At 71.8% G+C, this 57,671-nt stretch carries 49 protein-coding genes, 1 tRNA gene and 1 riboswitch (1 of these 51 running past the window's edge); of the genes, 22 read left to right on the forward strand and 28 right to left on the reverse strand.

The annotated features are described in order from the left end of the window. From AB0O28_RS25370 to AB0O28_RS25440, 15 genes are all read right to left on the reverse strand, one after another. A partial coding sequence (locus AB0O28_RS25370) for a nitrate- and nitrite sensing domain-containing protein (RefSeq protein WP_363644196.1) occupies positions 1-1,265 on the reverse strand: 1,265 nt, incomplete at its 3' end. A 269-nt stretch (positions 1,266-1,534) separates the two neighbouring features. Further along, the gene (locus AB0O28_RS25375) at positions 1,535-2,821 is read right to left on the reverse strand and encodes a glycosyltransferase (protein WP_363644198.1); all 1,287 of its coding nucleotides are present in this window, start codon (positions 2,819-2,821) and stop codon (positions 1,535-1,537) included. Between the two features lie 20 nt (positions 2,822-2,841). Continuing rightward, positions 2,842-3,960, reverse strand: a complete 1,119-nt coding sequence (locus tag AB0O28_RS25380; RefSeq protein WP_363644200.1) for a spermidine/putrescine ABC transporter substrate-binding protein — start codon at positions 3,958-3,960, stop codon at positions 2,842-2,844. A 263-nt stretch (positions 3,961-4,223) separates the two neighbouring features. After that, positions 4,224-4,763, reverse strand: a complete 540-nt coding sequence (locus AB0O28_RS25385; protein WP_363644202.1) for an ATP/GTP-binding protein — start codon at positions 4,761-4,763, stop codon at positions 4,224-4,226. A gap of 28 nt (positions 4,764-4,791) precedes the next feature. Beyond that, entirely contained in the window at positions 4,792-5,151 is a 360-nt protein-coding gene (locus AB0O28_RS25390; RefSeq protein WP_030510865.1) for a DUF742 domain-containing protein, read from the reverse strand. 15 nt (positions 5,152-5,166) lie between these two features. Next, positions 5,167-5,577, reverse strand: coding sequence for a roadblock/LC7 domain-containing protein (locus AB0O28_RS25395; RefSeq protein ID WP_363644566.1), 411 nt, complete (start codon positions 5,575-5,577; stop codon positions 5,167-5,169). Positions 5,578-5,582: 5 nt separating this feature from the next. Then, positions 5,583-8,975 (reverse strand): nitrate- and nitrite sensing domain-containing protein, encoded by a 3,393-nt coding sequence (locus tag AB0O28_RS25400; protein WP_363644204.1) that lies wholly within the window; start codon positions 8,973-8,975, stop codon positions 5,583-5,585. 230 nt (positions 8,976-9,205) lie between these two features. Next, complete coding sequence (locus AB0O28_RS25405; RefSeq protein WP_363644206.1) at positions 9,206-11,527, reverse strand: [protein-PII] uridylyltransferase; 2,322 nt, start codon at positions 11,525-11,527, stop codon at positions 9,206-9,208. A 4-nt stretch (positions 11,528-11,531) separates the two neighbouring features. Further along, positions 11,532-11,870, reverse strand: a complete 339-nt coding sequence (locus tag AB0O28_RS25410; RefSeq protein ID WP_030510869.1) for a P-II family nitrogen regulator — start codon at positions 11,868-11,870, stop codon at positions 11,532-11,534. Further along, a complete protein-coding gene (locus AB0O28_RS25415; protein WP_363644208.1) occupies positions 11,867-13,183 on the reverse strand; it encodes an ammonium transporter in 1,317 nt (438 codons plus the stop codon). Before AB0O28_RS25415 ends, AB0O28_RS25410 begins: the two co-directional genes overlap by 4 nt. A 333-nt stretch (positions 13,184-13,516) precedes the next feature. Further along, positions 13,517-14,449, reverse strand: a complete 933-nt coding sequence (locus tag AB0O28_RS25420; RefSeq protein WP_363644210.1) for a sigma-70 family RNA polymerase sigma factor — start codon at positions 14,447-14,449, stop codon at positions 13,517-13,519. A 224-nt stretch (positions 14,450-14,673) separates the two neighbouring features. Beyond that, positions 14,674-15,822: an imidazolonepropionase gene (gene hutI / locus AB0O28_RS25425; protein WP_363644212.1), complete on the reverse strand. Its 1,149-nt coding sequence runs from the start codon at positions 15,820-15,822 to the stop codon at positions 14,674-14,676. Positions 15,823-15,897: 75 nt separating this feature from the next. Further along, positions 15,898-17,241: a formimidoylglutamate deiminase gene (locus AB0O28_RS25430; protein ID WP_363644214.1), complete on the reverse strand. Its 1,344-nt coding sequence runs from the start codon at positions 17,239-17,241 to the stop codon at positions 15,898-15,900. A 67-nt stretch (positions 17,242-17,308) separates the two neighbouring features. Continuing rightward, the gene (locus AB0O28_RS25435; protein ID WP_363644216.1) at positions 17,309-17,995 is read right to left on the reverse strand and encodes an SDR family oxidoreductase; all 687 of its coding nucleotides are present in this window, start codon (positions 17,993-17,995) and stop codon (positions 17,309-17,311) included. Positions 17,996-18,069: 74 nt separating this feature from the next. Next, entirely contained in the window at positions 18,070-18,417 is a 348-nt protein-coding gene (locus tag AB0O28_RS25440; RefSeq protein ID WP_363644217.1) for a hypothetical protein, read from the reverse strand. Positions 18,418-18,456: 39 nt separating this feature from the next. On the opposite strand from AB0O28_RS25440, the gene AB0O28_RS25445 reads away from it, so the two are divergent. The 3 genes from AB0O28_RS25445 to AB0O28_RS25455 are packed head-to-tail and all read left to right on the forward strand — an operon-like array spanning position 18,457 to position 20,766. Beyond that, positions 18,457-19,008, forward strand: a complete 552-nt coding sequence (locus tag AB0O28_RS25445; RefSeq protein ID WP_363644219.1) for a PadR family transcriptional regulator — start codon at positions 18,457-18,459, stop codon at positions 19,006-19,008. A 13-nt stretch (positions 19,009-19,021) separates the two neighbouring features. Continuing rightward, complete coding sequence (locus AB0O28_RS25450) at positions 19,022-19,996, forward strand: ATP-binding cassette domain-containing protein (RefSeq protein WP_363644221.1); 975 nt, start codon at positions 19,022-19,024, stop codon at positions 19,994-19,996. Between the two features lie 20 nt (positions 19,997-20,016). After that, on the forward strand, positions 20,017-20,766 hold the full coding sequence (locus AB0O28_RS25455) for an ABC transporter permease (RefSeq protein WP_363644223.1): 750 nt from the start codon (positions 20,017-20,019) through the stop codon (positions 20,764-20,766). A gap of 697 nt (positions 20,767-21,463) precedes the next feature. Here AB0O28_RS25455 and AB0O28_RS25460 read toward each other — a convergent pair. The 5 genes from AB0O28_RS25460 to AB0O28_RS25480 all read right to left on the reverse strand — a co-directional run bounded on the left by AB0O28_RS25460 (position 21,464) and on the right by AB0O28_RS25480 (position 28,452). Next, positions 21,464-23,272 (reverse strand): ABC transporter ATP-binding protein, encoded by a 1,809-nt coding sequence (locus AB0O28_RS25460; protein ID WP_363644225.1) that lies wholly within the window; start codon positions 23,270-23,272, stop codon positions 21,464-21,466. A gap of 150 nt (positions 23,273-23,422) precedes the next feature. Continuing rightward, positions 23,423-24,139: a hypothetical protein gene (locus AB0O28_RS25465; protein WP_363644227.1), complete on the reverse strand. Its 717-nt coding sequence runs from the start codon at positions 24,137-24,139 to the stop codon at positions 23,423-23,425. 38 nt (positions 24,140-24,177) lie between these two features. Next, positions 24,178-24,372: a hypothetical protein gene (locus AB0O28_RS25470; RefSeq protein WP_363644229.1), complete on the reverse strand. Its 195-nt coding sequence runs from the start codon at positions 24,370-24,372 to the stop codon at positions 24,178-24,180. A 77-nt stretch (positions 24,373-24,449) separates the two neighbouring features. After that, positions 24,450-27,989, reverse strand: coding sequence for a WD40 repeat domain-containing serine/threonine-protein kinase (locus AB0O28_RS25475; RefSeq protein ID WP_363644231.1), 3,540 nt, complete (start codon positions 27,987-27,989; stop codon positions 24,450-24,452). A gap of 145 nt (positions 27,990-28,134) precedes the next feature. Continuing rightward, entirely contained in the window at positions 28,135-28,452 is a 318-nt protein-coding gene (locus tag AB0O28_RS25480; protein WP_363644233.1) for a hypothetical protein, read from the reverse strand. A gap of 205 nt (positions 28,453-28,657) precedes the next feature. On the opposite strand from AB0O28_RS25480, the gene AB0O28_RS25485 reads away from it, so the two are divergent. Beyond that, positions 28,658-29,647 carry a helix-turn-helix transcriptional regulator gene (locus AB0O28_RS25485; protein ID WP_363644235.1) on the forward strand — a complete coding sequence of 330 codons (990 nt, stop codon included), beginning with the start codon at positions 28,658-28,660 and terminating at the stop codon, positions 29,645-29,647. A gap of 94 nt (positions 29,648-29,741) precedes the next feature. Here the strand turns inward: AB0O28_RS25485 and AB0O28_RS25490 are convergent, their stop codons facing one another. Both AB0O28_RS25490 and AB0O28_RS25495 read right to left on the reverse strand, forming a co-directional pair. Then, positions 29,742-30,611 carry a hypothetical protein gene (locus AB0O28_RS25490; protein WP_363644237.1) on the reverse strand — a complete coding sequence of 290 codons (870 nt, stop codon included), beginning with the start codon at positions 30,609-30,611 and terminating at the stop codon, positions 29,742-29,744. A 62-nt stretch (positions 30,612-30,673) separates the two neighbouring features. Further along, on the reverse strand, positions 30,674-31,432 hold the full coding sequence (locus AB0O28_RS25495) for an FCD domain-containing protein (protein WP_363644568.1): 759 nt from the start codon (positions 31,430-31,432) through the stop codon (positions 30,674-30,676). Positions 31,433-31,711: 279 nt separating this feature from the next. Here AB0O28_RS25495 and AB0O28_RS25500 point away from each other — a divergent pair, with 279 nt between their 5' ends. The 9 genes from AB0O28_RS25500 (at position 31,712) to AB0O28_RS25540 (ending at position 42,029) form a co-directional block, all read left to right on the forward strand. After that, positions 31,712-33,049, forward strand: coding sequence for a glutamine synthetase family protein (locus AB0O28_RS25500; protein ID WP_363644239.1), 1,338 nt, complete (start codon positions 31,712-31,714; stop codon positions 33,047-33,049). Between the two features lie 44 nt (positions 33,050-33,093). Continuing rightward, positions 33,094-34,401 carry an aldehyde dehydrogenase family protein gene (locus tag AB0O28_RS25505; RefSeq protein ID WP_363644570.1) on the forward strand — a complete coding sequence of 436 codons (1,308 nt, stop codon included), beginning with the start codon at positions 33,094-33,096 and terminating at the stop codon, positions 34,399-34,401. A 4-nt stretch (positions 34,402-34,405) separates the two neighbouring features. Then, positions 34,406-35,170 carry a 3-oxoacyl-ACP reductase gene (locus tag AB0O28_RS25510; protein WP_363644241.1) on the forward strand — a complete coding sequence of 255 codons (765 nt, stop codon included), beginning with the start codon at positions 34,406-34,408 and terminating at the stop codon, positions 35,168-35,170. Positions 35,171-35,180: 10 nt separating this feature from the next. Continuing rightward, the gene (locus tag AB0O28_RS25515) at positions 35,181-35,870 is read left to right on the forward strand and encodes a gamma-glutamyl-gamma-aminobutyrate hydrolase family protein (protein ID WP_363644243.1); all 690 of its coding nucleotides are present in this window, start codon (positions 35,181-35,183) and stop codon (positions 35,868-35,870) included. Positions 35,871-36,379: 509 nt separating this feature from the next. Next, positions 36,380-37,162, forward strand: a complete 783-nt coding sequence (locus AB0O28_RS25520; protein WP_363644572.1) for an AfsR/SARP family transcriptional regulator — start codon at positions 36,380-36,382, stop codon at positions 37,160-37,162. Positions 37,163-37,265: 103 nt separating this feature from the next. Further along, a riboswitch (glycine riboswitch) is annotated at positions 37,266-37,363 on the forward strand. A 138-nt stretch (positions 37,364-37,501) separates the two neighbouring features. Continuing rightward, complete coding sequence (gene gcvT, locus AB0O28_RS25525; RefSeq protein WP_363644245.1) at positions 37,502-38,593, forward strand: glycine cleavage system aminomethyltransferase GcvT; 1,092 nt, start codon at positions 37,502-37,504, stop codon at positions 38,591-38,593. Next, the gene (gene gcvH, locus AB0O28_RS25530; RefSeq protein ID WP_363644247.1) at positions 38,590-38,982 is read left to right on the forward strand and encodes a glycine cleavage system protein GcvH; all 393 of its coding nucleotides are present in this window, start codon (positions 38,590-38,592) and stop codon (positions 38,980-38,982) included. The genes gcvT and gcvH overlap by 4 nt, the downstream gene beginning before the upstream one ends. Positions 38,983-39,006: 24 nt before the next feature. Further along, the gene (locus AB0O28_RS25535; protein WP_363644249.1) at positions 39,007-40,380 is read left to right on the forward strand and encodes an L-serine ammonia-lyase; all 1,374 of its coding nucleotides are present in this window, start codon (positions 39,007-39,009) and stop codon (positions 40,378-40,380) included. Between the two features lie 191 nt (positions 40,381-40,571). Beyond that, on the forward strand, positions 40,572-42,029 hold the full coding sequence (locus AB0O28_RS25540; RefSeq protein WP_363644251.1) for a hypothetical protein: 1,458 nt from the start codon (positions 40,572-40,574) through the stop codon (positions 42,027-42,029). On the opposite strand, the gene AB0O28_RS25545 is transcribed toward AB0O28_RS25540, so the two are convergent. Then, positions 41,958-42,422 carry a hypothetical protein gene (locus AB0O28_RS25545; protein WP_363644253.1) on the reverse strand — a complete coding sequence of 155 codons (465 nt, stop codon included), beginning with the start codon at positions 42,420-42,422 and terminating at the stop codon, positions 41,958-41,960. The genes AB0O28_RS25540 and AB0O28_RS25545 overlap by 72 nt on opposite strands. A 13-nt stretch (positions 42,423-42,435) precedes the next feature. Continuing rightward, positions 42,436-43,155: a DUF6286 domain-containing protein gene (locus AB0O28_RS25550; RefSeq protein WP_363644255.1), complete on the reverse strand. Its 720-nt coding sequence runs from the start codon at positions 43,153-43,155 to the stop codon at positions 42,436-42,438. A gap of 200 nt (positions 43,156-43,355) precedes the next feature. On the opposite strand from AB0O28_RS25550, the gene AB0O28_RS25555 reads away from it, so the two are divergent. Beyond that, positions 43,356-44,531 carry an amino acid deaminase/aldolase gene (locus AB0O28_RS25555; RefSeq protein WP_363644257.1) on the forward strand — a complete coding sequence of 392 codons (1,176 nt, stop codon included), beginning with the start codon at positions 43,356-43,358 and terminating at the stop codon, positions 44,529-44,531. An 84-nt stretch (positions 44,532-44,615) separates the two neighbouring features. Here AB0O28_RS25555 and AB0O28_RS25560 read toward each other — a convergent pair whose 3' ends face one another. Further along, positions 44,616-44,942 (reverse strand): DUF3618 domain-containing protein, encoded by a 327-nt coding sequence (locus AB0O28_RS25560; protein WP_363644259.1) that lies wholly within the window; start codon positions 44,940-44,942, stop codon positions 44,616-44,618. Between the two features lie 134 nt (positions 44,943-45,076). Here AB0O28_RS25560 and bcp point away from each other — a divergent pair, with 134 nt between their 5' ends. From bcp to AB0O28_RS25595, 7 genes are all read left to right on the forward strand, one after another. Next, positions 45,077-45,544 carry a thioredoxin-dependent thiol peroxidase gene (gene bcp / locus AB0O28_RS25565; protein ID WP_363644261.1) on the forward strand — a complete coding sequence of 156 codons (468 nt, stop codon included), beginning with the start codon at positions 45,077-45,079 and terminating at the stop codon, positions 45,542-45,544. Positions 45,545-45,602: 58 nt separating this feature from the next. Next, positions 45,603-45,938, forward strand: a complete 336-nt coding sequence (locus AB0O28_RS25570; protein ID WP_363644263.1) for a hypothetical protein — start codon at positions 45,603-45,605, stop codon at positions 45,936-45,938. A 135-nt stretch (positions 45,939-46,073) separates the two neighbouring features. After that, positions 46,074-46,147, forward strand: a tRNA-Leu gene (locus AB0O28_RS25575). A gap of 1,291 nt (positions 46,148-47,438) precedes the next feature. Further along, positions 47,439-48,620 (forward strand): histidine kinase, encoded by a 1,182-nt coding sequence (locus AB0O28_RS25580; protein WP_363644265.1) that lies wholly within the window; start codon positions 47,439-47,441, stop codon positions 48,618-48,620. 91 nt (positions 48,621-48,711) lie between these two features. Further along, positions 48,712-49,377, forward strand: a complete 666-nt coding sequence (locus tag AB0O28_RS25585; RefSeq protein ID WP_363644267.1) for a response regulator transcription factor — start codon at positions 48,712-48,714, stop codon at positions 49,375-49,377. A 113-nt stretch (positions 49,378-49,490) separates the two neighbouring features. Next, complete coding sequence (locus tag AB0O28_RS25590) at positions 49,491-50,234, forward strand: ABC transporter ATP-binding protein (protein WP_363644269.1); 744 nt, start codon at positions 49,491-49,493, stop codon at positions 50,232-50,234. A gap of 3 nt (positions 50,235-50,237) precedes the next feature. Beyond that, positions 50,238-52,727 carry an FtsX-like permease family protein gene (locus AB0O28_RS25595; protein ID WP_363644271.1) on the forward strand — a complete coding sequence of 830 codons (2,490 nt, stop codon included), beginning with the start codon at positions 50,238-50,240 and terminating at the stop codon, positions 52,725-52,727. Between the two features lie 157 nt (positions 52,728-52,884). Here the strand turns inward: AB0O28_RS25595 and AB0O28_RS25600 are convergent, their stop codons facing one another. Continuing rightward, the gene (locus AB0O28_RS25600) at positions 52,885-53,505 is read right to left on the reverse strand and encodes a TetR/AcrR family transcriptional regulator (protein ID WP_363644273.1); all 621 of its coding nucleotides are present in this window, start codon (positions 53,503-53,505) and stop codon (positions 52,885-52,887) included. An 86-nt stretch (positions 53,506-53,591) separates the two neighbouring features. On the opposite strand from AB0O28_RS25600, the gene AB0O28_RS25605 reads away from it, so the two are divergent. Next, the gene (locus AB0O28_RS25605; RefSeq protein WP_363644275.1) at positions 53,592-54,548 is read left to right on the forward strand and encodes an alpha/beta hydrolase; all 957 of its coding nucleotides are present in this window, start codon (positions 53,592-53,594) and stop codon (positions 54,546-54,548) included. 99 nt (positions 54,549-54,647) lie between these two features. Here AB0O28_RS25605 and AB0O28_RS25610 read toward each other — a convergent pair whose 3' ends face one another. Together AB0O28_RS25610 and AB0O28_RS25615 are read right to left on the reverse strand one after the other, a co-directional pair. Further along, complete coding sequence (locus AB0O28_RS25610; RefSeq protein WP_363644277.1) at positions 54,648-56,498, reverse strand: toxin glutamine deamidase domain-containing protein; 1,851 nt, start codon at positions 56,496-56,498, stop codon at positions 54,648-54,650. 118 nt (positions 56,499-56,616) lie between these two features. Next, a protein-coding gene (locus tag AB0O28_RS25615; RefSeq protein ID WP_363644279.1) for a molybdopterin-dependent oxidoreductase crosses the window boundary here: on the reverse strand, positions 56,617-57,671 show its 3' portion. The gene runs 769 nt beyond the window's last position; only the last 1,055 of its 1,824 coding nucleotides appear in the window; the start codon falls outside the window, past its right edge — the gene reads right to left on this strand; its stop codon occupies positions 56,617-56,619.

Here is a 57,671-nt window from a genome sequence, read left to right on the forward strand (position 1 = left end):
TTGACATTGCTACGCAACCGCGCCTCGTCACCCGCCAGCCGCACAGCCTCCCGATGCACCTCATCGAACGCCCGCGCCACTTCACCGATCTCGTCCTTCGATGTGACACCGATGGGCGGGATATTGGTCGTCTCCGACATCTCGCCGGAATCGCGCAGCCGTTGGACGGTGTCCGGCAGTCGCTGACCGGCGATCTCCAGCGCCTCACTACGCAGGCGGCGCAGGGGCCGGGTGAGCGAGCTCGCGACGACGGCGGTGATCAGGAGGACCACGACCAGCAGCGCCACGATGGCGACACCGGAGACGATGGCCCGTTGCCGCTCGGTCGCCTCCAGTGCCTGAGCCTGTGCGACCACGGAACCGGCGATCCGATCCTCGACCTTCCGCATCCGGTCGATCTCCGTACCCGTGGTGTCGAACCACAGGCGGACGTCGTTGCCCGGATTGGTCCGGTCGAGGTCCCGGATCGCCCGGTACTCGCGCAGCTGGGCCAGTGCCCCGGCTCGCAGGGAGTCCGCTTTCTCGACCTGCAGGCCGCGCACTGTCTGCTTGTAGAACTGGGCATCGGAAGCAGACGCCTCGGACTGGAAACTGGCGAGCTGGGTGTCCTGGGTCTTCCCGGATCCGAGGAAGTCCGCGAGGTCGTCGTAGTCGAGCTTGCCCTCGACGAGCGCGACCGTGAGGATGCCCTGCTGCCTGGACTGCTCCTCCTTCGCCTTGTTCAGGGCGTCGAGCGCGCGGCTGGCGGCGAAGAGTCGTTCGTCGTTGCCGGTGGTCCCCACGTCCTCGTGCAGCGACGAGAGGGCCGCGATCATTCGGGTGTACATGCCGAGCGCGGCTCGCGGCGCCACCTCGCTGTCATCGATCAGCTTCCGGAGGCCTTTCAGCCCCTGGAGCCATCTTTTGATCTCGGCCACCTGGGTGCGGACGCGCAGCGGCTGGGACGCGTCGAGGGTGGCCAGCGAGGCCAGCACTTTGCCGCTGGCCGCGTCGACCTGGCTCTGCTGCTCGGTGACCGTGCCGCGCCTGGACGGCCGGCGGTGGTCCGCGATGTACCAGGCCGTGTAGTTCCGCTCACGCGCGACCTTGTGCGTGAGGTCGTCGAGCTCGTCGACGAGACCGGCCACCTCGGTCAGACGCCGGTACTCGGCCGCCGTACCGATCGCCTGGGTGAGCTGGACACCGGCGAACAGCACGCCGACCACGGTCGGCAACAGGATCAGGGCGATCAGCCGGGAGCGCACCCGCCAGTTGCCCAGCCGCATGAACGAGGCGCCCGCACGTGGCGAGACCTCCGGAGCCGCGGACTCCGGCTCTCCCTGAACTCGACCATCTTGCTGGTCGTGCGTCCTCACTGCTTTCGCAACCTCTCGGCCTTGTTGCCGTCCTGCCGATCTGTGGCTTCGGTGACCCCTGTGCTGTGGGAGATTTCACGAAGCGATGGCAATTGGAGCACACCATTACTCGATCGGCGAATAGTACATTTTGGTGGAATGCGCCCTAAATACGGCCAGCAGCGGCGGTAAAGGACACCTCACTTGGCGGCGATCTTCTCGATGACGTCGGCGGCCAGACGCAGACCGTCCCGCTGGCGGATCTCCTGCCCCGCCTCCTCTACCCGGGCCCGCGACTCGTCGTCGCCGAGCAGCCGGTCGATCGCTTCGGCCAGCTCCTCATCCGCGAACCCGTAGGTGTCCAACCGGACACCGAACCCCGTCTCCTGCACCCGCTGCGCGTTGTCGTACTGATCCCAGAACAACGGAAGCACGATCATCGGCTTACCGAAATGCATCGCTTCCGTCGTCGTGTTGTTGCCGCCGTGCGTGATCACCAGGTCGACCAACGGGATGATCTTCGTCTGCGGGACGAACTCCGCGCCCCACATGTTGGGGGCCAGCTCGATCTCCTCGTGCAGCGGGCCCTTCGACACGATGTAGCGATGCGGCGTCCGAGCAAGCACATCGATCACCCGCCGCATCAACCCCACATCCGCGGAGCCCAGCGAGCCGAGGGAGAAGTAGACCAGCCTGCCCTCCCCCGGGATGTCGGGCAGGGCGAACTCCTCATCGGTCTCCCGCACCGACGAGTCCAGCCGCGTCCACGTCTCGTCCAACGGACGCTGCCCGGTGTAGTCCAACGCCTCCGGATACACGTACAGGTTGGCGTCTCCGTCGTGGATGAACTCCAACTCCGGCAACGCCGGAGCCCCCTGCTCCACCACCCAGGCGTTGAACGCCTCCCACATCTCACGGTGGGTCCGGTCGTACTCCGCCCGGAACTCCGCCCAGCCGGTGCCGTCGGCCGGCAGGCCGGAGAACGGCGGGGCCACGCCCGGGCCCTGCACCTCCAGCGGGTTGCACGAGACGATCCGTACGAACGGGACACCCGCCGTCACCAGCGCCGGGAACGTGATCACGTTGTCCTCCACGATCACGTCCGGCCGCACCCGCTCGATGATGGCCTTCAACTGCGGCTCGCAGTACTTGGCCCCGTCGATCAACGCCTCCCAGATCGGCTTGATCACCGTCTCCAGCTGGTCCAGGGTGCTCTTGCGATACTCCGGCGCCGTATCGCGGATGAAGTCCTTCCAGAACTGCCCCGCGTCCTGCTCCGCCCCGTCCTCTTCCGGCGCCGGCGGCGCCAGGTCGACCAGGTCCTCCTCGAAGCCCAGCGCCGAAAGCTTGCCCTTCCACGACGCCTCCGCGGCGAACACCACGCGGTGACCGCGGCGGCGCAGAACGTCGCCGATGCCGACGCAGTTGTTCGTCGGCCCATAGGCGCTCTCCGGCATGAACAAGATCGTCAACGGATGCTCGGTCATGTCCACTCCCTGTAAAGATGTCACCGCTTGCCCGCGACCTCGTTCGCCAGGCGCGTGAACTTCGCCGAGTCCTGACCGAGGTCGATGATCGACTCACCCTGAAGCAGGTCCGCGGGGGTCATCTTCAGCGGCGGGTTCTGGGCGAGCAGGGCGGGGTCGACCTTGTCCATGGCCGCCTTGTTGGGGACCTTGTAGAGGATGTTGGCGGCCATCCACCCGTGGATCTCCGGGTCGAGGATGTAGTTGATGAAGGCGTGCGCCGCTTCCTTGTGCTTGGAGCTCTTCAGAATCACCATCGTGTCGGCCCAGAGGTCACTGCCCTCCTTCGGCACCACGAACTTGATGTTCTTCTCCGACGTCGGGCACCAGCCGTCCCAGGCCTCGACGATGGCTGCCTCTCCGGACTTCAGCCGGTCGCCGAACGTGGTGTCGTCGTAGCCCAGTAGGTTCTTCTTCGCCTTGACCAGCAGGTCCTTGGCCTTCTTGAGCTGCGCGTCGTCGGAGGTGTTGATGGAGTAGCGGAGGTACTTGAGGGCCGGCAGGGCGAGCCAGCGCTCCGTGGTCATCATCGTGACCTTCCCGCGCAGCGCGGGGGGCGGACTGAGCAGGTCCTTCCAGCTCGTCGGCTCGGTCTTCACCAGGTCGCTGCGGTAGCACAGCCCGGTCGTCCCCCACGTGTACGGCACCGAGAACCTGTTGCCCTTGTCGTAGGAGAGGTTGGCCGCTTCGGGGTAGAGGTTGGCGAGGTTCGGGATGAGCTCGGGGTGAAGGGGCTCGAGCAAGCCGGCCTCGTTGAGCGCCTGCGCGTACTGCCCCGACACGAAGGCGACGTCGATCTCTTTGCCGGCACTGCTGTGAATCTTGGACAGCGCGTCCTCGTTGGTGTCGTGGAGCGTCACCTTGAGGTCGAAGCCGAGCTTCGCCTTCACCCGCTGCGGCAGGTCCTTCGGGCTGTATCCGTCCCAGATGGTGATGGTCAGGTTCTGTTTGGTGAGGTCCGCGTTGGGGTCGAGCGTGGCCGCCGCCGCTACGGGGGCCGCCTCGGTCGCCCCTGTGCCGCCAGAGCATCCAGCGAGCGTCAGAGCGAGACCGGCGGCCAGAACTGTAGATACATGCCGGATATGCCGGTTTTGAGGCATGGCCTCAACTTCCTTTGGATTCATCCCTGAACCTGCGAGCAGCAGTCAAACGGGGATAGGGGGTTTTCGGAGTGGACATCAGCATAGATCATGAGCTGCCCGATATCGGCAGTACGCCCAAGCTCGCGGAAATCTCCGTGAATCGGCACCGCGGAAGCCGGGCATCTTCGGGCGGCTCGACGCGCACCGGGGGCCGTCGTCGAGTCGCCGGCAGCCCGGCCGTCCGGCGATTCCGAACGGCCGGGACCCTACAGGCCCGGTCCTCAGTAGGCCCGGCCCCCATAGGCGGCACGCACGGTCAGCACGTACTCGACCAGGCTGATGAGCGTGGACTTCACGGCATCACGCGAGCGCGCGTCCGTACGGACGACCGGGACGTGCGGGGGCAGCGACAGCGCCTCACGGACCTCCTCCTCCGAATGGAGGAACTGCCCCTCCCAGCCGTTCATCGCGACCAGGAAGGGCAGCTGGGCCTCCTCGAAGTAGTCGATCGCCGGGAAGCAGTCGGCGAGCCTTCGGCTGTCGACGAGCACGACCGCACCGATGGCGCCGCGGACGAGGTCGTCCCACATGAACCAGAAGCGGTGCTGACCCGGCGTGCCGAACAGGTAGAGGATGAGGTCCTGGTCGAGCGAGAGCCGGCCGAAGTCCATGGCGACCGTCGTGGTCGTCTTGTTCGGCGTGAGCCCGAGGTCGTCGATGCCCGCGCTGGCGTCGGTCATCACGGCCTCGGTCGTCAGCGGCAGGATCTCGGAGACGGCACCGACGAAGGTCGTCTTCCCGACGCCGAACCCACCCGCCACGACGATCTTCGTCGAGGTAAGACCACGGCTAGAGCCTGCGTAGTCCACTGAGCACCCTTTCGAGCAGGTTGAGGTCTGGCTGTCCCTGGTTCAGCTGCGGCATGTGCAGGCGGACCAGACCCTCGTCGGCCATGTCGGCGATGAGCACGCGGGCCACGCCGAGCGGGACCCGGAGCAGTGCCGAGATCTCCGCGACCGATCGTACGGAACGACATAGCATCATGATCGATTCCTGCTCGGGACTGAGCAGGGAATAGTCATTGCTCTTCAAGGTCACCGATGATACGAGGGTTTCCATCGCCATGTGGTAACGCGGCTCGGATCGGCCACCGGTGACGGCGTACGGACGGAACAGAGGCTCGTCCTCTGTCCCGTCACGATCACGCATGGCCCTCTCCCATGGTCATCGCCGCGACGTCTGGAGCTCGGCACGCAGCGCCGGGGTGAGCACCTGACCCGCCCGCTCGACGAGCAGGGTCATCTGATAGGCCACCAGGCCCATGTCGCAGTCCGGCGCGGCGAGGACGGCCAGGCAGGAGCCGTCGCTGATCGCCATCACGAGCAGCAGTCCCCGCTGCATCTCGACGACGGTCTGCGTCACCGAGCCCCCCTCGAACACCCGCGCGGCGCCGACGGTGAGGCTGAGCAGGCCGGCGGCGACCGCCGCGAGCTGGTCGGCGCGGTCAGGCGGAAAGCCGTCCGATTGGGCCAGCCGCAGGCCGTCCGACGACACCACCACCGCGTGCGCCACGCCAGGCGTGCTGCCGACGAACTCGGTGATCAGCCAGTCGAACCTGCGTGCTTCCACGCTCAACTCAGTCACGAGCCCTCCTCCTCTTTACCCGAGCCTTCGGCGAGACCTCCGGCCGCCTGGGCCCGGCCTCGCCTGACACCCTGCTGGAAGCTGGACAGGCGGTTGCGCACCGCCTCGGCGGAGACCGGGGGGCGCGGGGCCGCGGCGGGGCCGTCCGCGCCCACGGAACCGGGCACCAGGTTGGCCTTCGGCGTGCGCTTCGGCAAGCCCGCCGCGGTCACGCCGCCCAGTAGGGGGTCCCGCGCGCTCGCCGCGGCCTGGAAGCCGCTGTCGGCCCGCGACCGCCACCCGCCTGGGTCCGCGCCCTGCTCCTGTGGGGCGGCCGGCCCGGAAGCCGGGGCGGAAGCGGACACCCTCGCGATCTCCCCGGTGCTCTCGCCGTCTTTCTCCGTGCCCGCCTCGGTGCCGGTCCGCGCCGCGGAAGCCGCCTGTGAATCGTCGTCCGACGGACGCCGGAACCAGGCCGACTCGACCGAAGCGAAAATCGGCAGGAACTCGTCGCCCCGCTCCAGCGGCGATTCCTCGACCGACGGCAGCGGCCCGGTCGACGACGCCACGCCCTCGCCTGCGTAGGCCCCCGCGCCACCGGCCTGCCCCGTTCCCGCGGCCGGCGTCGCACCGGGGAAAGCGATCGGACCCGTACCGGACGGCGAGAAGGCCGTCGGGCCTGTGCTTGACGGGGTGAACGCGCTCGGTCCCGTGCTCGACGGGGAGAACGCCGTCGGCCCGGTGCCGGACGGGGTGAACGCGCCCGGTCCCGTGCTCGACGGGGGACTCGGCGGCGGAAACGCCGTCGGGCCTGTGCTCGACGGGGTGAACGCGCTCGGCCCGGTGCCGGACGGGGAGAACGCCGTCGGACCCGTGTCCGGCGCGGACCCCGGCTGAGGGAACGCGTCAGGACCGGTGCCGGGCGGAGAGAAGGATGTGGGCCCGGTGGGCACGCCCCGCTGCGGCAGCCCCGTCGGCCCGGTGGGCAGCGACGGCCACGAGTGCTCCGAGCGGTCCTCTCCGCTTCCGCTCCCCGCTCCGTGCCGCGCGGACGCCGAGGGCCCGGCGGGCGCCGGGGGCCACGAAGGCTCGGACGGTTCGCCGAACGCCGGGCGGCGGGTGTCGCCCGCCGCCCTTTCGGGCGCGTCCGGCATCGGATGCGGTCCCGAGTGCTCGGTGAACGCGCCTTCGGTGAACGGGTTCGCCGCGGCCGCGGCCGGTGCCTCTCCCGGCGGCGCGCCGAACGCGCTGAACCCGCCGCTGCCGCTCGCCCCGAGTCCACCTACTCCGAGTCCACCCGCTCCGAGTCCGCCGGTCCCGTTGACGCCGGGCCCGCTTCCGGTGCCGGCCGAGGGACTGGGGGACCCGGCGCCGCCGCCCGCCGCGCCGTTACCGGAGCTCCAGGACTCGAACGAACCGCTCCCCTGCGCCGGGCCGAGCGGGTCCGGGTCGGCGAACGCCTGCCGCGTCGGCAGCCCGGCCGCCGTCTGCCCGGCCGGAACGGAGGGGCGCGGCATGTGGGGCTGGTCGGCGTTGGAGACGAGTTGGGCGGGGAACAGCACCATCGCGATGACGCCGGCGCCGTCGCCCCGGCGCAGCTGCACCCGGATGCCGTGACGCAACGCCAGACGGCCGACCACGAACAGGCCCATCCGGCGGGACACGGACACGTCGATCGTGGGCGGCTCCGCGAGACGCCGGTTGATCTCCGCGAGCTCCTCCTGCGACATGCCGATGCCCGCGTCGGTGACGCCGAGCATCACGGCGCCGCCCTCGACGGGGCTGCTGGAGACGACGACCTTGGTGTTGCGCGGCGAGAAGGCGATGGCGTTCTCGACCAGCTCGGCCAGCAGGTGGACGACGTCGTTGGCGGCGTGCCCGGCGATCGCGATGGTGCGGGGGATCCGGACGACGACCCGCTCGTAGTCCTCGACCTCCGACAGCGACGCGCGGACCACGTCGACCAGCCGGGCGGGCTGGCTGCGCTTGCGCGGCGGCTCGTGCCCGGCGAGGACCAGGAGGTTCTCACTGTTGCGGCGCATGCGCGTGGCCAGGTGGTCCAGCTTGAACAGGTCGGCCAGGCGCCGGCCGTCCTCCTCGCCCCGCTCCAGGCCGTCGATCAGCGAGATCTGCCGCTCCACCAGCGTCTGCGTACGGCGCGACAGGTTCACGAACATCGCGTTGACGTTGGCGCGCAGGCGGGACTCCTCGGCGGCCAGGCGCACGGCCTGCGTGTGGACCTCGTCGAACGCCTGCGCCACCTCGCCGATCTCGTCGGTGCTGTCGACCGCGATCGGCTGCACGTGGGACTCGCGCCCGGGGTCCTCGGACTCGCGCATCTGACGCACGATCTCCGGCAGTCTCCGGCCGGCGATGTCGAGCGCCTCGGCCCGCAGGCGGCGCAGCGGCCGCACCATCGACCGCGCGATGAGCACGGTCGTGGCGAGCACCAGCACGAGGAGTGCGAGGATCAGGCCGCCGGCGATGAGGGCGTTGCGCTGCTCGGCCGACTGCAGCTCGCGGGAGCGGTCCTGCACGAGCCCCGACACGCGGCCCTCGACGGCCGCCATCTGCTCGATCGCCTTCGTGCTGTCCTGGAACCACTGCTGGGCCGTCCTGTCCCTGGCCCGATAGCGGCTGAGGGACTGGTTCTGCAGGCCCAGCGTGAGCGCCCACGACTTGGTCAGCTCGCTGTTGACCACGTTCTTGTCGCCGAAGAGGGTGACCAGGCGGCTCGCCTCGGCCGGCGGGGCCTCGGTGTAGAACGTCGCCAGGTAGCTCTGCTGACGGGATTGCGAGGCCAGGAAGTCCTGCAGTTCGAACGTGGTGAAGGTCTGGTCGCGCTCCAGCAGCTCACGCGTGAGGATGGCCCGCTGCAGGGCCGCCTCCTCCTTGGCGTGGGCGAGAGCGTTGAGTGCGCGGATGTTGCCGACGATCGTGGCGTTGTCGTCGTTGTTGCCCAGCTCGTCCTGCAGGCGCAGGATGTTGGCGATCAGCGCGCTGTAGTCCTCCGGCGCGCCGTTCTCGCGGATGCCCGCCAGGCTCGAGATGCGGCTCATGAGCTGCTGCGACTGCTCCACCGCGCGCGTGCCGTAGTCCGCGTCGAGGTCCTTGAGGTCGGCCTTCACCTGCTGGATCAGCGGGTCGACCGCCGCGCGCTGCTGGGCGCGGGTCACCTCGGTCTCCCCGTCGATGTTGAACTTTCGCCTGCTGGTGCCGCCCCAGACGAACAGGTCGCGTTCGAGTGCCAGCTGTTCGGCCAGATCCCGCAGATGCACGGAGTACTCCGCCGCCGACCTGGTCCGCTGGTAGGCCGTCAGGCTGTCGATCGAGCCCACGACACGGACACCGGCGAGCACCACGGCGATGAGGGTCGGAGCGACGATCAGCGCGGTCAGGCGTGTGGGCACCCGCCAGTTGCGCGGCGAGAGACGACTCCGCCGCCTGCGGTTATCGGTATTCGACTGCTCCATGCTCACCGGCCCCGCCATCGTTCGGCCTGTCTTCACGCGTCTGGACAGCATGAAGTGACACAGCTATATAAGCGGGGACAATTCGACCACAAGGTCACGATTGCCAGCGGCACTACCCCTCTTGCAGCACCCCAATTGTTACCAAGAGGTGAGGATCGTGACCCAGCTCACCTGAGGGCGGCGAGCACATGCTCCCGCACCTGCATACGCTGCTGCTCATCGTGGATGGGACGGCCGGTGCGATCCGCTACATAGAAGACATCCACCGCTTCCGCGCCCAGAGTCTCCACACGCGCCGCGCGCACGTCAAGCCCGCACTCGCCGAACGCGCGGCCGATCCGCCACAGCAGGCCGGGCCGGTCGTGTGCCCGTACCTCCACCACGCTCGCCGTGGTGGACGCGTCGTCCACCAGAGTGACCCGGGGCGGCGCGACCGGCACCCGGGACGGCCGCATCGACCTGGCCCGCCGGGCCAGCCGCTGCTCGATGTCGAGCCGTCCGGCCAGGACGAGGCGCAGGTCGGCTTCCAGCGTCGCGGGGTCGGGCGGCGTGCCGTACTCGGGGACGACGACGAACTCGATGACGGCCGTCGACCCGGCGGACGCGGCGGAGGCGGAGCGCACCGCCATGCGGTGCGCCGCGAGCACCCCGGCCGCCCGCCACAGCAGGCCCGGCCGGTCGGGCGCCACCACGGTGACCGCGCTCCCGTTCACGCGTACGGCGCCGCCGCCGTGCCGGGCGAGCGCCGCCTGCTCGGGGGAGAGCGCGGGCGCGGGCGCGGGCGGCGTGCCGGACAGCACCGACCGCACTCGGCGGACCAGGTCGGCGACCAGGGACGCCTTCCACGAGTTCCACGCGGCCGGGCCGGTGGCGTTGCCGTCGGCCACCGCCAGCGCGGACAGCAGTTCGAGCACCTCCCTGGACCCGACGGCCTCCGCGACCCTGGAGATGGTGACCGGGTCGTCCAGGTCGCGCCGGGTGGCGGTCTCCGGCAGCAGCAGATGGTGCCGCACCACGGTCGCGAGGATCTCCACGTCGGCCGGGGGCAGGCCCATCCGGGTGCCGATGTCCCTGGCGACGATCTCGCCCGTGGTGGAGTGGTCGCCCGGCCAGCCCTTGCCGACGTCGTGCAGGAGCGCCGAGATCAGCAACAGGTCGGGGCGGGACACCTCGCGCGTGAAGGCGGCGGCCCCGGCCGCGGTCTCGATGAGGTGCCGGTCCACCGTGTAGCGGTGGACGGGGTTGCGCTGGGGACGGTGACGTACGCGCTCCCAGTCGGGAATGAGCTTCATGAGCACCCCGGCCTGGTCGAGCTCCTCCCAGACCGGTACGGCGGCCCGTCCCGCGCCGAGCAGGGCGACCAGCGCGCCGCGGGCCTCCGGGGGCCACGGCACGGGCAGCGGCGGCGACTGGGCGGCCAGCGCGGCGACCGTCGCGGGCGCGAGCGGCAGCCCGGCCTCCGCGGCGGCCGCGGCCGCGCGCAGCACGAGCGTGGGGTCGGTGCGCGGGGTGGCGCCGCGGGCCAGCACGACCTCGCCGCCGTGCTCCACGACACCGTCGGCGAGCGGCCTGCGCCCCCGGGGCGCGGGGCCGGTGAGCAGCCGGTCGACCGTTCGCCAGGTGGCGTCGAAAGCGTGGGAGATGGTCCGGCCCGCCTCGGCCAGGCGGCGCATCAGCGCCTCGGCGTCCAGCAGGCCCAGCGTGCCGGCGACCGCGTCCTGTTCCTGGAGCACCAGGCGGTCGGTGCCACGGGCGGTGACGAGGTGCAGCCCGTGCCTGATGTCCAGCAGCAGTTCGTACGCCTCGCGGACCCGCGGGCCCGGGGCCGAGGCGACCCACGCGGCGGCCACCGCCTGCATGGCCTGCACGTCACGCAGCCCGCCCCTGGCGTCCTTGAGATCGGGTTCGAGCAGGAAGGCCAGCTCGCCGCCGGAGTCGGCGCGTTTGTCCGCCGACGCGCGCAGTTCCGCCAGCCTGCGCCGGGAGTCGGCGCGCCACTCGGCGAGCACCGCCTCCCGCGCGGCCCTGGTCAGCTCCGGGTCCCCCGCAACGTGCCGCGCCTGAATCAGGCCCAGCACGGCCTTGAGGTCCTCCCTGGCGACCTTGACCGCTTCGTCCACTGTACGGACCGAGTGGTCGAGGCCGATTCCGGAGTCCCAGATGGGGTACCAGATGCGGTCGGCGATCCTGGCCACGTCGTCACGGCCGTTGTGGAGCAGGACCAGGTCGAGGTCGCTGCCCGGGGCGAGTTCGCCCCGCCCCAGGCTGCCGACCGCGACCAGGGCGACCCCGCCGCTCCCGTTGGCGCCGATCCCCTGGGAGGCGGCGGGGCCGCTCTCGTGGGGGAAGCCGCCCTTCCCTCCCGATCCCCCCTCCCGCGCGTACGGCCTCGTGGCCGCCGTGCGGAACAGATCGGTGAGCCATCTGTCGATGTCCGCGGCCCGGTCCTTGCGGGCCGCGGCGAACGAGCGCGCCTCCCCTCTCATCATCCGCTTACAGCGCCTCCGGCCCGCGCTCCCCGGTGCGGACCCGGACGACCGTGTCCACGGGGACCGACCAGACCTTGCCGTCGCCGATCTTGCCGGTCTGCGCCGCCTTGACGATGACGTCGATGACGTCCTCGGCGTCGTCCTCCTCGGCGAGCACCTCGACCCGGACCTTGGGCACCAGGTCGACCTGGTACTCGGCGCCGCGGTAGACCTCGGTGTGGCCGCGCTGACGGCCGTAACCGCTGGCCTCCGAGACCGTCATGCCCTTGATGCCGAACTGTTCCAGTGCGGCCTTCACGTCGTCCAGTTTGAACGGCTTGATGACTGCGGTGATGAGTTTCATGCGTCGACCTTCTTCGCAGGCGCGGGCACGGGCCCGTTGACGGAGGCCACTCCCGAGGAGTGGACGGTGCCGAGGTCGTACCCCGTCTCGGCGTGGGTGGTGATGTCGATGCCGGTCACCTCGTCCTCCTGGTTGATCCGGAAGCCCATCGTCTTATCGATGATCTTGCCGATGACGTACGCCATGATGAAGGAGTAGAGGCCGACCGCGACAGGGCCGAGGGCCTGCACGCCGAGCTGGGAGATCGGGCCGCCGTAGATGAGGCCCTGGTTCTGGCCGTCCGCGAAGGGGTAGCGGGCGATGATGCCGAGCGAGACCGCGCCGATCGCGCCGCCGACCAGGTGCACGCCGACCACGTCGAGCGAGTCGTCGAAGCCGAGGCGATACTTCAGGCCCACCGCGTACGCGCAGACCGCGCCGGCGACGAGGCCGAGCACGAGCGCCGCCCACGGGTCCACGAAGCCGCAGGCGGGGGTGATGGCGACAAGGCCGGCGACCGCGCCGGAGGCGACGCCGAGGGTGGTGGAGTGGCCGTCGCGCAGCTTCTCCACGAGGATCCAGGCGCCGGCGGCGGCCGCCGTGGCGACCTGGGTGTTCATGAACGCGAGACCGGCGGTGCCGTCCACGGCGAGTTCGGAGCCCGCGTTGAAGCCGAACCAGCCGAACCACAGCAGGCCCACGCCGAGCAGCACCAGGGTGAGGTTGTGCGGGCGCATCGGGTCCTTGCGCCACCCGGTGCGCTTGCCCAGCACGAACGCGAGCGCGAGGCCGGCGGCGCCCGCGTTCACGTGGACGACCGTGCCGCCCGCGAAGTCCTCGATGCCGAGGTTCGCCAGCCAGCCGCCGCCCCACACCCAGTGGGCGACCGGGAAGTAGACGAGCGTCGCCCAGGCGAGGCCGAAGACGACCCACGCGCCGAACTTCGCCCGGTCGGCGATGGCGCCGCTGATGAGGGCCACGGTGATGATGGCGAAGGTGAGCTGGAAGGCCGAGAACACCAGGCTCGGCATACCGGTGCCGTCGTCCTTGGTGGTCGTGTCGATGAGGCTCTGCAGGCCCAGGGCGTCCCCGCCGCCGATGAGCTTGTTGACCCAGTTGTCCCCGTCGCCGAAGGCGTCGAAGGCCAGCGAGTGCCCGTACAGCACCCAGGCCATGGTGACGGTGATGATGCTGACGAACGACATCATCATCATGTTCAGGACGCTCTTCGCCCTGGTCATGCCCCCGTAGAAGAACGCGAGCCCGGGCGTCATCAGCAGCACCAGTGCGGTGGCCGTGATCATCCAGGCGGTGGTGCCGGTATCGATCTTCACCGACGCGGCCCTCCTTACAATTGGCGTGTGGCCGGTTATCACTCCCTCAGTGGCTCCGCTCGGGGTCACCATCGGCCGGCTGGCGCACTGACGTTGGCGACAGCGTGTTCTTCCGCCGTTTCAGCCCACGACCATGCGTGTTTCACATGTGTGAAACTCACCGCCGACGTGTTTCGGGCCGGTTTCGGACGTGCTCAGAACGACGAAACGCGCACCCGCAACGGGTGCGCGTCGTCGAGGGCGGGCCTGCGGGCACCGCGTGGGCGGGCGTCGCGGCCGCCTCGGAGCCGTCGTGACGGCCCGTGGCCCCGGCCCTCCGGCCGGGACTCGCGATTACGCGGCCGTGGCCATCTTGCGCAGCCGCGTCAGCGCGTCGCGCTCGATGCGCCTGGCGCGGTCACGGCCGATGCCGTAACGCTCCCCCACCTCGGTGAGGGTGTGCTCGCGGCCGTCCACCAGGCCGTACCGCCAGCGCAGCATCTCGCGCATCTGGCCGTCCAGGCCGGTCAGCCACTGCTCCAGCCGTTCCTTGTCCAGCGTGGCCATGGCCTGCTGCTCGGGGTCCGCCCACGTCTCGTCGGCGATCATGTCACCGAGCTCGGTCTCGTCCTCGTCGCCCACGCCGAGCTGGAGGGAGACCGGATCGGAGGCCCAGCGGCGCAGCTCCTGCACCCGCTCGATCGGCAGGTCGAGCACCGCGGCGAGGTCGGCGTCGGTCGGCTCGGCGTCGAACTCCGCCAGCATGTCCCTGCGCACCCGCATCAGCCGCGTCATCTGCTCACCGGCGTGGGTGGGCAGCCGCACCGGCCGCGCCTGCTCGTGGATCGAGCGGCCCACCGACTGCCGGATCCACCAGGTCGCGTAGGTCGAGAACTTGTACCCCCGGCGGTAGTCGAACTTCTCCACCGCGCGGACCAGCCCGAGGTTGCCCTCCTGCACCAGGTCGATCAGCGGCATCCCCCGTCCGGAGTACTTCCTGGCGACCGCCACCACAAGGCGCAGGTTGGCCTGGATGAACTCGTCCTTCGCCCGCTGCCCCGAGATCGCGATGCGCTCCAGCTCCTCGTCGGTCGCGTCCGCGATCTTCGGCTCGGTCCGTCCGCTGTCGAGCAGCTGCTCGGCGAACAACCCCGCCTCGATGCGCTTGGCCAGCTCGACCTCCTGCTCCGCGGTCAGCAGCGGGACGCGGCCGATCTCGGCCAGATACGTCCCCAGCAGATCCCGGTCAGAGACGTGCTGTTCCTGCGTCCGATTCCCCGTCGCCATCCGATGGCACCTCGTTCCGCCGCCGCGATATGCATTATGTGAGCCGGCTGACCGGACGTGTCCGCCCCGCTCGGCACGGCCCCCGGTTTCCTGCTCCTGACCCGCTCAACGGCCGATCCATGGCAAAGATTCCCCAAATGAATACGACCCCGGAATGGTTTCGTTTTCCTCCCCAAGGAGGATGCGAGACCGGGGAAAAAGGCGTTTACCCAGGTTTCCCGGGCTCAAACGAGGCGGCGTCCCGCGCGCCACACCTGCGCCGCCAGCGGCACTCCCGGCCGGTACGCCAGGTGGACGTACGACGGGGCCTCCAGGATGACGAGGTCGGCGCGGGAGCCCGCGCACAGGGTGCCCACGTCGGTGCGCCGCAGCGCCCGCGCGCCGCCGCGGGTGGCCGCCCGCACGGCCTCAAGCGGCGTCATGCCCATCTCGCGCACGGCCAGGGCGACGCAGAACGGCATCGACGTGGTGAACGAGGAGCCGGGGTTGCAGTCGGTGGCGAGCGCCACGGCGACGCCCGCGTCGAGCAGCCGCCGCACGTCCGGGTAGGGCGACCTGGTGGAGAACTCCGCGCCCGGCAGCAGAGTGGCGACCACCCCGCTCGCGGCGAGCGCGTCCACGTCGGCGTCGCCGAGGTAGGTGCAGTGGTCGGCCGAGGCCGCCCCCATCTCGCAGGCCAGCCGCACCCCCGGCCCCTCTCCCAGCTGGTTGGCGTGCACCCTGATCCCCAGCCCGGCCTTGCGGCCCGCCGCGAGCACCTCCCTGCTGTGCTCCTCGCCGAACGCCCCGCGCTCGCAGAACACGTCCACCCACTTGGCGTACGGCGCGCACGCCTCCAGCATCGGGCCGGTCACGAGCCGGACGTAGTCGTCGGCGGTCGTCTCCGGCGGCACGACGTGCGCCCCGAGGAACGTCGTCTCCTCGGTGAACTGGCGGGCGATCTCCAGGCTGCGGCGCTCGTCCTCCACGGTGAGGCCGTACCCGCTCTTGATCTCGAACGTCGTCGTGCCCTGCATGGTCATCTCCGCCACCAGCAGCGCGGTCGTCGACACCAGCTCGGGGATGGTGGCCCGCCGGGTCGCGGCGACGGTCGAGCGGATGCCGCCCGCGGTGTAGGGGCGCCCCGCCGTCCGCGCGGCGAACTCCTCGGTGCGGTCGCCGGCGAACACCAGGTGGGCATGGCTGTCCACGAATCCCGGGATGACGGCGCGTCCCTCCACGTCGACCCGCTCGTCGGCGGGCGGCGCGTCGGCGGAGCGCCCGATCCACCGGACCACGCCGTTCTCCGCGACCAGCGCGGCGTCCTCGATCTCCTCCCGCTCGGGGTCCGCCGTGTACAGCAGCCCGATCCCCGTGAACACCGTCGATGTCATGCCGCTCGATCCCACGTCCTGTCATCCTCGCCAGGGCGCGCGCCACGCAAACCCACCGGCTCGGTCCGGAACGGGTCAGGGACGCAGCGGGGCGAGCGCGTCGCGCAGCAGCGCGCCGGCGTCGCCCAGCACATGCCGCCCGTCCTCCACGATCCGCCGGCCGCCGGAGACCACCGAGTGCACGTCGGCGGAGGTGGCGGCGAACACCACCGACTCCACCGCCGAGGCCTTCGTCGCGCCGGCCGTACGGACCGAGTCGAGCCGGACGGAGACGAGATCGGCCCAGGCGCCGGGCACCAGGCACCCGGCGTCGGGGAAGCCCAGCGACGCCTGCCCGGCGGCGGTCGCGGCGTGCAGGAGCTGCGCGGCGGGCCAGTGCCCGCGCTCGCCCGTGACCAGCCGTTCGTCCAGCTCCACCGCCCTGGCCTCCTCGAACAGGTCGATGACCGCCTGGCTGTCGGTGCCGAGCGTGACGGGCGACCCGGCCTCGAGAAGCCTGCGGGCGGGGCCGACGCCGTCGGCGAGGTCGCGTTCCGTGGTGGGGCACATGCACACGTGGGTGGTGGAGCCGCCGAGCAGCGCCACGTCCACGTCGGACAGGTGGGTGGCGTGGACGGCGGTCGAGCGCGGCCCGAGTGCGCCGTGGTCGTGCAACACCTGGACGGGTGTGGCCGAGTAGACCTCGACGCACGCCTCGTTCTCGGCCCGCTGCTCCGAGACGTGCGCGTGCAGCGGCCCGGTGTTCCGGTGGGCGAAGTCGACCACGACGTGCATCTGCTCGGGGGGCACCGCGCGCACGGAGTGAATGGCCGCGCCGATCTCCACGTCCTGTTCGCCCTCGTGGGCCCGCGCGAGATCGTCGGCCCTGGCCGCCCAGCGTTCGGCGTCCCCGTCGCCGAAGCGCAGCTGGGTGCCGACGAGGGGTTCGCCGATGCCGCCGGTCAGGTAGCAGGTGTCGAGCAGGGTGATGCGCAGCCCGGCCCGCCCGGCCGCCTCGACCAGCGCGTGGCCCATCGCGTTCGGGTCCGCGTACGGCCTGCCGCCGGGGCCGTGGTGCAGGTAGTGGAACTCGCCCACGGTGGTGATCCCGGCGAGCGCCATCTCGGCGTACGTCGCGGTGGCCAGGGCGAGGTAGCGGTCCGGGTCGAGCGCCTCGGCGACCGCGTACATCCGCTCGCGCCAGGTCCAGAAGCTGCCGCGGCCGGTCTGCGTGTGGCCGCGCAGCGCGCGGTGGAAGGCGTGCGAATGGCAATTGGCCAGGCCGGGCAGGGTGAGCCCGGCGAGCCGTACGGCTCCCGGAGGAGGCGGCGCCTCGGGCCTGATCTCCCCGATGCGGCGGCCCTCCACCCCGACGACGACGCTCTCGACGACCTCGCCCGGCGGCAGCCACGCCATCTCGCACCAGTAAGTCACGTGCACCGGTCCTCCAGGTGGGCGACGTGTGAATCGAAAGGTGAGCGTCCGTCCCCCGTGCCTCGTACGTCCGTCAGCGGGAGGGCCCCGCGGCCGGCCGCACGGTGATCTCGGTGACGTGGGCGTCGGACGTCGCCGTCGCCGCGGCCAGGACGGCCCTCGCCACCGATTCCGCCTCCAGATACCTTCCCGGCTCGTACGGCCCCTCCTCCTGGGCGCGGACGTCCCTTTGCATATCCGTGTCCACCCGCCCGGGGAAGATCGAGGTGACGCGTACGCCGTGGGCGTGCTCCTCCTCGCGCAGCACGTCCGCGTACGCGCGGAGGGCGAACTTGCTGGCGGCGTAGGCGCCCCAGTTGGGGTTGGCCCGCTGCCCGGCGCCGGAGTTGATCAGCACGACGTGTCCCCGGGCCGCGCGCAGCGCGGGCAGCAGCAGCCGGGTCAGCTCGGCGACCGCGATGACGTTGACGTCCATCGTCCGCCGCCACACCTCGGCCGGGATGTCCGCGAGGTGGCCGAGCCTGGCGATGCCCGCGCTGTGCACCAGCAGGTCGAGCCGGTCGATCCCCTCGACGTCGGCCGGGGTGAGCTCGGTGAGCTCCACCGCCCAGGGGCGGGCGGCCGGCAGCTCGGCGCACATCGCGTCGAGCGCGGTGCCGTCCCGCCCTCCCAGGAGGAGTTCGTACGTCGGGGCGAGGGCGCGGGCGATCGCCGCCCCCACCCCCCGTGAGGCGCCGGTGATCAGAGCCGTGGGTCGCATGGACCTCACCTTAGAACGTCGCACCGGACCGGCCGTCGCGGAGTCCGGCCGATTCGCTCGATCACCGTGCTCGATCACCGTGCCGGGCGCAGGGTCCGCGGACCGGGGTGTTCCAGAGTCAGGGAGTAGCGGTGGTGCGGGTAGCGGTGGTCCACAGGCCGCACCCGCACCTCATGGGCGGCGGCCTCGAGGATCACGCAGCGGTACCACTCGCCGTCCTCCAGGAACTCCCACTGCCCGGCGAGCACGTCGAGGCCGGCGCGGCGCACCTCCTGCTCGGCCCGCTCGTACGGCCCGGCGGCGCCGATGGGATAGCCGAACACGGTGTACGGCTCCCACCCCTCACCGGCCCGGTGGACGTAGCCGAGCAGGGCGCCGTCGTCGTCCCTGCGGATCTCGTGCCTGTCTGTTTCAGGGCTCATGGTTGACCACCATACTCAAGTTTGTATACAAATTTGAGTATGTCATCGACGCGAGTGCTGATCCTGGGCGTGCTGCTGGACAGGCCGCTGCACGGATACGAGGTGCGCAAGACGCTCGAACTGTGGGGCGCCCAGCACTGGGCCAACGTCGCCTTCGGCTCGATCTATCACGCGCTGGGAAAGATGGCCCAGGAAGGCCTGCTAGAGGTGATCGAGAGCGGCGAGGGCGCCGGGCCGGGCGGCGGACGCGGGCGCACGGTCTACGCGATCACGCCGGACGGGCGGGCCGAGTTCGACCGGCGGCTGCGCGAGCACTGGTCGGAGATCATGCCGATCGTCGATCCGTTCCAGGTCGCGCTGACGTTCATGGACCGGCTGCCGAAGGCCGACCTGCTGTCGGCCGTACGGGAGCGGACCGAGCGGCTGCGCGCCGGGTTCGCGAGCTTCGAGCGGGCTCGCGACGCCAAGCGCGCGGCGGACGCCCCCAGGCACGTGGACGAGTGCCTGGTGCTGAGCGCCGCCGAGTACCGCGCGCAGCTGGAGTGGCTGGAACGGGCGATCGCCCGCATCGAGCGCGACGACATCCCCTGACCGAGGAGTGAAAATGATCATTGATGCGCACGGACTGCGCAAGACCTACCGCACGCGCGGCCCCGGGGGCCGCCGCGGCGGCCGGGCGGCCCCGCCGGTGGAGGCCGTGAGAGGAGTGGACCTCCAGGTCGCCGACGGCGAGATCTTCGGGGTGCTCGGCCCCAACGGCGCGGGGAAGACCACGACCATCCGCATGCTGGCGACGCTGGTCGCGCCCACCGGCGGCACCGCGACCGTGGCCGGGCACGATCTGCTGACCTCCCCCGGCCAGGTGCGGCGCCGCATCGGCTACGTCGGCCAGGCCGGCGGCGTCGACGAGAACACCACGCCCCGGGCCGGCCTCCTGCTCGCCGCGCGGGTCAACGGCCTGACGGCGGCCGAGGCCGCCGCCCGCACCGCCGAGGTGTTCGCCGCATTCGACCTGGCGGGCCTGGCCGACCGGCCGGCCCGCACGCTGTCCGGCGGCCAGAAGCGGCGCGTCGCGATCGCGCTCGGCCTGGTCCACCGGCCGCCGCTGCTGTTCCTCGACGAGCCCACGACCGGCCTCGATCCGCAGAACCGGGCCCATCTGTGGGACCGGATCAGGGCGCTGCGCGACGGCGGGACGAGTGTCCTGCTCAGCACGCACTACCTGGACGAGGCCGACGCGCTGTGCGACCGCCTGGTCATCGTCGATCACGGGCTCGTCGTCGCGGCCGGGACACCCGCCGAACTGAAGCGCGAGATCGCCGGCGACGTGGTGTCCCTGCGCGTGTCCGGCCCGCGTGAGGCGGCGCGGGTGCTGGACGGCCTGCCGTACACGAGGGAGGTCAGGGCGGACGCCGGCCTGCTGCGCGTCTACCTCGACGACGGCGAGCGGGCGCTGCCGCACCTGCTGGCCACGCTCACCGAGCACGGCCTGGCCCTGGAGTCCGTGGCGCTCGGCCGCGCCACGCTCGACGACGTCTTCCTGCACAAGACGGGCCGCTCGCTCCGCGACGCGGCCTGAACTCCCCGGAAGGTCCGACGATGCTGAAGCACACCGGCCTGTTTCTGGCCTACGAGCTGCGCAACATCGCGCGCAATCCCGTCTGGCCGTTGTTCGGCCTCCTCCAGCCCGTCCTCTACCTGCTGCTGTTCGCCCCGCTGCTGGCCAACACCATGCCCGGCGTGCCGGACGAGCGGACGCTCGCCGTGTTCACGCCCGGCGTGATGGTGATGATCGCGTTGTTCGGCTCGATGTTCGTGGGATTCGGCATGATCGCCGAGATCCGCACCGGGGTCCTCGAACGGCTCGCCGCGAGCCCGGCGAGCCGCCCGGCCATCGTCTTGGGCCGAACGCTGCGCGACATGATCGTGCTGGTCGCGCAGGCGGTGCTGATCATCGTGGTGGCGCTGCTCATGGGCATGCGGCCCAGCCTGCCGGGCGTCGCCCTGATGCTCGTGCTCATGGCCCTGACCGGCCTGTTCGCCTCCGGCCTGTCGTACGGGCTGGCCCTGGCCGTGCGGGACGAGAACGGCATGTCGCAGATCCTGCAGTTCTTCGCGCTGCCGCTGATCCTGTTCACCGGCATCCTGCTGCCGATGTCGCTCGCCCCGGCGTGGATGCGGACCGTGGCCCAGGTCAACCCGCTCTACCACGCGGTCGAGGCCGGGCGGGCGCTGTTCGCCGGCGACGTCGCGGACGGCCACGTGGCGCTCGCGTTCGTGCTGATGGCGGCGCTCGCGGTGCCCGCCCTGGCCTGGTCGGTCCGTTCCATGCGGCACCTCGCCGGCTAACTGTTCTTGATCCTTGTAGGCCGCCCCGGGGACGAGCTCGGCCGTACGGCGGCCGGTCAGCTCGACCAGCGCCGACATGTCGGCGGCGCCGTGCACGACGAGCGTGGGAACGGTGATCTTCCGCAGCCCGTCCCGGTGGTCGGCGTGGAAGATCGCCTCGAACACCCGCGCGGTCGCCCGCGGCGAGGCCGACAGGCACTGCGCGAGCATCCAGTGGGTGAGGGCCGGGGAGACGTCGTTGCCGAGGTGCGTGGCGAACCACACCTGCGCCTGCCGGGCGAACCACTTCGGCCGGTCGGTCGCGAACTGGGCGATCGTGGCCCGCAGCGCCTCCTCGGGAATACCGTCCGGGTTGTCCTCGGTCCGCTTGGAGAACGGCCGTCGAAGGTCTCGAAGAACATGTCCACTCCCGTCGTCTCGGTTCGACAGCCGAAGTCTGTCCGGACGCGGGCAGGAGATCGATTACGTGAAAGGTAACGGACGGCGGGGCGCCCGGCCTGATCGGCCCGGCGCCCCGCCTCCGCCCAGGATCACCGGACGCGCCCGCACGCGCGTGAGCTCCGGCAACCGGGCGGTGGTGAAGGAGAGGTTACGCACCACCGACCTTCCCGGTTCCCGGTCGAAAGAAGCTGTGGCCTGGTGTAAGGGCTGCTCACGGCTTCGCCATCGGCGCCTGCGGACAGGCGCGGGCTCCCGGTCAGGACGAGACGAGGAACTGCGTGGCGGCCAGCTCGCGGTAGAGGTCGTCGGCCGCCACGAGCTCGTCGTGGGTGCCCCAGGCCCGCACGCGTCCGGCCTCCATCACCACGATCCGGTCGGCCCCGGTGACGGTGGACAGGCGGTGGGCGATCACCAGGACCGTCGTCTCCAGGGCCACCTCCGCGACGACCTCTCGCAGCCGCATCTCGTTGACCGCGTCGAGCTGGGAGGTCGCCTCGTCGAGCTGGGAGGTCGCCTCGTCGAGCAGCAGCAGCCGGGGCCGGCGCAGCAGCGCCCTGGCGATGGCCACCCGCTGCCGCTCGCCGCCCGACAGCAGGACACCGCGATGGCCGACCGGTGTGTCCAGTCCCTCCGGCAGCCGCTCGACCAGGTCGTCCAGGCGCGTACGGGCGAGGGCGACGGCGATCTCCTCGTCGGTCGCCCCGGGCGCGCCGAAGACGAGATTCTCCCGGAACGTGCCGGCCAGCACCGGGGCGTCCTGCTCGACGTACCCGAGCATGGCCCGCAGCTCGCCGAGCGGCCAGTCGCGGATGTCCCGCCCGCCGACGGTGATCGTCCCCTCCTGCGGCTCGTAGAACCGCTCCAGGAGGCCGAACACCGTGGACTTGCCCGCGCCCGAGGGACCGACCAGCGCGGTCATGCCGCCCGCCGGCACCTCGAACGTCACGTCGCGGTGGACCACCGGCCGGTCCTCGCCGTACCGGAAGACGACGCCGGAGAACGTCACGCCGACGGGCTCACCGCCCGCCCGCGCCACGGGGGCGGCGGCGGGCTCGGTGCGCAGCGTGGCGATCTCCTGAATGCGGGTCACGGCGGCCAGGCCGTTCTGGATCTGGGTGAGGCTCTGGATGATCTGGCCGATCGGGGAGACCAGGTAGAACAGGTACATGAGGAACGCGATCAGGGCGGAGATCTCCATCGCCCCCGCCGCCACGCGCGCGCCGCCGACTCCCAGCACCGCGAGGAACGCGAGCTGGATCGACATCCACGCGCCGACCCCGGCCAGCGAGGTCCACGCGGCCGCGGCCACGCCCCGGTCGCGCGCCTCGACCGCCGCCGCGCTCACCACGGCGGTCTCCCGCGCCTCCGCGCCGCTGGCTTTGACCGTGCGGAACGCCTGCAGAGCCCGGTCGAGCACCGAGCCCATCTCGCCGAGCGCCACCTGCGCCTGCAACGAGGCACGACGGATGCGCGGGGCGATGACCACGCCCAGGAGCCCGACCAACGCGACGACGGCGAGCGTGACGACCAGCAGCAGGCCGTCCATGATCGCCATCATCACGGCGGCGCCCAGGAACGTGAAGACCGAGCCGACCAGCGAGGCCAGCGCGTCCGTGCAGACGGCCCGAAGCAGAGTGGTGTCGGAGCCGACCCGCGACAGCAGGTCACCGGGCTTGAGCCGGTCCACGTCGGAGACCGTGAGCCGCAGGATGCGGTCCACCAGGCCGCGGCGCGAGTCGAGCACGATCGTCTCGCCCGTCCGTTCCAGCAGGAACCGCCCGCCCGCCGAGATCAGCGCGCCGACCAGCACCGCGAGCGACAGCCCGAGCACCGGGCCCGCCAGCGTGTTCCCCTCGCCGAACGCGTCGATCACCCGCTTGGCCATGACCGGCATGGCGAGCCCGGCGAGGCTGCCGACGAGGCTGAGCAGGCCACCCAGCAGGAGCACCCGCCGATGGGGACGCACCTGGTCGAGCAGCACCCGCCAGGAGGCGCGCTCCCCCAGGGACGCCTTCAGCCGTGGCGCGGGCTGACCGCCGTCGGCGCCGTCGTCCTCCGCCCCCATGGAGCCCCCTTCACGCGAACCCGGCGTGCGATCTTCCGGAGACCCTAATTCACCGGGAACGCCGGTGCGCGCGGGAGAAACCACGCGGATATCGCGCGACGGATATCGCGCGGACGGGGATTCGGGAAAGCGTCCGGACCTGTTTCGCGCTCAGTCCACGTCGGGGACGTCGAGGTCGAACTCGGCGTCGCCGTCGTCGACGCGGCGCAGCTTGATGTCCTCCGCCCAGGCGTACGCGAAGCGGCGCACCTCGGCGACGCCCTCCTCGGTCAGTCCGCCGAACCCCTCGTCAGCGAGCAAGTCGACGGTCTCCAGCCGCTCGACCAGGCCCTCCACCCGCCACTCGTCGTCGTACCGCGCGCCGAGCTGTTCGAGCAGGCGGAAGGAGTACAGGCCGGACACCGCGGCCACGTCGGCGAAGTCGCGCGGCAGGCCGCGGTCCCGCAGGGCGCGGACCTTGAGACCCACGGCGTCGTCCAGGCCGAGCACCCGGCAGGGCCCGATGTCGGCGGGCCGGTCCCGCAACGGCTCGCGGAGCAGGGTCACCCCGCACGACTGGCCGGTGAGCTCGTCGGTGACGACGACGCGCCCGATGCGGGCGCCGGCCTCGCACACCTCGGCCGACAGGCCGGTGCTCCCGAACGCCTCGGCCAGCGCCTCGCCGATCTCCGCCAGCGGGGCCTCCCCGCCGGTGGCGAAGGTGAGGTCGCCGCCCGGCCAAAAGGTGCACCCGTGCGCCGCCAGCGCGTAGCCGCCGGCGAGCAGCAGGCCGTACCGGTCGAGGACGGGCCGCGCGTCCTCGACGAGGCGCAGGTGGAACGGGGGCCCCGGGAAGGAGGGCGCCGGAAAGGCGGAAGACGCGGTCACCATCTCAGTATCGCCCGCGCACCCGCCGTGATGATCCCTCATCCGGGCACCCCGTAGAACAGGCGGATCTCCCGGACGGTGTCCATGATCTCGTACCAGGTGAGGCACAGGTCGGCCTCGGCCTCCTCACCGCGTGCCTCCGCCGCCATCAGCCGGTCGCCTGTGAGCAGCGCCGCCTCCCGTTTGAGCTGGGCCGCCATCCGTTGGAACACGAAGCGCTCGCGAGACTCCATTGCCACCCCTCCCGCCCCCAACAGCTCTTACATCACCTGAAATACCCACAGAACCGGCCGAAATGCTCTTCAGATGATCAACACACCTTCTGGTAGGGCGTCTCCGGCAGATAGCGCGCCCACTCCTGGCCGGTCAGGGTTCGCCCGGCCCGCGCGCACACCTGCCGTGCCACGGACTCCCCGTCCACCGGCATCTCGAACAGGGCCCCGCTCTGGTCGGCCACGTACAGGCGCGTGCCGTCCGCACTGAACGCGAGGCTGTAGTCGCCGAATTCGGGCAGCGTGACGGCGCCGCCCAGACGTCGTCCGGCCCGCACGTCCCAGAGCTGGACCGTCCCGTTCTCGCTCACCGTTGCCAGGAGGTCTCCCCGCGGCGAGAAGGACATGGCGTCGACCCGCTCCATGGCCCCGTGCAGCGCCGGCGGCACCAGGGCCGGGCCCTTGACGGTCCACAGGAAGATCCGTCCGGTGCCGCCGCCGACGGCGATCATGTTCCCGGCGGGACTGATCGCGAAGGCCTCGCCCGGGGTGAGGGAATCACCCGTCTCCCTGCCGGTCGCCGGGTCCAGGAAACGCCCCCCGCCGGTGACGATCGTCCGCCCACCGGCGTCGAAGGCGATCCCGCCCGCCTGGCGGCCGAGGGCGACGTCCACGATCTTCCGGCCGGTGCGGGCGTCCCATTCGAGCAGGCGGGCCAGGTCGGGTCCGGGGCCGTTCGAGCCCCGGACCAGTGACGCGGCGAGGACGCGCCCGTCCGGTGTGAACGCCTTGCCGTCGATGACGAGTCCCTCGGGCACCCGGTAACGCCACAGCGCCCTGCGTCCGGCGGCGTCCCACACCTGCAACCGGTCGGCTGACGAGGTCTGGACGGCGATCGTCCCACCGGCCCGGTCGAACACCGGGGAGCCGAAGTCGGTCGTCCCCGGCATCGGTCCCGCGAGCCGGCGGTGCGACACGTCCCAGAGCCGCAGCGGCTTGTCGTCATTCACCGACTTGAGCACCGCCCACCGGGCATCGGGGCTCAGCGTCGCGCCGTAGCCGGGCAGCGGGTGTGTCGCGGCGGTGCGCGGCCGGATGTCGAGGCTCACCACGGAGTCGTCGAGGAGATAGCGCAACGTGTGCCCGTCGGGGTCGAGGCGGGCGTCCTGCACCTGGTCCTCGGCGCGATAGCCGAGCACCTGGACGCGGTCGCGCACCCGCCACACCCGGATGCTCCGGTCGGCGAACCCCACCAGGAACCGCCCGTCGGCGCTGAACCGCAGCCCGCTCGTCGTGGCGTTGCCCGGCTCGTTCGTGCCGTTGTCGTTCCACGTCCAGACGTCCTGGTCGGCCGTGGGCGCGACACGGGCGCCCGTGGCCGTCGAAACGAGGTAGATCTCGCTTCCCGCGCAGGCGAGAACCCTGCCGTCCGGGCTGAAGGCCGCGACCGCGGCGTTCCGCGGGCAGGCGCGCCCGAGCGCCGGAACCGGCGTCCCACCGGGAATCCGCCGGACGTCGATGCGGCCGAGGTCGGTCACCGCGGCGAGTCCCGCCCGGCTGGACACGACCGGCGCGAAACCCTGCCAGCCGCCCTCGCCGTTCACCTCCCGGCCGTAGGTCGTGCCGCGCGCCGGGTCCCACACGAAGCCGTTGCCGTCCACCATGAGCGAGATCCGGGACTCGTCGTCGAACTCGGCGTCCGCGCCGCCCTCGGCGCCGTAGACGGTCAGCCGGCCACGGATCCGGCCGGTGGCCAGGTCCCACACGACCGCCTTCGTGGTGGTGAGCACGACGGCCGACCGGCCCGTGGGGCTCACCGCCACGGCCTCCAGGGCGTCCTCGCGCAGTTCGGTCGTCGTGATCCGCCGCACGACTCGCCGCCCGGCCACGTCGATGACGTCGATCTCGCGGTCCGACGCCGTGACCAGCCGTCGCCCGTCGCCGCTCATCGCGGGGAACCCGACGCCCGGCAACGGCCGCAGGGCCGCGATCTCGGGCTGGTAGAGCGAGGACATCAGGCTCGACCGGGCCTCGGAGCCGCCGTCGAGGCGCCAGGCGGCGACGCTCAGCAGCATGGCGGCGGTGGGGTCGGTGGTCCGCAGGGTCCCGGCGCGCAGCGCCGCCTCCCGGCCGCCCGCCCGGTCGCGCTGCGCGGAGATCTGGTCGCGCTGCGCGGCGATCCGGCTGCCCTGGTAGGCCGCCAGGCCGCCGCCCGCGAGGGACAGCGCGAGCAGCACGGCCAGGGCGGTCGTGAGCAGACGGCGGCCACGTGCACGCCGGCGGGTCAGCGCGGCCGACGCGTCGAGGAACTCGCGTTCCAGGGCGTTCAGGGCGAGACGCCGCCTGCCGGTGGCCGCCCAGCCCACGGCCGCGTCCAGGCGGCCGCCCTGCAGGAGGTCGGCGGGACGGCGGCCCGCCGCGGCCCACTGCCGGGCCCGCAGGCGGATCTCCGCGTGCACCGGCAGGCCGTCCCACTCGTCGGCGAGCCAGGCCCGCAGCCTGGGCCAGGCGCGCAGCAGCGCCGGGCGGGCGAGGCCCACCTCGCCGTCCTTGCGCGACAGCACATAGGTGAACATCCGGAGCACCTCGCCCGAGCCGGGCGGCAACTCGTCCTCGGCCGCCCTGCGGGTGGCGAGCTCGCCCTCCGGACCGGCCGTGACCAGCCGGAGGAAGATCTGCGGCACCAGGTCGCGCTCCGCCGGGCCGAGCGCGTCGTAGGCGTTCTCGGCGAGAACGCCCAGGCCGGGGTCGGGCTCGCTCTCCGCATGCCCCTCCGCGTGCACGGCCCGCGCCGCCCGGCTGCCCTCCGCGAGCAGCCGCGCCGTCTCCACCCGCGAACCCCCGCTGATCAGCGCCATCAGCAGGTCGCGGGCGGACGGGCGGGCGGCCGGGTCCTTGACGAGGGCCGCGCCGACCAGCGGCCGCAGCGGCTCGGGCAGCACGGACAGGTCGGGATCGGCCGACAGCACGCGGTGCATCACCCCGCCCAGGCTCTCCGCCCGGAACGGATCCGCGCCGGTGGCGGCGAACAGCACGATCCCGCCCCAGGCGAACACGTCGGCGGCGGGGCCCGCGCGCTGCCCGGTGAACACCTCCGGCGCCATGTACGTCGGCGTTCCGGCCACCAGACCGGTGCTGGTGAGCGACATCTCCAGGGTCCTGGCGACACCGAAGTCGATCACGCGGGGGCCGTCCGGGCCGAGCAGCACGTTGTCGGGCTTGAGATCGCGGTGGACGACCCCCGCCTCGTGGATGGCGGCCAGCGCCGTGGCGATCGCGGTCGCGAGCCTGTGCAGGCCGTCCCCGGCGAAGACGCGCCCCTCCTGCACGGCCCGGCGCAGGCTCCGCCCCTCGACGTACTCGCTGACGATGTACGGCCTGGGCCCCTCCAGTTCGGCGGCGATGACCGGCGCGGTGCAGAACGACGCCACCCGCCGGGCGGCCGCGGCCTCCCGGCCGAACCGCTCCCTGAGCTCGGGATCCGCCGCCGCGTCACCGTGCAGCACCTTGACCGCCACCCGGCGGCCCTCGCCGTCGTACGCCTCGTAGACCACGCCCTGGCCGCCGGAGCCGAGCCGCCCCGACAGCCAGTACTCCCCCAGCCGCTCCGGATCCTCCGGCAGCAGCGTCCCCGTCATGCGTTCACCCCTCGTGCCTGCACGTGGGATTGGACGCCGCCGGGCGCGGATGGGTTCTGCGCCGGCCTGTCCCGCAGGCGCGCGGGAACACCTGGGCCCGTGAGGTGTTCCCGCGCGTGCGGTCGCGCCGCGGAGCCGCTCCGCGTCAGCAGTTGTGCAGGGCGGAGAACTTGCCCGGCCACTTCCACGAGAAGTTCCAGGTGTGACCGGGGGCGAAGTACGTGCACTTGAAGTCCCTGCGATGGGCCAGGATCACCTTGAGGTAGTGACCCGCGCCACAGCCGTTGGTCACGCTGAGGTGGTCCGTGACGCCGCTGCTCGACAGGTGCCAGTGCACGCACCCGGGAAGGGGACTGCGCGCCTGGGCGGTGGCCGCGGAGGCCGCTCCGCCGGTGGACAACAGCAGCGCGGCCGCTCCCGCGGACGCCGCGATGGGGAGAGCGATCTTCTTGCTGAAACGCATGGCTTCCTTCTCCTGTCTCCGGTGAGGCAGTTCACCTGGACTCGGGCCAGGCATTGCCAGCTCACCTGGGAAGACAGGTGTCCAACAAGCGACGCAACACAATTGCACGCGATTGGCCGATCTTGTACGACAGGCTTGGAAGCACGACGCCAGAGGGGACCGTCCGACCGTCCCGTTCCCGTCCCTCAGGAAGGTGGGTCTCTACATGAGCGACGCGGTGACCTCGCCCCCGCCGGATCCGGCGGAGGCGCACAGCGCCGAAGAACTCATCGACTTGCTCAAGCGGCTCAGAACCTGGGCGGGACAGCCCTCGTTGCGCCGCTTGCGTCACCTGGCCGGCCGCTCGGCCTCCCCCGACGGCCACCAGGTGGATGCCCTGCCGGCGAGCACCGTGTCCTACATCCTCAACGGGCGGGGGCTGCCCGGCCTGCCGCGACTGGCCTTCGTCGAGGCCTACGTGGCGGCGTGCCTGTCCGCCTGCGACCTGTCGCCGGAGGAGATCGAGGCTCAGATCGCCCGGTGGCAGGACGCCTGGCGGCGAATAGCCAGCCCCGGTGATCTCGAGCCCGCCACCCGGCAGGCCGAGGAGACGACACCCTCGGTCCACGCTTCGGGCTCGGTCTCCGAGCCGATGCCCCCCGATCCCATGCCCACCCGGCCGAGCCGTGGCCGCGTCCTGCCGGCCGGCCTCGCCGGGCTCGTGGCGGGTGCACTGATCGCCACGGTTGTGACCCTGCTCCTGCGTCCCGCGAACGACGAGATCCCCTTGGTCCGCGGTGAGGATCCCAACCGGTGCGACGCGCCCAGCGTCTGCTTCTACGACCACGGGCAGACCGGCCGGTTCCGCGACGTCACCGACGACTATCAGTCCCTCAACGACAGCCGTGACACGGTGGCCATGGTCAACCCGCGCAAGGACGACGTGGTGTGGCTGCGCTGGGAGGACGGTCACAGCGAGTGCACCATGCCGTTCGCGACCTACCGCCTCGCCCCCGGAGTGGCCGACATCCGCATCAGCCGCGACTACCGCTGCCCCTCGAACGGGAAGGGCGAGCGTCGTGCCGTCCTGGACCCGGCCGCGGTGGTGCCGGCGCCCCTGCCCCCTTGCTACGTCACCACTTCCCAGGGGCAGGCGACCGTGGGGGCTTCGACGACCTCGACGTCGCCGACGGGACGGTCCCGAACCGCTGTCTAGTCGCGTACGCGGGCTCCTGCTTGTCGGGGGCCTCTGGTTCTCAGCGGGCTTCTGGTTTTCAGCGGGCTTCTGGTTTTCAGCGGGCTTCTGGTTTTCAGCGGGCACGGGGCCGGCCCGACCGCCAGTGGCGCCCGGAGTGGTCCGCCCCCGGCCGGGGACGCGGGGACACGACCCGCCGCCGGTGGTGCCGCACGGGCGGTTCCGGCGCGGGCAGATCGTGGCGGCCGGAGACGAACTCCTGCACCGCGATCTTCGCCCGGATGACCGGGCGACGCCAGCGCTCCTCCCGATGGACCGCCTTGGCCATCAGCCGCGGCCGGGGCCGTCTCGCCCGCTCCGAGTAGAACCAGCGGGCCCAGGGGGAGCCGGGACGGGCCACCCGCACCGCTCCCACATACAGCAACGGCGGCACGAACAGCCCCAGCAGGCCGCTCCAGATCTTCCCCTTGAGCAGGGTGGCCACGGCGAAGACGAGATTGACGACGAGGAACGCGGCGGCCGTCCAGCCGCCTCCGCCGTCCGCGCCGTCCGTGCCGTTCCAGGCGAGCGGGCGCAGCCCGAGCAGCAGCAGGCCGGTGGCCGCGATCGCCACGAAGACCGCGTCCACGGAGGCGCGGCCCTTCTCCTGCCAGTAGACGTCGCGCAGGTGCAGGATCAGCGCGAACTCGTCGAGCACGAGCGCGGCGCCCGCGCCGAACACGGCGGAGGAGAAGGAGTACCACCCCGTGGAGACACCGGAAAGGACCAGCCCGGCCACCCCGCCCAGCAGCGTGAGCACCACGCCGAACACCACGTGATGGATGTGCATCTCGCCCACGCTGATGTTGCCCAGCCACCGCACTCGCGCCCTGATCAGCCGTACGTTCACCCGCGTGAAGACGAACGCCGTGATCAGCGCGACGAAGAACCAGAACAACGGCAGGCGGTGCGCCTCGACGACGCGTTCCCTGAACCAGTCGGTCATGAAGCGTTTCCCCCAGATCCCGATGCTAGTGCCGGGAGGGACACCGGGCGCGGCGGGAGGTGTCAGGCGAGGAAGCCGCGCAGCAGGGCCGCCGTGCCCTCCAGGTGCTCGGCCACCGCCCGTTCGGCCGCCTCGGGGTCGCCGTCCAGGATCGCGGCGGCGATGGCGGCGTGCTGGACCGCCGCATGCTCGATGTTGGGCCGCAGCACGGGGATCGCGTTGAGCAGGTCGGTCACCCGCAGCCGGGCGTCGGCGCAGGCCGCGGCCAGCAGCGGCGAGCCGGTCAGCTCCCCGATCGCCAGGTGGAACGCGATGTCCATCCGGCGGTAGTCGGCCGGCGCCGCGTCGTTCACCCCGGCCAGCCGGGCGGCCAGGGTGTCCCGCTGGAGCGCGGTCAGCTCGGCCGTCGCGAGGACCCGGGCCGCCCCGCACTCGACGGCCATCCGGAACGTCAGCGCGTCCTCGAGATCGTCTTCGCCCATGCGGGTGAGGGCTCTGCGCAGGTCGCCCTTGCGCGGGCTCGGCGGCCGGTAGACGACGAAGGCCCCGCCGTAACGGCCGCGCCGTACGTCGAGGTAGCCGGACTCCTGCAGGGCGCGGATCGCCTCGCGCAGGGTGACCCGGCTGATGCCGAGCCGGGTGGCCAGCTCGCGTTCCGGCGGCAGCTTCTCGCCGTGCAGGACGACGCCGAGCTTGATGGCCTGCAGCAGACGCTCGACGGTCTCCTCGAACGCGTTGCCCGCCCGCACCGGCCGAAGCAGCGACACCGCGCCGGTGATCCCCACGGCCGCGGGCCGCGTATCGGGCACCGGCGGCGACATGGAGACGGAGGCGGGCACGGCCCGTGGGCGGGAGGGCGTCCGGGGGCCGGAGACGGACGACTCCGCCGGGGTGATCTCCATGCGTGTCGCCCCTCCGTCCCTCCACCCGTCGCCGCCGTCGCCGGCGGCCCCCGCTCCCACGGTCGAGGTTAGACCACGGCGCGTTTCCGGCCACACCGCGTTATGGGCGTCGCGTTGTTGACGACGAGGGGAGCATGGTGCTTGCATGCCCTCAATGGTCTGATTCCAGACTTTTGGACGGGAGGCACCGTGCTCAGCGTGGAGCGACTCCGCGATGACGTCGAAGCGGGCCGCGTGGACACGGTCCTGCTCGCGGTCACCGACATGCAGGGGCGGTTGCAGGGCAAGCGGCTGTCGGCGCGGTACTTCCTGGAGGAGGTGCTGGACCACGCCGCCGAGGGCTGCAACTACCTGCTCGCGGTGGACGTCGACATGAACACCGTGGACGGCTACGCCATGTCGTCCTGGGAGCGCGGCTACGGCGACTTCGTCATGCGGCCGGACCTGTCGACGCTGCGCCGGGTGCCCTGGCACGAGGGCACCGTGCTGCTGCTGGCCGACCTGGTGTGGGAGGACGGCTCCGACGTCGTGCCCTCCCCCCGGCAGATCCTGCGCCGCCAGCTCGCCCGGCTCGCCGAACGCGGCTGGACCGCGTACGTCGGCACCGAGCTGGAGTTCGTCGTCTACGACGACAGCTACGAGCAGGCCTGGCGGCGTGGCTACCGCGACCTGACCCCGGCCAACCTCTACAACGTCGACTACTCGCTGCTCGGCACCTCCCGCATCGAGCCGCTGCTGCGCAAGATCAGGCTCGGCATGGAGGGCGCCGGACTGTACGTCGAGTCCGCCAAGGGCGAGTGCAACCTCGGCCAGCACGAGATCGCCTTCCGGTACGCCGACGCGCTGACCACCTGCGACAACCACGTCATCTACAAGAACGGCGCCAAGGAGATCGCCGCCCAGGAGGGCAGGTCGATCACGTTCATGGCCAAGCCGAACCAGCGCGAGGGCAACTCCTGCCACATTCACATCTCGCTGCGCGACGCCGGCGGCGTGCCGGTCATGGCGGGCGGCGAGCCGTACGGGCTGTCGGAGACCGGGCGGCGGTTCATCGCCGGCCAGCTCGCCGCGATGCGGGAGCTGACCCTGCTCTACGCGCCCAACGTCAACTCCTACAAGCGGTTCGTGCCCGGCAGCTTCGCCCCCACCGCCGTCAAGTGGGGCGTGGACAACCGCACCTGCTCGCTGCGGCTGGTCGGCCACGGCCCCTCCCTGCGGATCGAGAACCGGGTGCCGGGCGGCGACGTCAATCCTTACCTGGCGGTCGCCGCCATGATCGCGGCGGGGCTGCGCGGCGTCGACGCCGGGCTGGAGCTGGAGGAGCCGTTCGCCGGGAACGCCTACGACTCCGGGGCCGAGCGGGTGCCCGCGACGCTCCGCGACGCCCTGGCGCTGTGGGAGGGCTCGCCGATCGCCGAGGAGGCGTTCGGCAAGGACGTGGTCGAGCACTACGCCAACAACGCGAGGGTCGAGCTGGCCGCCTTCGACTCGGCGGTCACCGACTGGGAGCTCTATCGGGGGTTCGAACGGCTGTGAAACTAGTCAATCCGGCGACCGAGGAAGTGATCGCCGAGATCGAGATGGCGGACGCCGCCGAGGTGGACCGCGCGGTCGAGCGCGCCCGCCGGGCGTTCCCGGCCTGGAGCGCGGTCGCCCCGGGTGAGCGGGCCCGGCTGCTGCGCCGCTTCGCGCAGGTCGTGGAGGACCACGCGGAGGAGCTGGCGCGGCTGGAGATCGCGAACGCCGGGCACACCGTCGGCAACGCCCGCTGGGAGGCGGGCAACGTCCGCGACGTGCTGAACTTCTACGCGGGCGCGCCCGAGCGCGACCACGGCAGGCAGATCCCGGTGCCCGGCGGGGTGGACGTCACGTTCGCCGAACCGCTGGGCGTGGTCGGGATCATCGTGCCGTGGAACTTCCCGATGGTCATCATGACCTGGGGAGTCGCCCCGGCCCTCGCCGCCGGCAACACGGTGATCGTGAAGCCCGCCGAGTGGACCCCGCTGACCGCGCTGCGGCTGGCCGAGCTCGCCCTGGAGGCCGGGCTGCCCGAGGGCGTGCTCCAGGTCGTCCCGGGCGAGGGTGAGGTCGCCGGGGCCCGGCTCGTCGAGCACCCGGACGTACGGAAGATCGTGTTCACCGGCTCGACCGAGGTCGGGAAGCTGATCGGCGCGAAGGCGGCCGAGCAGGTCAAGCGGGTGACGCTGGAGCTGGGCGGCAAGAGCGCCAACATCGTCTTCGCCGACTCCGACCTCGACAAGGCCGTGGCCTCGGCGCCGATGGCGGTCTTCGACAACTCCGGCCAGGACTGCTGCGCCCGCTCGCGCATCCTGGTGGAGCGTTCCGTCCACGACGACTTCCTCGCGCGGCTCGCCGAGGCGGTGCGCGCGGTGAAGGTCGGCGACCCGGGCGACCCGGCGAGCCAGATGGGCCCGCTGATCAGCGCCGAGCATCGGGAGCGCGTCGCGTCGTTCGTCACCGAGGCCGACGTGTACGCCGCCGGGTCGTGCCCGAGCGGGCCCGGCTTCTGGTTCCCGCCCACGGTGCTGGCCGGATCGTCCTCGGAGTCCTTCCGCAGGGCGTTCACCGAGGAGATCTTCGGGCCCGTGGTGTCGGTCGTGCCGTTCGAGGACGAGGCCGACGCGATCCGGATCGCCAACGACACGGCGTACGGCCTGTCGGGATCGATCTGGACCCGCGACGTGGGCCGGGCGCTGCGGGTGGCACGGGCCGTCGAGGCGGGCAACCTGTCGGTCAACTCGCACTCCAGCGTCCGCTACTGGACCCCGTTCGGCGGCTTCAAGCAGTCGGGCCTCGGCCGGGAGCTCGGCCCGGACGCCCTGTCGGCCTTCACCGAGACCAAGAACGTCTTCATCTCCACGGAGTAGATCAATGCAGCGTTTGCAGGACCGCGTCGCCGTCATCACCGGGGCGGGCAGCGGCATCGGGCTGGCCACCGCCCGCCGGTTCGCCCAGGAGGGCGCCAAGGTCGTGGTCGCCGACCTCGACGAGGAGGCCGGCGCGAAGGCGGCCGGGGAGGTCGGCGGCCTGTTCGTCAAGGTCGACGTGGCGAACGAGGACGACGTGGCCCGGATGTACCGGACCGCGTTCGAGGAGTTCGGCAGCGTCGACATCGCGTTCAACAACGCGGGCATCTCGCCGCCGGACGACGACTCCATCCTGGAGACCGGCATCGACGCCTGGCGCCGGGTGCAGGAGGTCAACCTCACCAGCGTCTACCTGTGCTGCAAGCACGTGATCCCGTACATGCGGCGGCAGGGCAAGGGCTCGATCATCAACACCGCGTCGTTCGTCGCGGTCATGGGCTCGGCCACCTCGCAGATCTCCTACACCGCCTCCAAGGGCGGGGTTCTGGCGATGAGCCGCGAGCTGGGCGTCCAGTTCGCCCGCGAGGGCATCCGGGTCAACGCGCTGTGCCCCGGACCGGTGGACACCCCGCTGTTGCGGGAGCTGTTCGCCAAGGACCCCGAGCGCGCCCAGCGCCGTCTCGTCCACGTGCCGATCGGCCGTTTCGCGCGGGCCGAGGAGATCGCCGCCGCGGTCGCGTTCCTCGCCTCCGACGACGCCTCGTTCATCACCGCCTCGGAGTTCCTGGTGGACGGCGGCATCTCCGGCGCGTACGTCACTCCGCTGTAGAGGGATCGTCATGGCCCGTCCCGTCATCGGCGTGACGTGTTACGTCGAGCCGGCGAAGTTCACCGTGTGGGACATGCCGGCGGCGCTGCTGCCGTACATGTACGTCGACCACATCGTGCGGGCGGGGGGCCAGCCGGTCATCCTGCCGCCCGCGGGGGAGCCCGCCGCGCTGGTGGAGCGGCTGGACGGGCTGATCATCGCGGGCGGGGGCGACATCGACCCCGCCCGGTACGGCTCCGCCCCGGCCCCCCAGACCGGCTACATCCGGAAATTTCGTGACGATGCCGAGTTCGGGTTGATGACGGCCGCGCTGGAGGCCGGGCTGCCGTTCCTCGGCATCTGCCGCGGCCTCCAGGTGCTCAACGTGGCGCTGGGCGGCACCCTCCACCAGCACCTGCCCGACGTGGTCGGCCACACGGACCACTCCCCCGCCCCCGGCACGTTCGGCCGCGTCCCCGTACGGCTCTCGCCGGAGTTGGCCAAGATTTACGAAGGCGAGGACCTGACGCCCGCCCACTACCACCACCAGGCGATCGACCGCCTGGCGGACGGGCTGGAGGTCACCGCCCGTTCCTGCGACGGCACGATCGAGGCCGTCGAAGTGACGGGAGCCGCGTTCGCGCGGGCCGTGCAGTGGCATCCGGAGGCCGACGAGGACGGCCCCCTCTTCCGCGCTCTCGTCGCCGCCGCCCGCCGTTGAGAATCCCGGAGCGGCGCCGCGCCTGAGAACCCCCGCGAGAACCCGCACCCGAGGATCCGGTGTGCGCCGCGGAGAACCCGATGCGACGCCGCCTCGCCCCGTTGGACGCCGTCCGGCGGGACGACGCGCGGCGCACCGGCATGCCGGTCGAGCCCCCGCATAACGCACCCGCCGCAACGCGGCGGCCGCCCGGTGAACACGGCTGTCGCCCTCCTCCCGCGGCGACCGGAGCGGCGACCGGAAACACGTCATCGCATCCTCCTCGGTTTATGTAACCGATTTCATTTGCTGCACGTGCATGTTCGCTGGGCATTCATCGCTTTACGGAACGCAATGCCATGACGGAACTTCCCACCCCGGCGCGCGCCGCGAAAAACAGCAATTTTGACGAATGCAGGGAGAGAGGGATATCGTCAAATACCTATTGAAGCCGCGTCGTCGGCGCGTTCACGCTGCTTTCGTGTGCGAGGGGGATCGTGTTATACGCCGTGCTCGGACCGTTCCTGGCCATGAAACCCTCGGGGGACGTCATCGCCGGGCTCGCCCCGAGACACCGGCAGCTCCTGGCGCTGTTCCTACTCAATCCGAATATCGCGGTCCACCGGGACACGCTCATCGATCTGCTATGGAATGGCCGTCCCACTAAATCCGCGCCGCGGAATCTTACCACCTACATCGCACAGGTGCGCAGGCGGCTCTCGCCACGCGACCCCAGCGTTTCTCCGCTGCACACGGTGGAAGGCGGGTACCTTCTTTCCGTGCCGTCCGGATCCGTGGATGCTGCAGTATTCAACCAATTGGTGGCACAGGGCAGAATCGCTCGAGACAATGGCGATTACCACAATGCGGCGAGGATCTTCGAGAGCGCGCTCAACCTGTGGCGGGACGACGCCCTGCTCGGCATGAGGCACGTGGACGAACTGGCCGCCTGGGCCGAACGGCTCGACGAGGACCGGCGCGCGGTGACCGAGGACCTCTTCGACGTACGACTGACGCTCGGGCACCATCACGAGATCGTCGGCGGCCTGGCCCAGTGGGCGAGACGGCATCCGCTGCGTGAACGGCCGCACCGGCAACTCATGCTGGCGCTGCACCGGTCGGGCCGCACCCACGACGCCTCGGCCTCCTACCAGCGGCTGCGCCGCACGCTGGTCGACTGCCTCGGCACCGAGCCGTCCCCCGATACTCAGGCCATCCACCAGCGGATCCTCACGGGCGACGACCCTTCCTCCGCCCTGGCGCGTCTCCACGCGGGGCACCGGCCGCTGCAGGAGTCGGATCACCGATCGTGACCGAAGGCCGGCGTGGACCGCCGCCGGAGTCTCCATGATGAAATCGGGCGGTCCGGCCGGTTACGGGGGTGGTGGGAGAACCACTAGGCTGGCTGCACACCGGTGACCCCGTGCGGGAGAGCGTCCTGGCATCCGGTCAGGGCCCCTGAAGGAGCAAGCCCTCCCCGCGAACCTCTCAAGGCAAAGGACCGCGCGGGCCAGGTGACCTCTGGAAAGAAGGCCGGAAGGCCTCGCCGAAGGTGAAAGTCCGGCAAAGATCGGACGAAGCTCTCAGGCGCCGATGACAGAGGGGGAGGATGCCCGATAGTTCAACGCAGCATCCGTCCTTCCGAGGTGCGCATGTCCCGATCCACCCCGCTCCGCGGTGTCCATGAACGCCTTGGCGCGACCCTGACCGACTTCGCGGGATGGCAGATGCCCCTGCGCTACGGCAGCGAGTCGGCCGAGCACAACGCGGTGCGAACGGCCGCGGGGCTCTTCGACCTGTCCCACATGGGAGAGATCTTCGTCGTCGGCGCGCAGGCCGGCGAGGCCCTCGACCACGCCCTCGTGGGTCACCTCAGCGTCCTCGCGCCCGGCCGCGCCCGCTACACGATGATCGTGAACGAGACCGGCGGCATCCTCGACGACCTCATCGTCTACCGCCTCGACGAGGACCAGTACATGGTCGTCGCCAACGCCTCCAACTACGCCCTCGTCGCCCGCGAGCTCGCCGACCGGGTCCGGGGATACGACGCGCGGGTGACCGACCGGTCGGACGAGTACGCGCTGGTGGCGGTGCAGGGGCCGCGCAGCGCCGAGATCCTGGCCGCGCTGACCGATGCCGACCTCGGCGAGCTCAAGTACTACGCCATCGTCCCCGGCGTCGTCGCGGGCACGCCCGTCCTGATCGCACGCACCGGATACACCGGCGAGGACGGTTTCGAGCTCTTCGTGCTGAACGAGCACGCCGTACCGCTGTGGGAGGCGCTCGCCGAGGCGGGCAGGGACGCCGGGCTCGTTCCCGCCGGGCTGTCGGCCCGCGACACGCTCCGCCTGGAAGCCGGCATGCCGTTGTACGGCAACGAGCTGAGCGCGGCGATCACGCCGTTCGACGCCGGCCTCGGCCGGGTCGTCCGTTTCGACAAGCCCGGCGACTTCCTGGGCAAGGCCGCCCTCGAGCGGGTCGCGGCGAACGGCACCACCCGGCGCCTGGTCGGGCTGGTGGCGCGCGGCCGCCGGGTGCCGAGGCACGGCTACTCCGTCACCCGGGAGGGTGCCGTCGTCGGCGAGGTGACCAGCGGCGCCCCGTCGCAGTCCCTCGGCCGCCCGATCGCCTTGGCGTACGTCGACGAGGACGCCCTGGAAAAGGGTGGCCTGACCGTGGACATCCGGGGCAGCCAAGAACCGGTCGACGTCGTCGATCTGCCTTTCTACAGGAGGAGCAAGTGAGCACCATTCCGGACGACCTGAGCTACACCAAGGAACACGAGTGGGTGGCCGGGATCGAGGACGGCCTCACCGTGACGGTGGGCATCACGGCGTACGCGGCCGAGCAGCTCGGTGACGTGGTCTACGTGGAGGTGCACCCGGAGGTCGGCGCGACGGTCACGGCCGGCGACGCGGTCGGCGAGGTGGAGTCCACCAAGTCCGTGAGCGACATCTTCGCGCCGGTCAGCGGCGAGATCGTCGAGATCAACGCCGCCGTCGCGGACGAGCCCGCTCTGGTCAGCTCCGACCCGTACGGCGAGGGCTGGCTGTTCCGCGTGCGCGTGGAGGAGGAGCCGGACGACCTGCTGTCGGCCGCGGAGTACACCGCGCTGACCTCCGGCGAGTCCTGACAGGAAGCCGAGAGGCGACGATCAATGGCGATCAGCGTCTTCGACCTGTTCAAGGTGGGGATCGGGCCGTCCAGCTCTCACACGGGCGGCCCGATGGCCGCGGCGCACAAGTTCGCCCGCGGGCTGCACCAGGACGGGCTGCTGGAGAAGGTCACCAGGGTCGAGGCCATCCTCTACGGCTCGCTCGGGCTGACCGGCAAGGGCCACGGCAGCGACAAGGCGGTCCTGCTGGGCCTGTCCGGCGACAAGCCCGAGCTGGTCGACGTCGACACCGTCGACGAACGGCTGGCGGCGATGCGGGCGAGCGGCACGGTCACGTTGTACGGCCTGCACGAGATCCCGTTCGTGGTCGGCGAGCACCTCGTCTTCGAGCGCACGCTGTCGCTCCCCCACCACCCCAACGGCATGCGGTTCACGGCGTACGCCGACGACGCGGTGCTGCGCGAGAAGGTGTACTACTCGGTCGGCGGCGGCTTCGTGGTGGACGAGAACGCCACCGGCGCCGACCGGATCAAGCCCGACGACACGGTGCTGCCGTACGCCTTCACGACCGCGCACGAACTGCTCGCGCACTGCGCCGAGACCGGCCTGTCGATCTCCGGCCTGATGGTGGAGAACGAGAAGGCCTTCGGCCGTACGGAGGAGGAGATCCGGGCCGGCCTGCTGCACCTGTGGGCGGTCATGGCCGAGTGCGTACGCCGCGGCACCGGCCGCGAGGGCGTCCTGCCGGGCGGTCTGAAGGTGCGCCGCCGGGCCCACCAGCTGTACCGGCGGCTGCAGGGTGAGGCCGACGGGACCGACCCGCTGCGGGCGATGGACTGGGTCACGCTCTTCGCGCTGGCCGTCAACGAGGAGAACGCCGCGGGCGGCCGGATCGTGACCGCGCCGACCAACGGCGCCGCCGGAATCGTCCCGGCCGTTCTGTCCTACTACATGCGTTTCCTTCCGGGCGCCGGCGAGGACGGCGTCGTCCGCTTCCTGCTCACCGCGGGCGCGATCGGCGTGCTGTTCAAGGAGAACGCCTCCATCTCCGGCGCGGAGGTGGGCTGCCAGGGCGAGGTCGGCTCCGCCTGCTCCATGGCGGCCGCGGGCCTCACCGAGGCGCTCGGCGGCACGCCCGAGCAGGTCGAGAACGCCGCCGAGATCGGCATCGAGCACAACCTCGGCCTGACCTGCGACCCGATCGGCGGGCTCGTCCAGATCCCGTGCATCGAGCGCAACGCCGTCGCCTCGATCAAGGCGATCGCCGCCGCCCGCATCGCACTGCGCGGCGACGGCCGCCACTTCGTGTCGCTGGACAAGGCGATCAAGACGATGCGCGACACCGGCAGGGACATGCTCGACAAATACAAGGAGACCTCCCGCGGCGGCCTCGCCGTCAACGTCATCGAGTGCTGACCCCCACCGTGATCGCGCAGTGTCGCACGCAGGGCCTCCCACCTGCGCCGATACCGATCGCGACGTGCAGGGAATTCATGCTTGCCTCTCTGACCTGCCGGAAAGCTCTTCGTGATCACGCAGGCGGGCGGAACGCCGGCCGGGGCCAATAAGGTGGTGCCCTCGCCGACGACGAGGAGGAGGGCCGTCACGTGAGGTGGCGCGAGGCGCTGCGCCCGCATCGGGCGTTCCTGATCGTGCTGGCGGCGGGCGTCGCGCTCCGCGCGCTCGCCGTGCTCGGCTACCGGCCCGCGCTGTGGTTCTGGGCCGACTCCTTCGCCTACCTGAGCTCGGCCCTCGACCTGCGGCCCCTGCCCTCGCGGCCGTCCGGCTACTCGCTGTTCCTGGCGGCGCTGAGCCCGCTGGGCAGCGTCACCGCCGTCGTGATCGTCCAGCACCTGCTCGGCCTCGGCATGGCCGTCTGCGTGTACGCGCTGCTGCGCCGCCGTACGCGGCTGCCGGGGTGGGGAGCCGCGCTGGCGGCGGCCCCGGTGCTGCTCGACGTGCACCAGATCCAGCTCGAACACCTCATCATGGCGGACCTGCTGTTCACCGCGCTGATCGTGGCCGCCGTGACGATCCTGCTGTGGCGCCCCAGGCCGGGCGCGTGGTCCGTCGTCGCCGCGCTGCTGCTGCTCGGGCTGGCGACCGTCACCCGCACTCTCGGGCTGCCCCTGATCGCGCTGGCGCTGCTGCCGGTGCTGCTGGCCGGACGCTGGAGGACCGCGCTCGCCGGGCTCGCCGCCGCGTCCGCCGTGCTCGGCGGGTACGCCGTGTGGTTCCACGACGCCCACGGAACCTACGGGATGGGCGGCAGCAGCACCTGGCTGTGGTCGCGGACGATGACCTTCGCCGACTGCTCGGTGATGGAGCCGCCCAAGGAGCTGGCGGTGCTGTGCCCGTCGGGGCCCCGGCTCGCCGCGCCCGCCTATATCTGGGACGCGGACTCGCCCATCCAGCGGGTGAAGAAGGACAAGGAGCGGCTGGCGGGCGAGTTCGCCTCGCTGGCGATCCGCAGCCAGCCCCTCGACTTCCTGGCGGCCGGCCTGCACGACGCCATGTGGGCGTTCGAATGGGACCGAAAGGTCTACCCCTCCCCCGGGCCGCAGAGCGCGTACGTCTTCCCCGCCTCGGTGAAGCCGTTCACCGCCAAGGTGGCCTCCGGCGGCCGTACGGCGACCCAGCTGACCACCGCCTACCAGGGAAGCGCCGGGGACACGAAGGTGGCCGAGCCGTTCGCGGGATGGTTGCGCGCCTACCAGGACCAGGGCTTCCTGCGCGGGCCGCTGCTGGCGGCGATCCTGCTGGCCGGGCTCGCCGGACTGGTGGCCCGGCGATGGACGGCGCTGCTGCCCTGGGCCGCGGCCGTGGTCCTGCTCCTGCTGCCGCCCCTGATCGCCGCCTTCGACCACCGGTATGTGGTGCCCGTCGTGCCGCTCGCCTGCCTGGCCGCCGGGCTCGCCCTGGGCACCGGCGCGACCCGAGCGCCGTGGCGCCCGGATGGACCCTCGGAAGGGCGGTCGGCGGGGCGCGGGCGGTCAGCGGCGGCGGACGTGCAGGCGGACAACCGCAAGCGCGTCGTCCCGGCCGACCGCTCGGCGAACGCGTGAGATCGCCGACTCGTCCAGCCGCCTGATCACCTGCCGCGGGTCGGCGGACCGCTGGAGCGACACCGACACCCGCAGCCTGCCGTCGCGCACGAGCCTCACCGAGATGCGGCCGATCCCGTCGACGCCCTTCAGCGCCACGCCGAGCATGGCGATGCCGGCGCCGGTGCGGCTGCCGACCCTGCCCCACCCGAGCGCCAGGACGAGCCAGCGGGTCGCGACCAGGGCGAGCAGCATGGCCGCCCCGGCAAGCAGCGGCAGCGCCCACGGCCTCCCCTCGACCACGCTCCCGTCGATCAGGGCCGCGCCGGGCCGCCGCCGCGCGGCGGCCAGCAGACCGGCCCCTCCCGCGACCAGCGCGAGGCCCACCAGGCAGAGCCCGACGCGATTCCCCATGCGCGGACGCACGTCAGACCCCTCTCCCGCGCAGCCGTACGACCACCTCGTGGCGGGACTGGACGCCGAGCCCCGACAACCGGTCCCCGACCGCCGCGCCCACCTCCCGCAGCAGGGCGCCGGTCGTGTTCGCGTCGGCCACCACGATGACCTCGATCCGTCTGCGGAGGATGTGAACGCCGGCCCGCCGGACATGCTCGACCTCGCGGGCCGAGGCGGCGAGCGTACGGCGCAGACCCGCGCGCGTCAGGCCCATCGCGAGCAGCGGATCCCGGCAGTGCAGGGGCATGAGCCGGGGACGGCCGGGGACGAGCGCGAGGGCCACCAGACCCGCTCCGCACAGGATCATGCCGACGGCGGCGACGGCGACCGCCGGGTCGGCCAGTGTGACGTGCGACAGCCGGGGCGGCAGCCGCCAGTGAGCCACGCCGAGCAGGGCGGCGACGACCGCGGCGGTGAGCGCCCAGCCGAGCAGGGCGATCGCGGCGGCGACCACGACGGCGGCCGGGGTGCGGGCCGGCCGCAGGACGCGCGCGGCGGTCCGCCGGCCGGCCGTGTGGTCCGCCCCGGCGCCGGTGCCGCCTGCGGTGTTTCCGATGCCGTTGACGCTCTTGCCGCCTGTGGTGCCGTTGGCTCCCGTGCCGCTTCCGGCACCCTTGGCTCCCGTGCCGCTTCCGGCGCCCTTGGCGCTTCTGGCCGACGAACCCGACAGGATTCCCTGCACGACGCTCATCAGCCGTTCACCCTTCCCGCTCACCGCGCCCGGTCCGCTCGGTAGTCACGTCACCATGGGTACACGGAGGGCCGGCGAGACGGGCGGGTCACCCGCCGCCTTGCGCGATCAAGACGTCTCCATCGCCGAGACTTTGCCGGTCACGGTTAACGTGAACCGCGCTCATGTATATCCCCGAGGAGCCGTACTAGGCTGCCGCCATGGACGACCGACAGCGCCTCGACCGGGCGACGGCCCATCTGGAGCCGCCCTTCGCCGTCCTCGACATGGACGCGCTCCGGTCGAACGCGGCCGCCATGGTGCGCCGGGCCCGGGGCAAGCCCATCCGGGTCGCCAGCAAATCGATCCGCTGCCGGGCCCTGCTCGAACGGGTCCTGGCCATGGACGGCGTCTCGGGCGTCATGGCTTTCACCCTGCCCGAGGCGCTGTGGCTGGTCTCCACCGGGCTGCGGAACGTGCTCGTGGCCTATCCGACGGCCGACAGGACCGCGCTGCGCGCCCTGGGTTCGGACGACGTCGCGGCACGGGAGATCACCGTGATGGTGGACTCGCCGGAGCACCTCGACCTCATCGAGAGCCTGCGGCTCCCCCGCCGAATCAGGGTGTGCCTGGACATCGACGCGGGATTCACGGCTTTCGGCGGCAAGTTCCGTGCGGGCGCGCTGCGGTCGCCGATCCGCGAACCCGAGCAGGCCGCCGAGATCGCCGCGCACATCGCCGAGCGCCCCGGGGTGCGGCTGACCGGGCTCATGGCGTACGAGGCCCAGATCGCCGGGGTGGGTGACGACGTCCCCGGGCCGTACGGCCGCGCGGTGCGCTGGATGCAGGAGCGGTCTCGCCGCGAGCTGATCGTGCGGCGCGGCCGCATCGTGCAGGCCGTACGTCAGGTCGCCGACCTCGAGTTCGTCAACGGCGGCGGCACGGGAAGCATCGAGAAGACCACCGCCGAGCGGGCGATCACCGAGGTGGCCGCGGGCTCGGGTTTCTTCCATCCCCGCCTGTTCGACTTCTACCGCGGCTTCACCGGCCGCCCGGCGGCGCTGTTCGCCCTGCCGGTCGTGCGCAAGCCGGCTCCGGACGTCGTGACCGTGCTCGGAGGGGGCTATCCCGCCTCCGGGGCTCCCGGGCCCACCCGGCTGCCCCAGCCGTACCTGCCGCCGGGGCTCGGCTACCACCCGGACGAGGGGGCGGGTGAGGTGCAGACTCCCCTGCTCGGCGAGGCCGCGGCCGACCTCCGCCTCGGCGACCGCGTCTGGTTCCGGCACGCGAAGGCCGGGGAGATGTGCGAGCGCTTCGCCGCGCTGCATCTCGTGGAGGGTGACCGGGTGACCGAGGAGGTCCCGACCTATCGGGGTGAGGGCATGACCTTCCTGTGACGGCCGGCCCGGCCTTGTGATCGTTTCTGCGGGGACGCGGACGCCGCCGTGAAGCGCGTCACGGCGGCGTCGTCCCCCGGCGGGTCAGCGGGAACGGCGGCGCAGCAGCACGACGGCCGCGCCCACGACGACGACCACGCCGATCCCGATCAGCACCGGAGCGATGCTGGGCGCCGGATACTCCTCGGGCTGCTCACCTTCGCCGTCGGCCGGGGCGTACGTGCGCGGCCCCAGGACCATGTCCTCCACCGACGTGACGAAGCCGCGCGCGTTGGCCTTCGCCTTCTCGACGCCGCGCTCCGCGACCCGCTTCGGGCTCACCCGGTCCGCGATGGCGTCGACCGTGCGAGCGAGCTCCGCCCGCGTGCGCTCTATCTTCCGTTCCAGCGCCTCGGGATCGGTGTCCGCCATGCGATCCCCCTCCTGTGGTATTGGTGTGTGATCAGTGTGCCAGGTCCGGCGGTCCGCCCGCACAGCGGCTGACCCGGTAGTTTGGTTGACGCTTGCCCGCCGATCGGCGCGGGTCACCTTTTCCGGAGGACGTGATGAGCAAGCTCCAGCCCGGCGACGCCGCGCCGGACTTCACTTTGACCGACGCCGACGACCACGAGGTCTCGCTGGAGTCGTTCCGCGGCAGGCGGGTCATCCTGTACTTCTACCCGGCGGCGATGACCCCCGGTTGCACCAAGCAGGCCTGCGACTTCCGTGACAATCTCGGCGCGCTGACCGAGCAGGGCTTCGTGGTGCTGGGCGTGTCCAAGGACAAGCCCGCCAAACTGCGGCAGTTCCGTGAGCGCGACGCGCTCACCTTCCCGCTGCTGTCCGACACCGGTCTGGACGTGCACAAGGCATACGGCGCGTACGGCGAGAAGACGAACTACGGCAAGACCATCATGGGCGTCATCCGCTCCACGTTCGTCATCGACCCCGACGGGAAGATCGAGAAGGCTCTCTACAACGTGAAGGCCACCGGTCACGTCGCCCGACTCGCGAAAGAACTAGGGATCTCCTGACAAATCCCTTTTCGCCATACTCCTGGAATTGTCGGCGGCCGCCGACAATTCCAGGAGTATGGCGAAGTACAAGTACACGCCCGAACTGCTGGCCGAGGCCGCGGCCAAAGCGGCGAGCATCGCAGACGTGCTGCGCTATCTCGGCATCCCGTGGTCGGGGGGCGCCCACGCCCACATCAGCCGCCGTCTCGAGCACTTCGGCATCGACACGACCCACTTCGGCAGGCCCTCTCCGGACAAGAGCGCCCCGGCGGCCCGGCGATACCTGCCTGCGGAGATCCTGGTGCTGCTACCCCCGGGATCCGGCCGCGAGAAGCCTCGCAAGCTCGGGCGGGCACTGCGGGAAGTGGGAGTCCCATACGCCTGCGCAGACTGTAGGATAGGCGGCGCCTAGCAGGGTCGGCCGCTCACATTGCACATCGACCACATCAACGGCAACTGGCTGGACAACAGAAAAGAGAATCTGCGATTCCTCTGCCCCAACTGTCATTCTCAGACAGATAATTTCGCGGGAAAAGGAAGAGGAAAAGGGGTCGTAGCCCAATCGGCAGAGGCAACGGTTTTAGGTACCGTACAGCGCGAGTTCGAATCTCGTCGACCCCACTGCAAATCGGCAAACAATGGCGAGCCGGCGAATTATTCAAAAACCCGGAAATTGCCAAATCCCGAGCGGCCGGCGCTCGCGAAGTTGAACCTGATGCTCGGGGCCGACGATTTGTCCTTCCTGGAGCGGTTTGTGACCGCCGGAGGAGCCAAGTCGCGGACCGCGGCGATCCGCACGGCCATCGCCCTGCTTCGTGCTCGGAGTGAGCGGGAGTGACCGTCCTGGGAGATCCAAAATTGCGCCGACGCGCGGCCGACCGGAAGACAGCCCACCGGGCGCCGGACACCCGTAGGCGCGCGCCGGCCCCTCCGCCGGCGCGCGCCCTCGGGAAAGCGAACCTCAGCCTGGCGCCTGGCAGCGCACTCCGGCCTCGGTGCGCCTGCACCAGGGAGGCAGGAAGTCGTCCTGGGACTGTGGCGCGTCCTCGTTGTAGCCTCGAGGGAAGAGACGCTGGCGGTCACTTCCGGCGTCCCAGCTCATCCCCGCGTGCGCCCGGTCCCAGACCATACCGGTGACGGCCACGACGCCACCGCCGAGGAGCGCACCGATCAGCGCGGACGCGATGCCGACGGCCACGAGCTGACCGACGTGTCCGCGGGGCAGCCGAGGCGCCGGTCGCGTGGGAGGGCCATGCCGCGGAGCAGGCGCGGACCGTGCGCGCGGATCCTGCCAGCCGGGAGCCTTCCACCCCGCGCCACCGGGACCGAAGGCGTACCGGCCGTCTGTGGGGGGCGTGTTCGCGGGTCCCGGCCCTGGCCGGCTCGGGCCCGCGTGGCCTGCCCACGGCGAGTGCGGCCCCGATGCTCCGGGCGTGTTCGCCGGTCCGATCCGGGGTGCTTCCGGCCCTGACGGCCTGGGTGTGTCCCCCGGGCTGGTCCAGGGCGACGCGGGATCCGTCCGAGGGGGCGCAGACCCGGCCGGCCCGGCCGACCCGCTCGGCCCGGTAGACGGACTCGGCCCGGTGGGCGCGGCCGGCGCAGCGGAACCGGCGGTCGCACTGGGCTCCGTCGCACTGGGCTCGGTCACACTGAGCTCAGATGACCCGGCCGGTCCGGTTACCGGCTCCGGGCGCGGGTCGCGCGGCTCGTCTCCGACACCGCGCGACCCCGCGTCCTTCTCCGCCATTCAGAGCTCCCTAACCCCGCTTCCAAGAAGCGTTCCCGGGAACAAGGATGCGCCGTGATCCGTAAAAACGGCGTAAGCACGGCAGCGGCTGCGACTTGAGTCGTAGGCGGGTATCCGTCCCAAGGGTGAGACCTTCCTGAGCAGCCGATACGTATGGTTGGGTACGTGTTCGGCAGACTGCGCGCCTGGACCCGGCGCCACAGCAAGCTCGTGGACGCGCTCACGGTCTCCCCGCTGGCGCTGTTGTGCCTGGCCACCATCGAGGCGTTCAGCCGGACCGGCTCGCTCGGGGCGCGGCAGCTCGGTGTGCCCGGTCTGCTGCTGCTGTCGGCCGCGCTCATCGTTCCGCTGACCTGGCGCCGCGACCACCCCCGTGAGGTGTTCGCGGTGGTCGCCGCCGTCAGCTTCGTCCAGTGGCTGCTCGACGTCGTCGTCCTGCCCGCCAACATCGCGGTGCTCGTCGCGGTGTACGGCGTCGCCTCGCGCTGCACACTCCGGTGGGCGCTGGCCGCCGGGGCGGTCGCCGAACTCGGGCTGCTGCTGGCGATGCTGCGCTGGTCTCCCGCCCCCGCCCAGGCATGGCCGTCGTCGTCGGCCTTCATCGTCGCCGTCTGGATCGCCGGGATCTACGCCAACACCCGCCGTCGCTATGTGGAGGGCCTGGTCGAACGTGCCGAGCGGGCCGAGCGGGAGCGCGACCAGCAGGCGCGCATCGCCGCCGCCGCCGAGCGCGCCCGCATCGCCCGCGAGCTGCACGACGTGGTCGCGCACAACGTCAGCGTGATGGTCGTGCAGGCCGACGGCGCGGGATACGCCATCGACGGCGACCCCGAGCAGGCACGGCGTGCGATGCAGGCGATCTCGTCGACCGGGCGGCAGGCGCTGGCCGAGATGCGCAGGCTGGTGGGGGTGCTGCGGCAGGACGCCGGCAGCCCGGCGGAGGAGTACGCCCCGCAACCCGGTGTCGCCCAGCTGGGCGACCTGATCAGGCAGGTCAGGGATTCGGGTCTGCCGACCGAGTTCACCGTGTCCGGCACCGCGCAGACGCTGCCCGAGGGTGAGCAGCTCGCCGTCTACCGGATCGTGCAGGAGGCGCTGACCAACGCGCTGAAGCACGGCGGTCCCGGCACGCGGGCCCGGGTGGAGGTGACGTACGGCAGGGGCGAGCTCGAGCTGAGGATCAGCGACGACGGCAGGGGCGCCGCGGCGCCGCGCCTGGTCGGCGGGCACGGGCTGATCGGCATGCGGGAGAGGGCGGCGATGTACGGCGGGAGCGTCGAAGCCGGTCCCCGGCCGGGCGGCGGCTTCCGGGTGATCGCCCGGATCCCCGTCGGGATGGCCGCGTGACCAGGCGACCCCCGGACCGCGGTGACTCCGGTTGTCCCCACAGCGCGTACGGTTACGGGGTCGCGGCGATGACGAGCGGAGCGGAGCTGCTGTGATACGCGTCATGCTGGTGGACGACCAGGAGCTGGTGCGGACCGGGTTCCGGATGGTCCTCGGGGCGCAGCCGGACATCGAGGTCGTCGGCGAGGCGGCCGACGGGCTGGCGGCCGTCGAGGCGGTGCGCACGGTCGAGGCCGACGTGGTCCTCATGGACGTCCGCATGCCGCGCATGGACGGCGTTGAGGCGGCCCGCGTGATCTGCGCGGCCCCGGACGGCCCCAAAGTGCTGATCCTGACGACGTTCGACCTCGACGAGTACGCGTTCGCCGCGATCAAGGCGGGTGCGGCGGGGTTCCTGCTGAAGGACGTGCCGCCGGCCGAGCTGATCAGTGCGATCCGGTCGGTCCACTCGGGAGACGCGGTGGTCGCGCCGAGCACGACCCGCCGCCTGCTCGACCGCTTCGCCGTGCTCCTGCCGGAGGGGGATCGGCGGCGGCAGGACGCGGGCGTGCTGACGGCGCGGGAGCGGGAGGTGATGGTCCAGGTGGCCCGTGGCCTGTCGAACTCCGAGATCGCGGCGCGGCTGCATCTCGCGGAGGCCACCGTGAAGACCCACCTTGGCCGCATCCTGGCCAAGCTGGGGCTGCGCGACCGGGCCCAGGTGGTGGTCTACGCGTACGAGACCGGCGTGGTCGCCCCCGATCATCCGCGGGGCTGAGTCCGGGATACCTCACAAGTCGCACACGCCCCGGGGCGGACCGTCCCGGGACGCAGGCCGAGAACGTCCGCGAGGCCGAGGAAACGCCCTGATCACGGCCATAGCGTGGCGTCATGACCACAACAACCCAGGTTCGCACCGCGGTCGTCGCGCGGGGACTGACGAAGGTGTACGGCGAGGGCGACGCGGCCGTGCACGCATTGCGCGGCATCGACGTCGGCTTCGCCGCGGAGGCGTTCACCGCGATCATGGGACCGTCCGGCTCCGGCAAGTCCACCCTGATGCACTGCCTGGCCGGTCTGGACACCGTGACGGACGGGCGGGTGAGCATCGGCGACGTCGAGATCACCGGTTTGAACGACAAGCAGCTCACGCTCCTGCGGCGCGAGCGCGTCGGTTTCATCTTCCAGGCGTTCAACCTGCTGCCGACGCTGACCGCCGAGCAGAACATCCGGCTTCCCTTGGAGATCGCGGGCCGCCAGGCCGACCAGGCGTTGTTCGACCGCGTGATCGAGACGGTCGGCCTGCGTGACCGGCTCAGGCACAAGCCGAGCGAGCTGTCGGGCGGCCAGCAGCAGCGCGTCGCCGTGGCGCGGGCACTCATCAGCAAGCCCGAAGTGATTTTCGCCGACGAGCCGACCGGCAACCTCGACTCGCGCAGCGGCGCCGAGGTGCTGGCGTTCCTGCGCACGTCCGTACGGGAGCTCGGGCAGACGATCGTGATGGTGACCCACGACCCGGTGGCGGCGTCGTACGCCGACCGGGTGGTCTTCCTCAGGGACGGCCTGCTGGTGAGCGAGGTCGAACGGCCGACCCCGCAGACCGTGCTCGACACGCTGATGGCGCTGGAGGCCTGAGCCGTGTTCAGGACCACCCTCGCCGGGCTCCTGGCGCACCGCCTGCGCCTGCTGCTCACCTCCCTGGCGATCGTGCTCGGGGTCGGTTTCATCGCGGGCACGTTCGTGCTCACCGACACCATCGACGCCGGGTTCACCCAGTCGTTCGCCGCGGACGCCGACAAGGTGGACGTGGTCGTGACGCCGAAGGACGCCGGGGACGACGATCGCCTGCCGGAGAGCGCGCTCGCCGCGATCAAGGCGGTGCGGGGCGTCGAGGACGCCCAGCCGATGGTGTCCGGGGACGCGCCGCTGATCGGCAAGGACGGCAAGGTCGTGGGCGACCTCCCCACCGCCGGGGTGTCCATCCCGGCGAGCCGCATCAAGATCACCTCGGGCCGGGCCCCCTCAGCCGCCGGCGAGGCGGTGCTCGACGAGAACACCGCCAAGGCCCAGGGGTTCACGCCCGGGGCCGCCGTCACGGTGCTCGACAAGGCGGGCACGCGGCACGAGTTCCGCCTCGTCGGGATCTTCGACGTCGGCGTCGACCAGAACCTCGCCTACCGGGGAGCGGTCGCCTTCACGCCCGACGCGGCGCGGCGCGTCACCGGCGTCAAGGGCTTCACCGAGATCGACGTCGTCTCCTCGGGGCCCTCGCCGGAGAGCCTGCGCACGGCCGTCGCGGCGGCCGTGGGCGGCGACGCGACGGTCATGACGGGCCGGGAACGCGCCGACGAGGTGGCCCAGCGCAACCATGTGGACACGGCCTACATCCGGCTGGGCCTGCTGCTGTTCGGGGCGGTCGCGCTGCTCGTCGCCGCGCTGGTCATCTACAACACCTTCACCATCCTGGTCGCGCAGCGGATGCGGGAGATGGCGCTGCTGCGCTGCATCGGTGCCACCAAGCGGCAGGTCTTCGGCTCGATCGTGCTGGAGTCCGCCGTGGTCGGGCTGCTGTCGTCGGTGCTCGGCCTGCTGACCGGTCTCGGTCTCGGGGCCGCCGCGGTCGCCGTGCTGAAAGCCATCGGTACGGACATCCCCACGGGCACCGTGAGCCTGTCCCCGCAGACGATCGCCATCGGCATGTGCACCGGCGTCGTGGTGACGATGGCCGCCGCGCTGCTGCCCGCGCGTCAGGCCACCCGTGTGCCGCCCGTCGCGGCGCTGCGCACGCAGGTCGAGGAGCACACGTTCCGCGCCGGGGTCGTACGGGTGGTCGTCGCCGCCCTGATCGCGGTCGCGGGAGCCGGCCTCACCGCGGCGGGCGTGCTGCAGAAGCCGGGCCAAGCGGCGCTGCTGACGGTCATGGCCGGCGGCGTGCTCGTGTTCTTCGCGGTGCTCATCCTCGGCCCGGTGATCGTACGGCCGCTGAGCGGGCTGGCGGGCTGGGTGCCGGCGCGGTTGTTCGGCGTGGCGGGACGGCTCGCCGTGGACAACTCGCGTCGCAACCCCAAGCGGGCGGCGACCACGACGGTCGCCCTGACCATCGGCGTGACACTGATGACGCTGATGTCGGTCCTGACCGCCACGGTGCGGACCACCGTCAGCGGCCAGCTCGACCAGCAGTTCCCCGCCGACTACATCTTGACGTCGCAGACCGGCACCATCCCCCGCTCGGTCGCCGACACGCTCCGCGCGAGCCGCGACCTGGCCGCGGTGACCGAGTTCCGGGGGAAGAAGACCAAGGTGAACGGCCACGAGTACGGAGTGGGCACCGTCACTCAGTCCGCCATCGGCACCGCCGTCAAGCCGGAGGCGTCGTCCGGCACGCTGGACGGCTTCGGAGCGGGCGAGGTCGCCGTGGCCGACTACGCGGCCCAGGACCTCCGCGTCAAGGTCGGCGACACCGTGACCGTCGCGTCAGGCGATCAGGCCATCCCGCTCACGGTCGTGGCGGTGCTGAAGGCCGACGTGGCCCTGCTGCCCGCGTTCACGATGGCCGAGCAGGCGTTCGAGCGGCACTTCGGCACAATGGGCGACGTACGGGTCCTGGTGAACGCCGCCGACGGCGTGGCGCCGGAACGGGCCCGCAGGGTCGTGGACGAGGCCACGGCGGCCTACCCGGCGATCAAGGTCGGCAGCACCACGGAGATCCGGGGCCAGTTCGACGAGGCGATCGACTCGATGCTCATGGTCGTCACCGGGCTGCTGGCCCTCGCGATCGTGATCTCACTGCTCGGCATCGCGAACACGCTGTCACTGTCGGTCCACGAGCGCACCCGTGAGTCCGCGCTGCTGCGCGCCCTCGGCCTGACCCGGCCGCAGCTGCGGGGCATGCTCTCGGTCGAGGCGCTGGTCCTCGGCCTGGTGGGCGCCATCGTCGGCGTCGTGCTCGGCGTCGCGTACGGCTGGGCGGCGACGACGACGCTCACGGAGAACGTCTCCTTCCAGCTTCCGGTCGTACAGATCCTGATCTTCATCGCCGCATCGGGCCTGGCCGGAGTGCTCGCCGCGGTGCTGCCCGCCCGCCGGGCCGCCCATGCCTCGGTCGTCGGGGCGCTGGCCGCCTCCTGACCGCCGCTCCCCCGGTCCGGTACGGACCGGGGCGCCGGTCGCCCGGGTCACCCGCGCGCGTGCGGGTGACTTGGGCTGCGGCCGCAGCACCCCGGAACGTCAGCCGGGCGGCAAGCAGGACGGCACGCGGGCGGCAGGGCCCGAGTGCGCCTGACGATCATTCGGGGGGCTGTGAGGAGGGAGAACCGGAGCCGGTCGGGACCCCCGGCAGGATCCGGCGCAGGTGGTGGTCGACGATCGCGCCCGCGTCGTCGACGCCGAGTTCCCCGAGCAGTACCCCGTCGGCAAGGCCGCGGGCGAGACCGAGCAACGCGTGGGCCTCCGTGCCGGGGTCGACGTCCGGAGCCGGGTCCGAGGCCGCCAGCAACGCGGCGATCGCACGATGGACGGCGTCGCCGCCGGCGCGATAAAGGTCGCGGATCTCCGGATCGGCGACGGCCCTGCTCAGGAACGCGTGCCCGGCGAGCAGCGGGACCACGGCGGTCACGCCCAGCCCGACGATCGCGAGCAGCACCCGCCGCAGCGTGTCCGCCGGGCCGCGCGCGTCTTGGACGGCCTCGCCGACATGGCGCTCGATTTCTTCCCTCAGGACGTGGGCACTCGCGCGCAGCAGATCGGCCTTCCCCGCGAAGTAGTGCTGCACGAGCCCCTTGGAGACGCCGGCCTCCTGTGCGACCTGCCCTATCGTCACCCCGGCCAGGCCGTCTCGCGCGCACAGCCTCAGCGCCGCATGGGCGATCTCCTGCCGCCGAGCCGCGTGGTCGACCTGCTTGGGCACGAGCCGCTCCCTCTTTTGCAATACGAGCGTATCGTGATATCAATACAATACGATCGTACTGCCAACGGCGAGCGGAGGATCCGGACGTGAACGACCACGTACGGCCCAACATCGGAGAAGGGTTCCGCCGGCGGCGCCTCGGGCACTTCCAGGACGCGCCTGCCTACACGCGTTACCGGCGGATCTACGACCGCGCCATGGCCGACCTCCCGGCACCCGACGCGATCCAGGACGTGCCGACCGGCTTCGGGACCGTGCGCGTCCATCGCTTCGGCGCGGACGACGCCGACGCCGCGACGCCGCTCCTCCTGCTGCCGGGACGCACCGCGTCCACCCCGATGTGGGCGCCGAACCTGACCGGCCTTCACGCCCCAGGCAGGGTCGTCTACGCGATCGATCTGTTGGGCGAGCCCGGTCTCTCGGTGCAGAGCAGACCGTTCGCGAGCGCGGCCGACCACGGCGTGTGGCTCGCGGAACTCCTCACCGGACTCGGCCTCGACCGGACGCACCTGCTCGGCGTGTCGATCGGCGGGTGGACCGCCTTCCGGCTCGCCACGCACGCTCCGGAGAAGGTCGCCTCCCTGAGCCTGCTCGATCCCGCGTCCTTGTTCGGCCGGATCACCTGGAAGGCGGTCGCCGTCTCGCTGGGAGCGCTCGGGCCGCTCCCCGAGCCGTGGCGCCGGCGGCTGCTGAGCTGGATCTCCGGCGGAGCCGACACCTCCGGCGACGACCCGGTCGCCGCCCTGATCTCCGCCGGGATGCGGGACTTCACCGCCTTTCTCCCTCCGCCTACCTACCCCTCGGACGAGGAGGTCGCCGCGGTCGGCATACCGACCCTCGCGGTGATCGCCGGGCGCAGCATCATCCACGATCCGGGCAGGGCCGCGGAACGCGCTCGCCGGCTGCTCTCCCGAGGGACCGTCGAGTTGTGGCCGGACGCCTCCCACGCCCTCAACGGCGAGTTCCCGGAGCGGGTCGCCGCCCGGGTCCTCGCCTTCATCGACCGGGTCGACGCGGACGACGCCCTCCACGGCCGCCGATGACCGGCGTCATCGTCGGGCCCGCGCTCAGCCGGGGTGCGATGCCCGCGACGGCGCGGGCCGGGCCCGCCCGGGTCCGGCGCGCGGAGGTCGCATCGGCCGTCACAGGCGGCGGCCCTGACGATCGATCACCACCGCGAAGACGCCCGTGACGTCCTCGTACGGCGGATCCACGGCCATGTGACCCCGCTGGGCGTCGATCCACAGGACCTCACCCCGGCAGTTGACGACGTTCCACGCGTGGCTGCCTCCCCCGGCCCAGCGGGTGATGAGGACGGCGGCGGCGCCGTGGCCACCGAAGATCAGCCGCTGCGCGATGGCCACGTACGCCCGGCGGCCGTGACCGACGTATTCGAAGCGGTGCCCGAGCCACTCCTCGGCGCGGGCGACCCCTCCGGTCTCCCCGGTCAGCAGCGGGCGTCCCGACCCGTCGTACTCCGGCTGTCTGCGCGCCGCCACGACGGGCTCGCCGTGCCAGGTGGACATCACCGACAGCGCGCAGTCGACGGCGTTGTTCGACCTGAACGCGTCCTCCGTCGGCCCTTCGGCGTTGATCAGGCGGATCCAGGTGCCGCGTGGGTCCGGGAAGCGCCCGCTCACCGCCTGCGCGAGGCTCATCTGGCCGTCCGGATCCGCCTCGGCCAGGCCGCCGGGCCTGCCGTACGGGCGGGTGTCCTCCAGCCGCCGCGGGCGGCCCGGGCCGTCCAGCCAGTCGCGCTCGGTGTCGTCGCGCAGCACGGCCGACCAGAAATCGTCGGCGTCCGCGAGCTCTCCCTGCTCCGGACCGTCGTCCACGGCCCCGCCGGGCCCCTCCGCGTGCCACTCGCTCCGGCTCGTCGCCGGCGCGGTGTCCGAGGCGGTGTCCGGCGCGGTCTCACGTGCCGTCTCACGCGCGATCTGACAGGGCGGATCGCCCTGTCCGGGCCCGGCGCCGGTCGCGTCCGGGGATTCGGAACGCCGTATCCCGGCCGCGGCACCGTCCGGCTGGGCGGGGATTCTCGGCACGGGCGCGGTCTCGACCGGCCACTCGACCTGCCCGGCCGGGGAAACGACGTCGGGTCCCGCACCGGCCGGCGGCTCGCCCGGCCGATCGCCCCGGCCTTCCGGGCCGGCCGCATCGTGTAGCCCCTCAGGCGAGCCGGGCGTCTCGGCGACGGCCTCGCAGTGTCCGTTCGCACCGCTCGCCGCGGCCGTCGCGACCTCGTCCTTCGCGGCTTCGCTCTTCGCTGCCTCGTCCCGCGTCCCGGTCGCGGCGCTCGCGTGCTGCCCGGCCCTGGCCGGGTCCCCGGCAGCGTCGTCGTCTCCGAAGGCGACCTCCGATTCGGCGACGTCCTCGGGTTCTGCGGCCCCCGCCGCCGCCGCGACGTCCCCGCCGGCCTCCGGCTCCTCACCGTCGCGGGCATCCTCGAACTCCGCACGGTCCTCGGCGTCCTCCGGCTCCTCACCGTCCCGGGCATCCTCGAACTCCGCACGGTCCTCGGCGTCCTCCGGGTCCCCGTCGGCCGTGACGTCCAGAGCGTCCCCGATGGCGGGGGGCGTCGCCGTGGAGACGTCCTCCCGGAGGTCCGACGCCCCTGCCTCCCGGGGGTCTGCCGCGCCCGCTTCCCGGGGGTCCGTCGCCCCTGCCCGGTGCCCGGCCGGCGCGCTCAGACCGTACCCTCCGTACCCCTCGTGGCCCTCGTGCCCGCCGCGCCCTTCGTGCCCGCCTCGACCCCCGCGTCCGCCGCTCTCACCGTTCCTGGCGGCCGGCACCACCGGCATGGTCATGGTGTCCACGCCCAGCGGCAGAGCCGCGATCCGCACATCCAGGCGGCGGTCCTCCAATGAGGGAGCAGGCGCCTCGGCCGCCTGCTCGTAATCCCGCCATCGCCGGCCGTCGGCCGTCACGACCGGGTTGTACACACCCGACGGCAACCGCCACCGCGCATGCCGGCGCGCTCTGTCCTGGTTCACGCGCTTGGCCCCCCTCCTCGCGCACATCAGCGTGCCGATGGTAGAGGCGGGCCGTCCGGGGCACGGCGGGTTTTCCCAACTCCAGACCCGGCTTCCGCCGCAGACCGAGCGGGGCCGGTCAGCCGGCCGTGACGGTGACAGTGTGGAAGCCGGTGGCGCCGTCGGGAGCGGGCGGCGCCTCGTCCGCGGTCTGGGTGTGGCCGGTCGCGTCGGTGGCCCGCACGGCGAGCGTGTGCCGGCCCGGCGTCAGGTCCAGGTCCGCCGACCACTGCCGCCAGGTGTCCGGGCCGGGCACCTCCGCGAGCCTCGCCTGCAGCCACGCGCCGCCGTCCACCCGCACCTCGACCGCGTCGACGCCGCGATGCTGGGCCCACGCGACGCCCGCCACGGTCGTACGGCCCGCCGCGACCTCGTCCCCGTCACGGGGCAGGTCGATCCTGGACTGGGTCTTGATCGGGCCCCGCGGGGCCCAGCCGCGGGGCGTCCAGTAACCCTCGTCCCGGTCGAACCTGGTGACCCTGATCTCGGTGACCCACTTCGTCGCCGACACGTATCCATACAGCCCGGGCACGACCTGACGGACCGGGAAACCGTGGGCCTCCGGGAGCACCTCGCCGTTCATGGCGACGGCGAGCAGCGCGTCGCGTCCGTCCATGACCACGTCGACCGGTGTGCCGCAGGTCCAGCCGTCCTCGGAGACACTGAGCAGCATGTCGGCCTCACGGCGGATCCCGGCCTCCCGCAGCACGTCGGCGAGCCGGGCGCCGAGCCAGCGGGCGTTGCCGGCGTACGGCCCGCCGACCTCGTTGGACACGCAGGTCAGTGTGACGTCCGCCTCCATGAGGGGGCGCTTGAGCAGATCGGCGAAGGTCAGCTCGACCGGCCTGTCCACCAGGCCGTGGATCTTCAGCGTCCAGCGCGCCGGGTCCACCGACGGCACGACGAGCGCGGTGTCCACGCGATAGAAGTCGGCGTTGGGCGTGACGAACGGCGTGAGGCCGGGAATCCGCAGGTCCGCTCCGGCGGGGATCGGCACGGCCGGGCGTGCCGCGCGCGGCAGCGTCCTGGCCACGCTTTTCCGGGCGATCTCGCCGTCCTTGCTGCCCGACAGCAGCCATCCGCCGAGACCGCCGACTCCCGCCACCGCGGCCCCCGCCGCCGCCCCGGTCAGGA

The organism is Microbispora sp. NPDC088329 (assembly GCF_040685655.1).
Lineage (GTDB): Bacteria > Actinomycetota > Actinomycetes > Streptosporangiales > Streptosporangiaceae > Microbispora.

Coding starts and splice junctions, on each gene's coding strand:
- AB0O28_RS25455 (WP_363644223.1), top strand. CDS start 20,017: ATGCTGAAGCACACCGGCCTGTTTCTGGCCTACGAGCTGCGCAACATC.
- AB0O28_RS25460 (WP_363644225.1), bottom strand. CDS start 23,272: ATGGGGGCGGAGGACGACGGCGCCGACGGCGGTCAGCCCGCGCCACGG.
- AB0O28_RS25535 (WP_363644249.1), top strand. CDS start 39,007: ATGGCGATCAGCGTCTTCGACCTGTTCAAGGTGGGGATCGGGCCGTCC.
- hutI (WP_363644212.1), bottom strand. CDS start 15,822: ATGACATCGACGGTGTTCACGGGGATCGGGCTGCTGTACACGGCGGAC.
- AB0O28_RS25495 (WP_363644568.1), bottom strand. CDS start 31,432: ATGTCGCCGCCGGTGCCCGATACGCGGCCCGCGGCCGTGGGGATCACC.
- AB0O28_RS25505 (WP_363644570.1), top strand. CDS start 33,094: ATGGCGGACGCCGCCGAGGTGGACCGCGCGGTCGAGCGCGCCCGCCGG.
- AB0O28_RS25410 (WP_030510869.1), bottom strand. CDS start 11,870: ATGAAACTCATCACCGCAGTCATCAAGCCGTTCAAACTGGACGACGTG.
- AB0O28_RS25470 (WP_363644229.1), bottom strand. CDS start 24,372: ATGGAGTCTCGCGAGCGCTTCGTGTTCCAACGGATGGCGGCCCAGCTC.
- AB0O28_RS25590 (WP_363644269.1), top strand. CDS start 49,491: ATGACCACAACAACCCAGGTTCGCACCGCGGTCGTCGCGCGGGGACTG.
- AB0O28_RS25490 (WP_363644237.1), bottom strand. CDS start 30,611: ATGACCGACTGGTTCAGGGAACGCGTCGTCGAGGCGCACCGCCTGCCG.
- AB0O28_RS25555 (WP_363644257.1), top strand. CDS start 43,356: ATGGACGACCGACAGCGCCTCGACCGGGCGACGGCCCATCTGGAGCCG.
- AB0O28_RS25570 (WP_363644263.1), top strand. CDS start 45,603: ATGGCGAAGTACAAGTACACGCCCGAACTGCTGGCCGAGGCCGCGGCC.
- AB0O28_RS25405 (WP_363644206.1), bottom strand. CDS start 11,527: ATGATGAGAGGGGAGGCGCGCTCGTTCGCCGCGGCCCGCAAGGACCGG.
- AB0O28_RS25560 (WP_363644259.1), bottom strand. CDS start 44,942: ATGGCGGACACCGATCCCGAGGCGCTGGAACGGAAGATAGAGCGCACG.
- AB0O28_RS25440 (WP_363644217.1), bottom strand. CDS start 18,417: ATGAGCCCTGAAACAGACAGGCACGAGATCCGCAGGGACGACGACGGC.
- AB0O28_RS25520 (WP_363644572.1), top strand. CDS start 36,380: ATGAAACCCTCGGGGGACGTCATCGCCGGGCTCGCCCCGAGACACCGG.
- gcvT (WP_363644245.1), top strand. CDS start 37,502: ATGTCCCGATCCACCCCGCTCCGCGGTGTCCATGAACGCCTTGGCGCG.
- AB0O28_RS25375 (WP_363644198.1), bottom strand. CDS start 2,821: ATGACCGAGCATCCGTTGACGATCTTGTTCATGCCGGAGAGCGCCTAT.
- AB0O28_RS25445 (WP_363644219.1), top strand. CDS start 18,457: ATGTCATCGACGCGAGTGCTGATCCTGGGCGTGCTGCTGGACAGGCCG.
- bcp (WP_363644261.1), top strand. CDS start 45,077: ATGAGCAAGCTCCAGCCCGGCGACGCCGCGCCGGACTTCACTTTGACC.
- AB0O28_RS25480 (WP_363644233.1), bottom strand. CDS start 28,452: ATGCGTTTCAGCAAGAAGATCGCTCTCCCCATCGCGGCGTCCGCGGGA.
- AB0O28_RS25390 (WP_030510865.1), bottom strand. CDS start 5,151: ATGCGTGATCGTGACGGGACAGAGGACGAGCCTCTGTTCCGTCCGTAC.
- AB0O28_RS25475 (WP_363644231.1), bottom strand. CDS start 27,989: ATGACGGGGACGCTGCTGCCGGAGGATCCGGAGCGGCTGGGGGAGTAC.
- AB0O28_RS25420 (WP_363644210.1), bottom strand. CDS start 14,449: ATGGCGACGGGGAATCGGACGCAGGAACAGCACGTCTCTGACCGGGAT.
- AB0O28_RS25550 (WP_363644255.1), bottom strand. CDS start 43,155: ATGAGCGTCGTGCAGGGAATCCTGTCGGGTTCGTCGGCCAGAAGCGCC.
- AB0O28_RS25515 (WP_363644243.1), top strand. CDS start 35,181: ATGGCCCGTCCCGTCATCGGCGTGACGTGTTACGTCGAGCCGGCGAAG.
- AB0O28_RS25510 (WP_363644241.1), top strand. CDS start 34,406: ATGCAGCGTTTGCAGGACCGCGTCGCCGTCATCACCGGGGCGGGCAGC.
- AB0O28_RS25485 (WP_363644235.1), top strand. CDS start 28,658: ATGAGCGACGCGGTGACCTCGCCCCCGCCGGATCCGGCGGAGGCGCAC.
- AB0O28_RS25450 (WP_363644221.1), top strand. CDS start 19,022: ATGATCATTGATGCGCACGGACTGCGCAAGACCTACCGCACGCGCGGC.
- AB0O28_RS25545 (WP_363644253.1), bottom strand. CDS start 42,422: ATGGGGAATCGCGTCGGGCTCTGCCTGGTGGGCCTCGCGCTGGTCGCG.
- AB0O28_RS25435 (WP_363644216.1), bottom strand. CDS start 17,995: ATGCGACCCACGGCTCTGATCACCGGCGCCTCACGGGGGGTGGGGGCG.
- AB0O28_RS25380 (WP_363644200.1), bottom strand. CDS start 3,960: ATGCCTCAAAACCGGCATATCCGGCATGTATCTACAGTTCTGGCCGCC.